Annotated in this window: 51 protein-coding genes (2 of these 51 cut by a window edge); 29 read left to right on the top strand and 22 right to left on the bottom strand. The window is 58.5% G+C overall.

Features of this window, described 5'->3' with window-relative positions:
• Positions 1–508, top strand: partial view of a sensor histidine kinase gene (locus tag RAS12_RS07170; protein WP_306946691.1) — the end only. It extends 875 nt beyond the left edge of the window; the window shows 508 of its 1383 coding nt (coding positions 876–1383); its start codon lies off the left edge, out of view; it ends in the stop codon at positions 506–508.
• Positions 509–742: 234 nt separating this feature from the next.
• Positions 743–2308, top strand: a complete 1566-nt coding sequence (locus tag RAS12_RS07165; RefSeq protein WP_306946689.1) for an EAL domain-containing protein — start codon at positions 743–745, stop codon at positions 2306–2308.
• Positions 2309–2353: 45 nt separating this feature from the next.
• Here the strand turns inward: RAS12_RS07165 and RAS12_RS07160 are convergent, their stop codons facing one another.
• Genes RAS12_RS07160 through RAS12_RS07150 form a run of 3 tightly spaced genes read right to left on the bottom strand, consistent with a single transcriptional unit; the run spans position 2354 to position 6260 of the window.
• Positions 2354–3859, bottom strand: coding sequence for a fumarate hydratase (locus tag RAS12_RS07160; protein WP_306946687.1), 1506 nt, complete (start codon positions 3857–3859; stop codon positions 2354–2356).
• Positions 3860–3871: 12 nt separating this feature from the next.
• Positions 3872–4852 (bottom strand): Bug family tripartite tricarboxylate transporter substrate binding protein, encoded by a 981-nt coding sequence (locus tag RAS12_RS07155; protein ID WP_306946685.1) that lies wholly within the window; start codon positions 4850–4852, stop codon positions 3872–3874.
• 52 nt (positions 4853–4904) lie between these two features.
• Positions 4905–6260, bottom strand: coding sequence for a class-II fumarase/aspartase family protein (locus RAS12_RS07150; protein WP_306946682.1), 1356 nt, complete (start codon positions 6258–6260; stop codon positions 4905–4907).
• 136 nt (positions 6261–6396) lie between these two features.
• Between RAS12_RS07150 and RAS12_RS07145 the strand changes: the two genes are divergently transcribed.
• The 16 genes from RAS12_RS07145 to yddG all read left to right on the top strand — a co-directional run bounded on the left by RAS12_RS07145 (position 6397) and on the right by yddG (position 25358).
• Positions 6397–7119, top strand: a complete 723-nt coding sequence (locus RAS12_RS07145; RefSeq protein WP_306946679.1) for a GntR family transcriptional regulator — start codon at positions 6397–6399, stop codon at positions 7117–7119.
• A gap of 163 nt (positions 7120–7282) precedes the next feature.
• Positions 7283–8854, top strand: coding sequence for an amidohydrolase family protein (locus RAS12_RS07140; RefSeq protein ID WP_306946677.1), 1572 nt, complete (start codon positions 7283–7285; stop codon positions 8852–8854).
• Positions 8855–8857: 3 nt separating this feature from the next.
• Positions 8858–9934, top strand: coding sequence for a CobW family GTP-binding protein (locus RAS12_RS07135; protein ID WP_306946675.1), 1077 nt, complete (start codon positions 8858–8860; stop codon positions 9932–9934).
• Positions 9935–9983: 49 nt separating this feature from the next.
• A complete protein-coding gene (locus tag RAS12_RS07130) occupies positions 9984–10676 on the top strand; it encodes a haloacid dehalogenase type II (RefSeq protein WP_306946673.1) in 693 nt (230 codons plus the stop codon).
• Positions 10677–10705: 29 nt separating this feature from the next.
• Positions 10706–12268 carry a PucR family transcriptional regulator gene (locus RAS12_RS07125; protein ID WP_306946672.1) on the top strand — a complete coding sequence of 521 codons (1563 nt, stop codon included), beginning with the start codon at positions 10706–10708 and terminating at the stop codon, positions 12266–12268.
• Between the two features lie 120 nt (positions 12269–12388).
• Positions 12389–12718 carry a tRNA-binding protein gene (locus RAS12_RS07120; RefSeq protein ID WP_306946670.1) on the top strand — a complete coding sequence of 110 codons (330 nt, stop codon included), beginning with the start codon at positions 12389–12391 and terminating at the stop codon, positions 12716–12718.
• Position 12719: 1 nt separating this feature from the next.
• Positions 12720–13529, top strand: a complete 810-nt coding sequence (locus RAS12_RS07115; RefSeq protein WP_306946668.1) for an ABC transporter ATP-binding protein — start codon at positions 12720–12722, stop codon at positions 13527–13529.
• Positions 13526–14245: an ABC transporter ATP-binding protein gene (locus RAS12_RS07110; protein ID WP_306946666.1), complete on the top strand. Its 720-nt coding sequence runs from the start codon at positions 13526–13528 to the stop codon at positions 14243–14245. The genes RAS12_RS07115 and RAS12_RS07110 overlap by 4 nt, the downstream gene beginning before the upstream one ends.
• A 23-nt stretch (positions 14246–14268) precedes the next feature.
• Positions 14269–15471, top strand: a complete 1203-nt coding sequence (locus tag RAS12_RS07105) for an ABC transporter substrate-binding protein (protein ID WP_306946663.1) — start codon at positions 14269–14271, stop codon at positions 15469–15471.
• A 12-nt stretch (positions 15472–15483) separates the two neighbouring features.
• Positions 15484–16365 carry a branched-chain amino acid ABC transporter permease gene (locus tag RAS12_RS07100; RefSeq protein WP_306946661.1) on the top strand — a complete coding sequence of 294 codons (882 nt, stop codon included), beginning with the start codon at positions 15484–15486 and terminating at the stop codon, positions 16363–16365.
• 2 nt (positions 16366–16367) lie between these two features.
• On the top strand, positions 16368–17318 hold the full coding sequence (locus RAS12_RS07095) for a branched-chain amino acid ABC transporter permease (protein ID WP_306946659.1): 951 nt from the start codon (positions 16368–16370) through the stop codon (positions 17316–17318).
• A gap of 359 nt (positions 17319–17677) precedes the next feature.
• Positions 17678–18406 carry a haloacid dehalogenase type II gene (locus tag RAS12_RS07090; RefSeq protein ID WP_306946657.1) on the top strand — a complete coding sequence of 243 codons (729 nt, stop codon included), beginning with the start codon at positions 17678–17680 and terminating at the stop codon, positions 18404–18406.
• Positions 18407–18508: 102 nt separating this feature from the next.
• Entirely contained in the window at positions 18509–21421 is a 2913-nt protein-coding gene (locus tag RAS12_RS07085; protein WP_306946655.1) for an FAD-binding and (Fe-S)-binding domain-containing protein, read from the top strand.
• A 123-nt stretch (positions 21422–21544) separates the two neighbouring features.
• Complete coding sequence (locus RAS12_RS07080) at positions 21545–22825, top strand: aspartate aminotransferase family protein (protein ID WP_371321293.1); 1281 nt, start codon at positions 21545–21547, stop codon at positions 22823–22825.
• Positions 22826–22899: 74 nt separating this feature from the next.
• A complete protein-coding gene (locus tag RAS12_RS07075) occupies positions 22900–24360 on the top strand; it encodes an NAD-dependent succinate-semialdehyde dehydrogenase (RefSeq protein WP_306946651.1) in 1461 nt (486 codons plus the stop codon).
• 92 nt (positions 24361–24452) lie between these two features.
• Positions 24453–25358, top strand: coding sequence for an aromatic amino acid DMT transporter YddG (gene yddG, locus RAS12_RS07070; protein ID WP_306946649.1), 906 nt, complete (start codon positions 24453–24455; stop codon positions 25356–25358).
• 81 nt (positions 25359–25439) lie between these two features.
• Here the strand turns inward: yddG and RAS12_RS07065 are convergent, their stop codons facing one another.
• Positions 25440–25619, bottom strand: a complete 180-nt coding sequence (locus RAS12_RS07065) for a hypothetical protein (protein ID WP_306946646.1) — start codon at positions 25617–25619, stop codon at positions 25440–25442.
• 227 nt (positions 25620–25846) lie between these two features.
• Here RAS12_RS07065 and RAS12_RS07060 point away from each other — a divergent pair, with 227 nt between their 5' ends.
• The 5 genes from RAS12_RS07060 to RAS12_RS07040 all read left to right on the top strand — a co-directional run bounded on the left by RAS12_RS07060 (position 25847) and on the right by RAS12_RS07040 (position 30647).
• Positions 25847–26995 carry a branched-chain amino acid ABC transporter substrate-binding protein gene (locus RAS12_RS07060; RefSeq protein WP_306946644.1) on the top strand — a complete coding sequence of 383 codons (1149 nt, stop codon included), beginning with the start codon at positions 25847–25849 and terminating at the stop codon, positions 26993–26995.
• A gap of 94 nt (positions 26996–27089) precedes the next feature.
• Entirely contained in the window at positions 27090–28019 is a 930-nt protein-coding gene (locus RAS12_RS07055) for a branched-chain amino acid ABC transporter permease (protein WP_306946642.1), read from the top strand.
• Complete coding sequence (locus RAS12_RS07050; RefSeq protein ID WP_306946640.1) at positions 28016–29107, top strand: ABC transporter permease subunit; 1092 nt, start codon at positions 28016–28018, stop codon at positions 29105–29107. The genes RAS12_RS07055 and RAS12_RS07050 overlap by 4 nt, the downstream gene beginning before the upstream one ends.
• On the top strand, positions 29104–29907 hold the full coding sequence (locus RAS12_RS07045) for an ABC transporter ATP-binding protein (RefSeq protein WP_306946638.1): 804 nt from the start codon (positions 29104–29106) through the stop codon (positions 29905–29907). The genes RAS12_RS07050 and RAS12_RS07045 overlap by 4 nt, the downstream gene beginning before the upstream one ends.
• A complete protein-coding gene (locus RAS12_RS07040; protein ID WP_306946637.1) occupies positions 29904–30647 on the top strand; it encodes an ABC transporter ATP-binding protein in 744 nt (247 codons plus the stop codon). The genes RAS12_RS07045 and RAS12_RS07040 overlap by 4 nt, the downstream gene beginning before the upstream one ends.
• A gap of 20 nt (positions 30648–30667) precedes the next feature.
• On the opposite strand, the gene RAS12_RS07035 is transcribed toward RAS12_RS07040, so the two are convergent.
• The gene (locus tag RAS12_RS07035) at positions 30668–31186 is read right to left on the bottom strand and encodes a GAF domain-containing protein (RefSeq protein WP_306946635.1); all 519 of its coding nucleotides are present in this window, start codon (positions 31184–31186) and stop codon (positions 30668–30670) included.
• Positions 31183–33069 (bottom strand): CocE/NonD family hydrolase, encoded by a 1887-nt coding sequence (locus tag RAS12_RS07030; protein ID WP_306946633.1) that lies wholly within the window; start codon positions 33067–33069, stop codon positions 31183–31185. The genes RAS12_RS07035 and RAS12_RS07030 overlap by 4 nt, the downstream gene beginning before the upstream one ends.
• Positions 33070–33308: 239 nt before the next feature.
• Here RAS12_RS07030 and RAS12_RS07025 point away from each other — a divergent pair, with 239 nt between their 5' ends.
• On the top strand, positions 33309–34232 hold the full coding sequence (locus tag RAS12_RS07025; protein WP_306946631.1) for a LysR substrate-binding domain-containing protein: 924 nt from the start codon (positions 33309–33311) through the stop codon (positions 34230–34232).
• 14 nt (positions 34233–34246) lie between these two features.
• Here the strand turns inward: RAS12_RS07025 and RAS12_RS07020 are convergent, their stop codons facing one another.
• The 4 genes from RAS12_RS07020 to RAS12_RS07005 form a co-directional block, all read right to left on the bottom strand.
• Entirely contained in the window at positions 34247–35224 is a 978-nt protein-coding gene (locus RAS12_RS07020; protein WP_306946628.1) for a Bug family tripartite tricarboxylate transporter substrate binding protein, read from the bottom strand.
• 39 nt (positions 35225–35263) lie between these two features.
• A complete protein-coding gene (locus RAS12_RS07015; protein WP_306946625.1) occupies positions 35264–36259 on the bottom strand; it encodes a Bug family tripartite tricarboxylate transporter substrate binding protein in 996 nt (331 codons plus the stop codon).
• A gap of 145 nt (positions 36260–36404) precedes the next feature.
• Positions 36405–37733 carry a sensor histidine kinase gene (locus tag RAS12_RS07010; protein WP_306946622.1) on the bottom strand — a complete coding sequence of 443 codons (1329 nt, stop codon included), beginning with the start codon at positions 37731–37733 and terminating at the stop codon, positions 36405–36407.
• A 32-nt stretch (positions 37734–37765) separates the two neighbouring features.
• Positions 37766–38431, bottom strand: a complete 666-nt coding sequence (locus RAS12_RS07005) for a response regulator (RefSeq protein ID WP_306946620.1) — start codon at positions 38429–38431, stop codon at positions 37766–37768.
• Between the two features lie 403 nt (positions 38432–38834).
• On the opposite strand from RAS12_RS07005, the gene RAS12_RS07000 reads away from it, so the two are divergent.
• Positions 38835–40544 (top strand): methyl-accepting chemotaxis protein, encoded by a 1710-nt coding sequence (locus RAS12_RS07000; RefSeq protein ID WP_306946619.1) that lies wholly within the window; start codon positions 38835–38837, stop codon positions 40542–40544.
• A 55-nt stretch (positions 40545–40599) separates the two neighbouring features.
• Here RAS12_RS07000 and RAS12_RS06995 read toward each other — a convergent pair whose 3' ends face one another.
• Entirely contained in the window at positions 40600–41823 is a 1224-nt protein-coding gene (locus RAS12_RS06995; protein ID WP_306946616.1) for an MFS transporter, read from the bottom strand.
• Between the two features lie 118 nt (positions 41824–41941).
• Here RAS12_RS06995 and RAS12_RS06990 point away from each other — a divergent pair, with 118 nt between their 5' ends.
• Complete coding sequence (locus RAS12_RS06990; protein WP_306946614.1) at positions 41942–42883, top strand: LysR family transcriptional regulator; 942 nt, start codon at positions 41942–41944, stop codon at positions 42881–42883.
• A gap of 109 nt (positions 42884–42992) precedes the next feature.
• Here RAS12_RS06990 and RAS12_RS06985 read toward each other — a convergent pair whose 3' ends face one another.
• From RAS12_RS06985 to RAS12_RS06950, 8 genes are all read right to left on the bottom strand, one after another.
• On the bottom strand, positions 42993–44009 hold the full coding sequence (locus RAS12_RS06985) for a beta propeller repeat protein (RefSeq protein ID WP_306946612.1): 1017 nt from the start codon (positions 44007–44009) through the stop codon (positions 42993–42995).
• Between the two features lie 34 nt (positions 44010–44043).
• Positions 44044–45300: a hypothetical protein gene (locus RAS12_RS06980; RefSeq protein ID WP_306946610.1), complete on the bottom strand. Its 1257-nt coding sequence runs from the start codon at positions 45298–45300 to the stop codon at positions 44044–44046.
• A 22-nt stretch (positions 45301–45322) separates the two neighbouring features.
• The gene (locus tag RAS12_RS06975; RefSeq protein WP_306946607.1) at positions 45323–45664 is read right to left on the bottom strand and encodes a DUF4150 domain-containing protein; all 342 of its coding nucleotides are present in this window, start codon (positions 45662–45664) and stop codon (positions 45323–45325) included.
• A gap of 16 nt (positions 45665–45680) precedes the next feature.
• Entirely contained in the window at positions 45681–46955 is a 1275-nt protein-coding gene (locus RAS12_RS06970) for a DUF2169 family type VI secretion system accessory protein (protein WP_306946604.1), read from the bottom strand.
• A 14-nt stretch (positions 46956–46969) separates the two neighbouring features.
• Positions 46970–49054: a type VI secretion system Vgr family protein gene (locus RAS12_RS06965; protein WP_306946602.1), complete on the bottom strand. Its 2085-nt coding sequence runs from the start codon at positions 49052–49054 to the stop codon at positions 46970–46972.
• Positions 49055–49258: 204 nt separating this feature from the next.
• Complete coding sequence (locus RAS12_RS06960) at positions 49259–50482, bottom strand: hypothetical protein (RefSeq protein ID WP_306946600.1); 1224 nt, start codon at positions 50480–50482, stop codon at positions 49259–49261.
• A 154-nt stretch (positions 50483–50636) separates the two neighbouring features.
• A complete protein-coding gene (locus RAS12_RS06955; protein ID WP_306946598.1) occupies positions 50637–52073 on the bottom strand; it encodes an MltF family protein in 1437 nt (478 codons plus the stop codon).
• Between the two features lie 177 nt (positions 52074–52250).
• Complete coding sequence (locus RAS12_RS06950; protein WP_306946594.1) at positions 52251–53186, bottom strand: hypothetical protein; 936 nt, start codon at positions 53184–53186, stop codon at positions 52251–52253.
• Positions 53187–53376: 190 nt separating this feature from the next.
• On the opposite strand from RAS12_RS06950, the gene RAS12_RS06945 reads away from it, so the two are divergent.
• A complete protein-coding gene (locus RAS12_RS06945; RefSeq protein ID WP_306946592.1) occupies positions 53377–53703 on the top strand; it encodes an ArsR/SmtB family transcription factor in 327 nt (108 codons plus the stop codon).
• A complete protein-coding gene (gene arsH, locus RAS12_RS06940; RefSeq protein ID WP_306946590.1) occupies positions 53700–54443 on the top strand; it encodes an arsenical resistance protein ArsH in 744 nt (247 codons plus the stop codon). Before RAS12_RS06945 ends, arsH begins: the two co-directional genes overlap by 4 nt.
• Positions 54444–54488: 45 nt before the next feature.
• Here arsH and RAS12_RS06935 read toward each other — a convergent pair whose 3' ends face one another.
• Complete coding sequence (locus tag RAS12_RS06935) at positions 54489–54851, bottom strand: hypothetical protein (RefSeq protein WP_306946588.1); 363 nt, start codon at positions 54849–54851, stop codon at positions 54489–54491.
• 186 nt (positions 54852–55037) lie between these two features.
• Between RAS12_RS06935 and RAS12_RS06930 the strand changes: the two genes are divergently transcribed.
• On the top strand, positions 55038–55340 hold the full coding sequence (locus tag RAS12_RS06930; protein ID WP_306946585.1) for a DUF1294 domain-containing protein: 303 nt from the start codon (positions 55038–55040) through the stop codon (positions 55338–55340).
• A gap of 30 nt (positions 55341–55370) precedes the next feature.
• Here the strand turns inward: RAS12_RS06930 and RAS12_RS06925 are convergent, their stop codons facing one another.
• Both RAS12_RS06925 and RAS12_RS06920 read right to left on the bottom strand, forming a co-directional pair.
• Complete coding sequence (locus RAS12_RS06925) at positions 55371–56513, bottom strand: PepSY-associated TM helix domain-containing protein (RefSeq protein ID WP_306946582.1); 1143 nt, start codon at positions 56511–56513, stop codon at positions 55371–55373.
• A 43-nt stretch (positions 56514–56556) separates the two neighbouring features.
• Positions 56557–57671: the 3' portion of a TonB-dependent receptor family protein gene (locus RAS12_RS06920; RefSeq protein WP_306946580.1), read on the bottom strand. 1105 nt of this gene lie beyond the right edge of the window; only the last 1115 of its 2220 coding nucleotides appear in the window; its start codon lies off the right edge, out of view — the gene reads right to left on this strand; its stop codon occupies positions 56557–56559.

Genomic DNA, 57671 nt, shown 5'->3' with positions numbered 1-57671 from the left:
CCAGGTGCACCAACTGCTGCACCTGGCTGAAGCTAGTGAAACCCATAACTATGTGTTTGAGCCGTGGAATGCCAATGCGGTGCTGTTGGATGTTGTGCAATACCTCGAACGGTTGGCAGAGCGACACGAAGTTCGAATAGATGCCCCGCCGGCGCAGACGTCATTTGAGTTGGTCGCAGATCGCGGCGCCCTGTTTACTCTGCTTAAAAACCTCATCGAAAATGCTATCCATCATGCTCCGCCGCATTCACTTGTCGTCATTTACTGGTCGGGCCAAAAGCTGCTGATCCAGGACGAAGGTCCAGGCATTGCGGTGGACACCATGCCAAAAATTTTCGATCGTTTCTGGCGCGGCAAGACGGGTGCAACGGAGGGTGCCGGGTTGGGACTGTCTATCTGCAAAGAGATTGCGCTCGCTCACGGCTGGACCGTGAGCGCGCAAAACGCATCACCTCAGCCAGGCGCCGTCTTCACCATCGAAATGCCGCGTGGCAAACTCAAAGAGTGACTCTCCTTGTTGCGAACGCTGCCTATGCAGTGGGGTCCATGGTGTATGCGTACCGAATCCGAGGCCGGTTGATGATATGGATTAAATATTAATTTTTTCTTAAATTCCTGCCGTAAACGTCGAACTTTTCCAGAACACTAGTTTTAGACAAAGGCAATAAGAATAGGCCTACGGAAGTCGCATATCGGAGTGCTAAGCTCGGAACGACATTCATTAAGTGGGGCGGTTGGCGGTATGCGTGGAAGCAAGCTTTACAGCAAGGGGGCTAGTCGTGCCGTGGTGGTTGGATTGGTTCTCATCGCGCCAGTTGTGGGATGGTTGGCGGGGACGGCGGTTGACGACTTTCGAGAGGGGCAACGGTTAGCGGAATACGCAGTGCCGTTGCGAAACTTGGCAGTAGACGTGGCGCGGGAGAGTGGCCGAATTCTTGGGCTGCCTGTAGCACCTGAGGGCCCATGTTCTGACGAGGATTTGGACCAACTGCGCCGAGTCGTATTTGCTGGTCGGCACGTTGCAGATGCAGGGCGCATCAAGGCGGGCCAGATCGTCTGCACCGCGGTATGGGGTCGGGATGTGGGAACAGCCACTGTTCCATCGGGAGCGCACCAAAGTCAATCCGGAATTCATTTCTGGCGCCAGGTGGCCAACCCCGCCAGGTTGGGACTCTTGAGCGATATCGCCGCTACAAACGACTCGATTGTGTTCACCTCTCCGAGTGCGTTCGCCGCATATTCCAGTGGGCGAACGGACATCCAGTCGTTCGTCTCAAATCGTGAGGGCACGTACGTTTATCAGAGTTTTGTCCCTTCGGGTACAGAGGATGGGGCCGCAAGACTCAACGAGGTGTACGCACCTTCTTTACGAATATGTTCAGAAGATTCGAGGATCGGCGTTTGCGTGGAGGCTTATAGATTAGGCTTTTATCAGTACGCCGCTTGGACGTTAATGGTGGTCGGGTTGATACTTGGTGCGGCGCTAGCTTGTGCTTTTTTGTTGATGAGGCGGCACTATCGGAGGTCTATCCCTGGCGGCCTCCTCTATGCCATGGAACACAATGAAATAAAGATAAATTATCAGCCGATTCGCGAGCTGCATTCAGGACGAATTGTCGGCGCGGAAGCGTTATCCCGCTGGACACATCCCGACCTCGGACCGGTAAGCCCTCCCACTTTTTTTAACTGGGCGGAAACGTTAGGCTTGGGACGGGAGCTAACCCGGTATGTTGTCAGGACTGTGTTGGCCGAAAGCGGGGAGGCGATGCGCAAGTATGACGGCTTCTACATTGCGATCAATGTGGCGCCACCTGACCTTGAAGACGGGACGTTTCTAGAATACCTGTTGGCGCAAGCGTCGCAGTTTTCAGTTCCCCCTAATCGCATAGCTCTCGAAATAATAGAGACCTCTGACTTTTCCAAGGGAAATCCCGTTGAGTTGCTGGCGAGTCTTCGTGGGCAGGGATTTAAAGTTTTCATAGATGATTTTGGGTGTGGTTATGCAAACTTGTCGCACCTGGCGCAATGGCCAATTGATGCGATCAAGATCGACCGGTCGTTTGTAGATATTCAAAACGGCGGCCTGCCTTCCGTGCAAATTCTGGAGCAAATCATTCAGCTCGGGGACTGTTTAGGGTTGCAGCTTGTGGTGGAGGGCATAGAGAGTGCAGATCAGATCGAGTTTTTGCTGAATCAGTCAGGTTCGATTCGTGGTCAAGGGTGGCTTTTGGGCCGTCCGATGCCAGTTCGGGATTTTCTTAACCTTGTGTGCGCTGAATCAATGAGCGTTCTGCGCCACGCTGCGTAAGCGCCAACGAGCCATAGTCAATGGCGCTGTGTTTGCAGCTTTTAATCAGTGTTCAGCATTCACGCGGATAAAAGCGTGCGTCGTTCGGCCAAGAGAGTCGACTGCGACGGTGACTGGCATATCGCACACCTCGAATTCGTAGATTGCTTCCATGCCCAGATCGTCAAAGGCCACGACGCGTGACGACTGTATGGTTCGCGACACCAGATAGGCGGCGCCGCCTACGGCGCTCAAGTACGCGGCGCCGTGCCGCTTGATGGCGTCCACGGCCACCTTGCCGCGCTCCGCTTTGCCGATGGTGATAAGCAAACCGGTTTGCGCTAGAAGCTGTGGCATGAACTTGTCCATGCGGGTCGCGGTTGTTGGGCCAGCGGGGCCCACGGCTTCCCCCGCTACGGGGTCGACAGGACCCACGTAGTACAACGCTCGGCCACGCAGCGGCACCGGCAGCGGTTGACCGCTATCCAGCAAATCCGCCATTCGCTTATGTGCCGCGTCGCGCCCGGTCAGCAGCTTGCCCGATAGCAGTAAGGTTTCACCCGCCGTCCACGTGGCCACCTCGGCGGGCGTCAGCGTATCAAGGTCAATGCGCCGGGAGGCTTGCGCGGGCAGCGCGTCGGGGATGCCGTCCCAGGTGGCGGGTTCAGATGGGGGAATGGGTGCGGGGCCGTCGGCGGGCATGCTGAACGACACAAAGCGCGTGGCTGCGCAGTTGGGCACCAGCGCCACCGGGAGCAAAGCGGCGTGCGAGGGCGCGGTGGCCACCTTTATGTCCAGGACGGTGGTGTCACCGCCCAAGCCTTGCGCGCCGATTCCCAGCGCATTCACACGTTGGTAAACGTCTGCTCGCAAGCGTTCTTCGGGCGTGTGCGCGCCGCGTTGCAGCAGGGCCGGCATGTCGATCGGGGTGAACAGGGCGCGCTTGGCCAGGGCCATGGCCTGTTCGGGCGTGCCGCCAATGCCCAGGCCCAGCACCCCCGGCGGACACCAGCCCGCGCCCATGCCGGGCAACTGCGACACGACCCAGTCGGCGACCGAGTCGCTGGGATTCAACATCGCGTAGCGCGTCTTCACATCGCCGCCGCCGCCCTTGGCAACGACGGTCAGGTCCAGGCATTCTCCCTCCACCAACTCCACTTGCACGATGGCGGGAGTGTTGTCGCGGGTATTACGGCGCGCGCCCAGCGGGTCTCGGACCATCGATGCCCTCAACGGATTTGACGCACAGCCGTAGGCACGTGCGACGGCACGGTTGGCCACAGTTTGCAGGCTGGGGGTTGGACCGGCGCCGTCATGCTGGACCCGCACATCCATGCCCATCCGCACATACACATGCGCGACGCCCGTGTCTTGGCAGACGGGCCGCCGCGCCTGGGCGCTGAGCTTGCTGTTGACCAGCAATTGCAGCAGCGCGTGCCGGGCGGGGGCATGGGTTTCGGTCGCATGCGCTGCCTTTAGCGCCTGTACGAAGTCAGCGGGATGCGTGTGACTGATGGATTGCAGGGCAGTCGCGATGCTGGTTTCGATGTCGTTGGCGGATACGGCGCGCATGATGGCGGCTTCCTATTGCAGCGTGATGCCGGCTTGCTTGATGACCTGCGCCCAACGCTTGCCTTCGTCGGCCGTGAACTGCTGGAAGGCGGCGGGCGCGTATTGGTCCGGGGGAAGCAGCTGGATGCCTTGCTCCACCATCTTTCCCGTGAACGCTTCATCTGCCAACGCCTTTTGCCACGCTTGATACATGGTCTGCACCACCTTGTCCGGCGTGCCCTTGGGCGCATACAGGCCGTACCAGGTAGACACCTGGAAGTTCGGAATCGCCTTTTCCGCCATCGTCGGCACATCGGGGAATTGCGCCATGCGCTCGGGCGAAGTCAGTCCCAGCGCGCGGACCTTGCCGCCCTTGGTTTGGGGCAGGGCGGTGTTGGTCTGGTCGAACATGGCGTCTACCTGATTGCCCATCAGATCGTTCAGCGCCGGACCCGCGCCCTTGTAGGCGACGGGGGTGATATCGATCCCGGCCTGGCTGGCGAACATGGCCGCCACCAGGTGCGACGTGGAGCCCACGCCGGCGTTGCTGAAGTTCAGCTTGCCCGGGTGCTGCTTGCCGAAGGCGATCAGGTCGGGCACCGACTTGTATGGCGATGATTCGCCCACCAGAAGCACAAGCGGCGTGTCGGGAAAGCGGAACACGGCCTGGAAGTCCTTGGCGGGGTCGTAGGGCAGGCGGGCGTACAAGGACGGCGCCGCCGCCATGTAGCCGATGTGCCCAACCAGGAATGTGTAGCCGTCCGGCGCAGACTTGGCCGCTTTGGCCGCGCCGATGGTGCCGCCCGCGCCGCCCACGTTCTCGATCAGGATTGTCTGCTTCAGCTCCTGCGACACACGGTTCGCCACGTTGCGCGCCATGGCGTCGGTGGGGCCGCCCGCTGCAAAGGGCACGATCCACGTGATTGCCCGCGTGGGGTAGTTGTCTTGCGCTTGCGCGCTCATCGGCAAGGCGAACGCGCCCGCGACGGTCAGTGCCGCCATCCAGTTTTTCATGAGTTGTCTCCGTCCTGCTGTAGTTTTTTTAAATCAGGAAAGGGCTGTCCGTTCAAGCCAGCCCGGTGTAAGGGCGGGCCCGCACGCGGTCCACCATGGTGGGGGCAGCCCCCAGGTAATTGGCGGGATCGCACAGGCGTTCGATGGCGGCGCCATCCAGGCGCTGCGTCACCCGCGCATCCTCTAACAGCACATCGGCCAGGCGGCGGCGCGAGGTAGCCGCGATACGGCACGCGTCATAGACGACGTCGTGCGCGGTCTGGCGGCCGATGTGCGGGGCGAGACCCATCATGACGGCTTCGGCCACAATCAGCCCGCCTGACAAATCCAGGTTGCGGGCCATGCGTGCCGTGTCGACTTCAAGCCCGCCCAGCATGAAGCGCGCCTGATGCAGGGCGCCCGCCGTCAGCACGAAGGCTTCCGGCACGGCCGACCATTCAACATGCCACGGCCCGGTCGCACGTTCAAAGTCCTGCAACATGGCGTCCAGTGCCAGGCCAGCGTGCTGGCGCACTGTTTTGGATGCGCTCCACATCAGTTCGCAGGAAATCGGGTTGCGCTTTTGCGGCATGGTGCTGGACGCGCCCCGGCCCTTCACAAAGGGTTCAAACGCTTCCCCCAGCTCATTGGTCATCATCAGCATGATGTCCACGGCGATCTTGCCCAGTGATCCGGCCACCAGCGCCAGGAATTGCACGGTTTCGGCCAGGCCATCTCGGGCAACGTGCCAGGTGATGGGCGTGGCGCCCAGCTCCAGTTCTTGCATCAAAGCGGCATGCACCGCCAGACCCTCGTCCCCCAGGGACGCCAGCGTGCCGGCCGCGCCGCCGAATTGGCCGATCAGGACGCGCGGGCGCAGTTGCGCCAGACGTTCGCGATGGCGGCGCACCATCAGCAGCCAGACGGCAGCCTTGTAGCCAAAGGTGATCGGCAGCGCGTGTTGCAGGTGGGTGCGACCCGCCATGGGCGTATCGCGATACCGTAGCGCCAGCGCGTCCAGGATGCCATCCAGCGCGGCCAGGTCATCATCGATGATGGCCAGCGCATCGCGCACTTGCAGCACGGTGGCGGTGTCCATGATGTCCTGGGTGGTGGCGCCCCAGTGCAGGTATTCGCCTTCGGCGCCGCACATTCGCGACAACTGGTGAACCAGCGGCAGGATGGGGTAGCCGACGATTTCGGTTTCGATCCGTAGTTCGTCCATATCGATGGCGGTGGCGTCCGCGCGGGCCTCAATGGCGCTGGCGGCCACGGCCGGAATGATGCCCATGCGGCCCTGCACGCGGGCCAACGCCACTTCGGTTTCCACATAGCGCCGCACGGTGGCGGCATCGTCAAACACGGCGCGCATCGCGGCGGTGCCGAACATGTCTTTAAATAGGGCGGATTCGAGGACGGAGACTGGCATAGATGTACGCTCTTAAAAAGTTGTACGTACATTTAAGCAGGAGCAAAAGGGGACGTCAACGCCGGGGATTACCCGTAGTTGAAGCTATCGAGGCCGCAGCAGATAGAATGCGGGTGTCTTCAATGCACCCCTTGCCATGTCCATCACGCTGTACACCCGCATCTCGGAAGAATTGGCGCGGCGCATCGCCGCCGAGGTCTATCCCGTGGGCACGGTATTGCCCGCTGAGAATGCCCTGGCCGAAGAGTTCGACGCCAGCCGCCATACTGTGCGCGCCGCCTTGCGCCAGTTGCAGGACCTTGGCCTGATCGCGCGCCGCCGCGGTAGCGGCACGGTCGTTACCGCCGCCCGGCCAAAGGCGGGGTTCAGCCAATCGCTGCGTTCCCTGGAAGACCTGGTTCAGTTGGCCGCGCGCACGCCGCGCAGCATCCGGCAGGTGCAGGAAGTGGTGGTGGATGTGGAGCTGGCCGTCCGTCTGGGGGTGGGGCCGGGCACGCGCTGGCTGAAGTTTTCTTCCACGCGCGGCGCGGAAGGGCAACCGCCCGTGGTCTGGACCGAACTCTACGTCGATGCCCACTACAAGGGCGTGCGCAAGCTGGCGCGCGAACATCCGGACCGCCTCGTGTCGGAACTGATCGAAGAACACTACGGACGGCGTATTGCCTCGGTCGAGCAGACGATCTCGGCCTGCGCCTTGCCGCCGGCCGTGGCGCGTGAACTGGGAGCGGCCCCGGAGTCCCCCGGCCTGTTCATCCTGCGGCAATACAAGGATCACGCCGGACACATTGTCGAAGTGTCTTGCTCGCATCATCCCGCCGGCCGCTACGAGTTTTCCACCACCTTGATCCGGGAACACTAAGTTTCGTTCTTCCTTTTGGCCGGAGAGCGTAGCGGTTCCTCGTGCAGAAAGTAGTATTTCAGGCGGTAATCCTCCTATCTATCCTCGGTATGCTCTCGGCTGTAAGCTCGCTACATTCCCGACAATGAGGCCCTCAGGGCCTAGCGCTTTCAAGGGGAACAGGGTGGCGCAAGCAGTTGATATCGGGGAAGAAATCGTCGCCGGTTTCGGCAAATACGGGCTTCACGGCATTGCGCCCGCAACGGGCAGGGACAGCGGAGCGGGTCCATACGACAGGATCGTCTTGCGAGGTGCGACGCTGATCGACGGCACCGGCGCGCCGCCCTGGGGCGTGGTAGACATCGTTGTCGAAAACAACAGAATTGTCGACATCGTGAGCGTCGGCAAGCCGGGGATGGCGATCAAACCCGCGAGGCGGCCGGCTTCTGGCGATGTGGACATCGACTGCCATGGCAAGTTCGTTACCCCCGGCTTCATTGATTGCCATGCCCACATTGGCGCGCCGTTTCACGGGGCGAACGGTCCAATGCCCGCCGCTGACTACGTGTACAAATTGTGGCTCGCCCACGGCGTTACCACCATACGCGAGGCAGGCAGCTTCAACGGGCTGGCTTGGACGCTGCAACAGAAGCAGGCATCGCACGCGAATGAGATTGCCGCACCCCATATCCATGCCTATGCCTACTTCCCGGCCACCAATGACTATCTGAAAACCGTGCACACGCCCGCCGCCGCGCGCGACTGGATGCATCACATTGCGAGGGCGGGCGCGGATGGCGTCAAGTTCTTCGGCGCGCCACCCGCCATCATGCAGGCTGCGCTGGCGGCTGCAAAAGAGGTCGGGCTGCCTACCTGCTGCCACCATGCCACGCTTTCCGTCAGCCGTATGAATTCCCTGACGACAGCGAACTGGGGCCTGACGAGTTCCGAACACATGTATGGCTTGCCTGAGGCGCTGATGGAGGGCGCCACGATTCAGAAGTTCTCGCAGGGCTACGACTACAACGACGAGTATCTGCGGTTCTCGGCTGCGGGCGCCACTTTCCAACAGGCAGCGCAACCGGGCAGCGCCAAATGGAACGAAGTCCTGCACGCCTTTCTTGAGGCGGGGCATACGTTCGTGCCTACGATGAACGTCTACGACGCGAACCGCGATCTGATGCGGGCCCGCAATGCAGATTGGCACGCGTCCTACACGCATCCGACGCTGTGGAAGTACTTCCAACCCCAGCGGGGTGGTCACGGCGCTTATTGGTATCGCTGGTCGGTGTCGGATGAAGTCAACTGGCGGGATTCGTTCAGGCGGTGGATGACCTTCCTGAACGACTACAAGAACCTGGGTGGCCGCGTGTGCGCAGGCAGTGATTCCGGCTTTATGTTTCAGCTTTACGGTTTTGGATTCATTCGTGAATTGGAGCTGCTTCAAGAGGCTGGATTCAACGCACTGGAAGTGCTGCGCGCCGCCACCTATGCCGGTGCCGAACTATTGGGAATTGCTGACGAAGCCGGTTCCATCGAGGTAGGAAAGCGCGCAGACCTGCTTGTGCATGACGTCAACCCGCTGGATGACTACAAGGTGTTGTATGGAACAGGGGCTCTAAGGCTTGATGACCAGACTAATGGCGCCAGTTGGACCAATGGCCTCAGACACGTCATCAAGGGTGGCGTGGTCTACGATCCGCGCCAGTTGCTGGAAGAGGTGAAAGAGATGGTCGCCCAAGCAAAAGGGGAATAGCGTATGCACACCCCATCGGCGGCGGATTTCATCGTGGTGTGTGGATTCCTGGGTAGCGGTAAGACGACGTTGATATCAAGCTACCTCGAGTCAACACAGGCGACAGACACGGCAGTTATTGTTAACGATGTCGGAGAAATCAACGTCGACGGCGCCGTGCTGGCCATGGCCGGGGACCTGACTTTGGCGCGCCTGGCCAATGGATGTGTCTGTTGCAGCTTGGGCAACGAATTGCTCGACACCATCGAAGGCTTGATTGAAGACAGGCGGCGCGCGGGGGGAACTCCATTTCGCCGTTTCATCTTGGAATGCAGCGGTATATCCGACCCCGCGCCTATCGTGCGCAGCCTGGCGACGTTGGGAGCAGGGCGCTTTCGCGTGAAAATCGTTTGTACCTATTCCTGCCTGGAAATCGACCGCCAAATCGAGAGCTTTGCCGAAGCGGTCTCGCAGCTTGCCGTCGCACATGTCGTCGTGATCACGAAGATGGATCTGGTTGATGCAGAGACCCTGGAGCGAGCGCGGCGAACGGCGGCCGGTTTGGCGCCGCTGGGAAGGGTGAGTGCTGCGGCAAACAGCGGCGAGCGTTTCAGGTCGGCCTTTTCCCTGGAAGACGCAGACATCCTGTCTCATTCAACAAATGAACTTCCGACTGCTCTCAGATCTGGCGAGCTGCGGCATCGGAGCAGCGGGCTGTTTACCGAACCCCATCCCAGAATCTCCGTCTATCAGCTTACCTACGATACTCCGATGGACTGGATGCTCCTGCAAGAGTGGCTGGAAAATTTAATCGGCTATTTTGGTGATCGAGTCCTTAGAATAAAGGGCATCGTCCGAGTGACGCAGTCGGCCGACCCAATACTCATCCAGTCAGTGGGCGTGCATGTGGATCAACCCCGGGAGGTTCGGTCGGACGACGATGGGTCGGCATTGTTCGTGGTGCTGCGAGATGCCACCTCATCAGAATTGACTGAGGTCGGTCCGCGATTGCCGTTGTCACACCTGCGGCGCCTGTCGGGTCTCACGGCTTTCGAGGGGCGAGGTCTACTAAAGGATAGGGCAGTGGCATGCGATGCGTAGAACTGCAAAATGAGGCAGGCATATGAAATGCGAATTACCAGGATTGAAGATGCAGCCGAAGGTCTTGACCTTCGATGTGTATGGAACGTTGATTGACTGGGAGACCGGTCTCAATGATGCACTACAGCAAGTCTTCCGGGCGCATGGCGTCGAGCGAACGGAAAGTGAGGCTTTGCAATTGTTTGCGCATCACGAGGCGCAGGTCGGCGCAGGAGATTACTTGCCATATCGCGACGTTTTGGCCGAGACCTTGGTGCGGATCGGTCGAGACCTGAACTTCAAGCCTGTCGATGCGGAGTTGCGGGCATTTGTGGAGTCTGTGCGGGATTGGCCTGCCTTCGAGGATTCGCACGATGCGCTGCTGCGCTTGCAGAAGCATTTCAAACTGGCTGTGATCACGAACTGTGATGACGAACATTTTGCGATGTCGAATCGTCAGCTGCGAGTGGAGTTCGACTACATCGTCACGGCAGAGCTGGCGCGCAGCTACAAGCCGTCGCTGAACAACTTTCGCCTGGCCTTGGGGTCCATCGGGGTGTCCAGAAACAAGGTGCTGCATGTGGCCGAAAGCCTGTTTCACGACCATGTGCCGGCCAAGAAGCTGGGCCTGGCCACTGTCTGGATCAATCGCAGGCACAACAAGGTTGGCCAAGGCGCCACGCCATCTGCTGTGGCCGCGCCCGATGCCGAGTACCCCAGCATGAGCGCTTTTGCCGACGCCATATTGGGCGAAGGCGGCTAGTCTTAACCCAAGTAAAAAGGGTAAACCGAATGAACATAGCCGAGGCGCTAGCATCCACCATCCTGCGTGATGCCACTGTGGTGGCGGGGGAGCAGGGGCTTCTGAACGAGTTCACCTGGGTACATATGGTGGACCACCCGGATATTGAGCGATGGGTAAAGCCCGGCTATCTGTTGCTCTCCACGGGCTACAACTGGCCAAAGGACGATCAGGATTCCGTCGCTATGGTGCGCGCGTTGCACGCTGCGGGGCTGGCCGGTGTCGTGCTGGCGGTGCCGCAGTTCATCGCGCATTTTTCCCCGGCTGCGGTGACCACGGCGCAAGAACTAGGCCTCCCGCTGCTGGAATTACCTTGGGAGGTGCCGTTCAGTTCCGTCACTGAAGAGCTGAACACGTTGTTGATCCGGCGTAAGAGCCAGGTCCTCGCACGGATCGAGGAAATCCATATCGCGTTGACCAATGCAGCCGTCAGTGCTCACAGCTTGACCGATCTTGCTGAAGCTCTATCCGTCCTGCTCAAGCGCAAAGTGACCTTTGTGGATCAGGAAGGGGTGCTGCTGGGAGGCACGCACGAGTCCGAGGACGACCGGACGCATGAAAGGGATTACATCGTTGCACTGCATAAGACGGGCGGCCTGAAGCGGATTCAAGACAGTATTTCGCCTGTCGTCATGGAACCCGTTGCCGAGTTGGGACAAGCCAAGCGTCTGGGATGCCCTGTCCGTATCGGTGGCGGATTGGCGGCGATCATTTGGCTGGACGAAGAGCAGGTTCCTCTCGGGGAGCTGGATGTGCGGGCCACGGAACATGCCGCACTGGTGGCGGCGCTGCATATTTCGCATCAGCGCGCATTGCATAGCCAAGAGGAACGCCTGGGTTACGCATTCGTGGGCTCGCTGCTGGAGGGCCGCTTTGAGGATATGCCCACGGCCCGCAATCGCGCCGCCATCAACGGATGGAACCCTGACGCCAATTATCGTGTCTGCCTGATCCTGTTGGATGAGCCGCTTCCACTTTCGCGCGATGGTCTCATTCGGCTGGAGCGGCTGGTGCAACGTCTTCGCCAGTATCTTGCCCAGATCAACGAGCCGGCGCTGTTGTTCGTGTCACTGAATCAAATTACGTTCCTGCTTTCGGAAAAGCACGACCCGGAGCCGCTTTGGCGAGAGCTAGGAAGCAAGGGCGCCGCAATGGGCGTCAGCCGGCCGCATCGCGGCGCAGAGGGCATGACTTTAGGCGGGGCAGATGTGCAGTCTTTGGCGGACCTGCTCAAACCGGGGCGAATTCATCACTTCGATGAAGTGATGTTCCCTCAGGCCCTGCTTGGCGACGCCAATGCACGCGCCTTGCTGATCGAAAAGCGGTTGGGCCCTCTGCGGGGTGAAAAGTCCGAAGCCTTGTTGGAGACCTTGGAAGCTTTATGTCAGGAAGGCTTTCAACTGGCCGGTACCAGTCGAAGATTGGGTGTGCACATCAGTACGCTGCGATATCGGTTGGAGCGGATCGAATCTGCACTAGGGGTTTCGTTGGAAAATCAATCGCTTAGATTCGAATTGCAGGTCGCTATCGCATTGATGCGCTTGACCGAGTAAGGGTAAGTCCCGCAACGGAAAACCCAAGCGGAATCTCCTACTTTTCATACATAGACGCTTAAAAGCCCCGCCAGCTATCTTTTGCTCATCGTTAGATATTTGAGAGCAAAGGAGCAAGCCGTGAGCGTCTATGAGGCCTTTCAGGAAGTCGATATCCGCGTTGGCAGGATTGAGCGCGTCGAATTGAATGACGCGGCAAAAAAGCCCGCCTACAAAATGTGGATAGACTTTGGCGAGCTTGGCGTCAAGACGTCCAGCGGGCAATACGTTAATCAGTACACCCCGCAAGAGCTCACTGGCCGCACGGTGATCTGTGCTGTCAATTTGGGTGGCCGCCGCATCGCGGGTTTCATGTCGGAAGTCCTCGTCATGGGTGTCGATGTTGAACAAGGAGCGACGCGGCTACTGACTGTCGACGGCGATGTGCCGGCCGGCGCCAAGGTGTTCTGATATGGCCGGCCACGTGAACATCGCGCCTGCCAGTCCGACTATCGCTCGGCCGCTACTTGAGATCGATGCGCTTCGCTGCCATTTCGGCGGACTCAAAGCGCTGGATGGGGCTTCTTTCAACGTGGCGGCCCATGGCGTTACCGGTTTGATTGGTCCGAATGGAGCCGGAAAGACGACGCTCTTCAATTGCATATCGGGTCTGCTGAGAAAGACCAGTGGGTCCGTGCATTTCGACGGTATCGATATCACGTACGCCAGGCCAGATGCAATCTCGCAGTTTGGTCTTGTGCGAACGTTCCAGCTCGCCCGCGGCTGCGTGCGCATGACTGTCTTTGAACACCTGATGTTGTACGGGCGGGATCAGCGCGGCGAGACGTTCTTTCGGGGCCTGCTGGGTGGCGCGGAAGTTCACGCGCAGGAGCAGGCTTTGCGGGAGCGTTCGTTCGAAACCGCGCGCGGTTTGAAGCTAAGTCATGTGTTGGACAACCTGGTTACGGATTTGTCCGGCGGACAGAAAAAACTGCTGGAGATCGGCCGGGCCTTAATGGCCGAACCGAAGCTCATCTTGCTCGATGAACCGATGGCCGGGGTCAATCCCGCTCTTGTAGAACAGATCGGCGAACACCTGAATGCCATCCGCGCAAAGGGTATGACCATCCTGCTGATCGAACATGAAATGGCGCTGATTGAACAGCTATGCGATCACGTCGTCGTCATGGCCGAAGGGAAGTTCCTGACAGAGGGAACTTTCTCGCAGGTGACCGCAAACGCCGAAGTGCAGGAAGCCTATCTCGGGATGACGGTGCAATGACCACTCTATCGCTTCAAGACATCAAGGGCGGATACGCGCCCGCCGAGCAGATCGTCAAGGGAATCGACTTGTTTGTTGCCCCCGGAGATCTGGCGGTGATTATCGGGCCGAATGGGGCTGGAAAATCGACCCTGCTGAAGCTTACTGCGGGCCTGCTGAAATCGAGAGAAGGCCGGGTGGTACTGGGCGATGAGCCATTGCTGGCGGGGGATGCTCAAGCGGCGTGCCGGGCAGGGATGGGGTTCGTTCCTCAGGAGCGCAACGTCTTTGCCGCGATGACCGTACGTGAAAACCTAGAGCTTGGCGGATACCTGTTAAAGCGAGGCTTGTCACAACGTATGGACGAGCAGCTTGTCCGATTTCCGATGTTGAAAGGCCGTCTCAAGGATAGGGCAGGGATGCTGTCCGGAGGCCAGCGGCAGGTTCTGGCTGTTGCCATTGCCCTGATGACGAATCCGGCGGTGTTGCTGTTGGATGAGCCTACCGCAGGGCTGTCGCCGAAGGCGGCCACCGAAATCCTGATCATGATCCGTGAGCTGGCAGCCAGTGGCCTGGCGATCCTCATGGTTGAGCAAAACGCATTACTGGCGCTTGAGTACGGGACGCGCGGCATCGTGTTGGTTGCCGGTCGAAAGGCCCGAGATCAAGGCGCGCACGAGCTGAAGCAAGACTCGGAAATGCGGCAACTGTTTCTGGGCGGAAAGACCGTCCACTAAATGAAGACAGCAAGGGGAAAAAAATGGACAAGTTCCGTCGGCAGTTCTTGGCAGTGAGTGGTCTGGGTCTTGCAGCTTTCGGTTTGCCGAAGGTGTTGCTCGCGCAATCACAATCGCCTATTCGTTTTGGGATGGTCGTTCCCCTGACTGGCGCAACCAGCCAGTTCGGCGCAACCATGGGCCGCGCGGCGCAGCTTGCCGCGCAAGAGATCAACGCGGGTGGCGGGATTCTGGGGCGTCCCATCGAAGTGCTGCTGGAAGACGATCAAAGCAATCCCGAGGCGGCAGTGCGAGCCGCCAGAAAGTTGATTGACGTGGACAAGGTGGTCGCCATCGGTGGCAGTTATGCATCGTCGGTGACGTCGGCGATTGCACCGCTTTGCTGGCAGAACAAGGTGGTGCTCGCCACCTCGTCCGGCGCCGACAGCATTACCCAGCTTCCTCATCAGGGCTATATTTTCCGCACCTCGCCGACCACGACGTTGCAAGGGACGCGCCTTGCGGAATACGCAGTGGAGCTAAAGTGCAAAAGCGTCTTCTTCATGGGGCCTCAGACGCCGTTTGCGCAGTCCTATATCGATAACATCACGCGTATTGTCTCCGCCGCAGGCGCCAAGATGGGCGGATTGATCTACGAAGACAAAAAGGCGAACTACCGCTCGGAAGTAGACCAAGCGTTGCGCGCTAAACCGGACATGATCATTTTGGGCGGGTATGTTCCAGACACGGCCGTAGTGCTGAAAGATCTGTATCGGGCGGGATACGATGGGCGCGCAATGGGCCTGTCATTTGGCGTCAATCAGAAGCTTCTTGAGGCGCTGACTGGCGGGGTAGGTGATGGAACCTATTCGCTGGTGCCTTCAGCGTCGGTCGATTCGCTAGCGTACAAGCGCTTGATCGAGAAGATGAAGGTGCCTTCACTGGACACCTACTCCTGCCAGTTATACGACCACGTGAATTTGTTTGCGCTGGCCGTCGCGCACGCAAAGGGCGACGCCAGTGGTACTGCCATTCGCGACAACATCCGAAAGATATCTCAAGACAAGGCTGGGGTGATCGTTGACAACGCCACCGACGGAATGAAGCTGCTGGCTGAAGGCAAGGAGTGCAATTACGACGGAGCCAGCGGTCCGTGCGAGTTTGCCGCCAACGGCGATGTAGAGGGCGTTTTCTTCCGGTATGAGCAGATCCAGAAGGGAAAGCTGGTTACGGTGAAGGTCGCCTGACAGGGACTCATCATGTTTACTGACATTATTCAGCAGGCCGTCAATGGTCTGATGCTGGGGTCCGTCGTCGCGCTGCCCGCTTTGGGTCTGACGCTGATATTCAGCGTGCTAGGTTCGATCAACTTCAGCGTGGCGGCGCAGATGACGGCGGGTGCGTACGCGGGGTGGATGGTGAACACCTACCTGGGGTGGCCCTTGGTTCCGTGCCTGATTGCCGCCTTTGTAATCGCAGCAGGCATCGGCGTGGCAGGCGACCGGATCGCCTTGGCGCCGTTGCGAAAAAAGGCTAGCGCAAGCACGCCGTTGATGGTCGCCGTAGTGTCTATCGCACTAAACCTTGCGCTTGAAAATGTGTTCCGCTTCTCGTTTGGCAACGGCCTGAATAGCTACAACTTTGAGATTGCGCGGGACATACGTATTGGAGACATTCGTCTGGGACCGCAGCAGTTTCGGAACATGGTGATTGCGTTGGTCATTACCGCGGGCCTGGCGGCATTCTTCAATTTCACGCGAATTGGCAAAGCGATGCGAGGCGTTGCGGACAATCCTGACCTGGCAAGACTCAAGGGCATCAGTCCCGCAAACCTGTCGACCATGGCCACCGCGATTGGCATGGGATTGGCCGGGATCGGCGGGGCGCTATTGGCGATCGACACGAGCGTCGATCCATTGACCGGGTCCCGCCTGTTGTTGGTCATTTTTGCAGCCGCTGTGGTGGGAGGGCTGGGTAGCTTGGGCGGGGCGGTAGCGGGCGCTCTGCTCGTTGGATTGGCAAGTGAATTGTCTTTGCTCGCTATTCCACCGGTTTACCAGTCCGGAATCGCCTTTGTTGCCATCATGCTCGTGCTCACTGTACGGCCGAGCGGCTTGTTCTCTGCCAAGACACGGGTATAGCCATGACTGCCTATCTAATCTTTGTTGCCGCCATTGCGGGCATCTACGCCTTGATGGCGATGGGCCTCGCGACCATCTGGGGGCAGGGTGGGATGGTCAACCTTGGGTTGGTCGGCTTCTTTGCGCTAGGCGCATATACCTCGGCATTGACGAGCGCCCACGGACTCCCGGTTGTTGTGGCCTGGTTGGCCGGGGCGCTGTTGGCGGGCGCTGTCGGCGTCCTGTTGACGTTATCGACGCGGCGCATGCGAGGAGACTACCTGGCGATCGTGTCTTTGGGGTTTGCTGAGGTCATCCGCTTGGTGGCCAACAACGAAACCTGGTTGACCAAGGGCAGCGACGGCATTTCAGGCATCGCGTCCCCATTCGCTGGCGCACTCGCAGAGTACGCAAATCTGCTCAACATGCTTATGATCTGGTCAGTGGTCTCTGTGGTTGCCTGGATATTGACGCGCTTGCTGAGATCACCATACGGCCGAGCGCTAAGGGCCGTGCGTGATGACGACATCGTTGCCGCAGTGGCTGGAAAGCGGGTTCTTTCCTACAAGAAGAAGACGTTTTTTCTGGGGGCTGCCGTCACGGGGCTGGCCGGCGCCATCTATGCTCATCTCACCAGCTATATCGCACCTGACGGATTTGTTCCCCTGCTGACGATATATATCTTCCTGGCAGTTACTCTCGGTGGGTACACCCGCCTTAAGGGCGCGGTTATAGGCGCTGTGGCGGTAGTGGCGTTGCTGGAAGGAACGCGATTTGTTGCAGAGCTACTGCCAGGGGTCAACGCCGTGCAGGCTTCGGCTGTGCGCGAGTTCGTTATCGCAGTGGCGCTTATTGCAATGATGCAGTGCCGCTCCGAAGGATTGCTAAAAGAGCGCCATGACATGGCGAACCAGAAGGGTGAGGAACGTGATGGAGGTAGCGCCAACGGCGCGCCACACGTTGCATCTCAATAAGACCGCTGGTCGTCTGCCGGCCGCAGCCATATCAAGCCGGCCGGCACGCGCTTGCCCTCGTGGGCGAGCCCATGAATCTACCTATGAACAGTAGGAGCTGCTTGGCTTTTGCTCCGGCGCCCAATCCCATTGGGCTGCGTTGGGGCATGGGGCTATCAGCAGCAGATATCGCGTGCGCCGGCAGTCGGCAGTCTTCCTACTAAATGCAGGGGTAGGTGGAAGGATCATCCTACGACTGTGCCGTAGGCTGTCCACCATCGCTGATCTACTCTTTCATCTGAGTAGCAAGTGTCTTCGCTGGACATGGACACTTCATCTTCAATCTGTAGAGACAACGATTATTGGCAGACGGAGCCTATATGAAACTGAGCGATTTCAAAGTACTGACGTTTGATTGCTACGGCACCCTTATCGACTGGGAAACCGGCATCTTCAATGGCCTGAAGCCGCTGCTTGCAAAGCGCAAAGGCGAGCTGACGAAGGACCAGGCCCTCGAGATCTATGCCCGGCATGAGTCAGATCAACAGGCCACGACGCCAGATATGCCGTACTCGCAACTGCTCGCGGTTGTGTACAAGCGCTTGGCAAACGAGTGGAGTATTCCTGTCGCGAACTATGAGGCCAACATCTTTGGCGCTTCGGTCCCTGACTGGCCTGAGTTTCCCGACTCCGTGGAAGCGCTGGCTTACCTCAAGCAACACTTCAAGCTGGTCATTCTGTCCAACGTGGATCGCGTTTCCTTCCGTGGCAGCAACGCCCGCTTGAAAGTGGAATTCGACGCAATCTACAGTGCGCAAGACGTGGGGGCCTATAAACCCAGCCGCAAGAATTTCGACTACATGATTGCGCATCTGGAATCAGACTTTGGTCTGGATCGTTCGGACATCTTGCATACGGCTCAAAGTCTCTTCCACGACCATGCGTCGGCAAACGACTTCGGTCTCGCATCGGCGTGGATCGACCGCCGGCATAACCAGGAAGGTTGGGGCGCGACGATGCCTCCGCCTGGCACGCCCAAGGTTGATTTCCACTTTGAAAGTATGGCCGCCCTGGTGCAAGCTCACCGCGACGAGCTCGCCAAGATCTGACGAAGTTGATTTGGCCGGCGTGTGATTTAGCGGGTCCTGCGGACCCGCTCACGCCGACCCTTGCCGCCCCGGCCAAATGTTGCGCGCGTGAATTCAATCCCGATGAGCCTCTCTAATTTCGCACCCAAGATCGAAGTGAACGCATTGTTGAGTTTGCGTGCCGAACTGGCCGCAGACACGACTTGCGAGCTGCGGTTTGATGCGGCCACGCGGGCCGCGTATGCCTCTGAGGCGTCGAATTACCGTCAACCTCCATTGGGCGTCGTTATCCCGAAGACCATAGAAGATATGGAGAAGGTGGTAAGCGCCTGTGGTCGGCTTGGAATTGCGATGGTTCCGCGCGGTGCCGGTACGTCCATGTGCGGTCAGTCCGTTAACGCGGCGGTATGCATTGACCATTCAAAATACCTGAACGATGTGACGGATGTCTGGCCGGAGCGAGGCATTGCGCGTGTTCAGCCGGGAGTTATTTGCGATCAGCTAAAGACTGCGGCGGCGGCGCATGGACTGACATTCGGTCCAGACCCGGCGACACACTCTCGTTGCACCATCGGTGGCATGGTGGGTAACAACTCCTGCGGCGCGCATTCCGTCATGGCAGGAAAGACTGTCGAAAATATCGAACGGCTTGAGATTGTGACGGCCACAGGCGCCCGATTCTGGGTGGGGCCAACAGACGATGCCGCCTACGAGGCACATTTGGCCCGCGGTGGTGAGCAAGCGCGAATTGTCCAAGCATTGCGCGACTTGACTCAAAAGTACGCCGACGACATACGCCAAGGGTTCCCGCGCCTGAAGCGCCGTGTTTCCGGGTTCAACCTGGATCAGTTGCTGCCGGAGAACGGATTCAACATTGCTCGGGCACTGGTCGGTTCCGAGGGCACTTGCGCGACGACCTTGCATGCCGAGACGACGTTGGTGGCAGGCAAGGCCAAGCGTGTGCTGCTCGTGCTGGGTTTTGATTCAATTTTTGATGCCGCGGATAGTGTGCCGATGCTGCTTCCCATGGGCGCAATCGCCATGGAGGGGGTGGACAACGGTATTGTCGGCGGCCTGAAGAAGCTGGGTCTGAAGCTTGACGATATCGCCGAGTTGCCGAGCGGAAACGCTTGGCTTCTGGTTGAGTTTGGCGCGGATTCCATGAGCGACGCGCGCCAGATGGCCGTACGCGCACAGCAGGTGGCCACACAATTGGCATCGTGTCCTTCGGCGCGTCTGGTGGATGAGGCCTCACTGATGTCCCGTCTTTGGACGATACGTGAGACAGGCGCATCGGCCACGTCACTTTCCGATGTGGCCGACCGGCCTGACCCGACGGTGGGGTGGGAAGACGCTGCGGTCGAACCTGAACATCTAGGCAAGTACCTTCGCGAATTCACGGCACTCGTGGAATCCTACGGATACAAGACCAATCTATATGGGCACTTCGGGGATGGTTGTATCCACTCTCGAATCACGTTTGATCTGCGTTCCACTGTCGGCGTGGCGGATTGGCGTCGCTTTCTCAAAGAGGCTAGCGAATTGGTCGTCAAGTACGGCGGATCACTCTCCGGCGAACACGGTGATGGCCAGGCCAAGGGCGAGTTCCTTCCCTTGATGTTCTCCCCAAGATTGATGGATGCTTTCCGCGAATTCAAGCGGATCTGGGACCCCAAAGGTTTGATGAACCCGGGCAAGTTGATTGATGCTTGGCCGGTGGACAGTAATCTGAGGATGGGCCCAGAGTATCAACGCGCCTCGACGAAGGGAATTTTCTCCTACGCGAATGGTGCTACTCACGACACGGAATACGCACGTGAGACGGAACGCTGCATCGGGATGGGGAAATGCCGGTCTACCGAGGGCGGCACCATGTGCCCCAGTTTCAAGGCCACTCGCGAAGAGTTGTATTCGACGCGTGGCCGAGCCCGGCTGTTCTTCGAATTGCTCAACGGCAAAATCATTAACGAGGTTGACGACCAGGAGAGCGTCAAAGATTCGATGGATCTCTGCCTGTCGTGCAAGGGCTGCAAGGTGGATTGCCCTACGCACGTAGATATCCCGAAATATCGAAGCGAATTTCTCTACCGCTACTACAAGCGCAAATTGCGCTCGCCGGTGGATATCGCCGTGGGCCGAATTGGCCAGTGGCTACCGGTTGCCAGCCGCGTCGCACCGCTCGCCAACGCGTTGCTCGCGAATTCGGTGTTGAGAAGAATAGGTGGAGCGTTGGGCTTGGCCCCGCAAGCCAAATTACCCACGATCAATAAGAGCTTCCGGAAGGGCAAGGTAGCCAAGTCGCTTGGCAATATTCCCGAAAATGCCGCCGAGTGCCAGGAAGTCATTATCTGGACGGATACGTTCAATAGTGGCTTCACACCTCATATTCTCGAGGCTGCGATCACGGTGGTACGGGCGGCGGGATGGCTGCCTCGCCTCACCAAGCGTCATGTTTGCTGTGGCCGCCCATTCTACGACGTCGGCTTGTTGGACCAGGCCAAGGCAAACCTCCTGGAGATTCTGGATCTTTTGGAGGATGCGATCGCCCAGGGAACACCAGTTTTGGTGCTGGAGCCGAGCTGCCTTTCGGTATTCCGAGATGAAATGCCTTCCTTGTTGCGCAATGATCCGCGGGCCAAGACGCTGGCTGGCTTGACGGTCACGATCGCGGAATTTGCCAAGCGGGCGGGCATCCGTCTCCCGGAAGATGAAGCGGTGCATCTTCACGCGCATTGCCATCAGCGAGCATGTGGAGGAATGAGTTCAGAACGGGAGCTGGGTGCCAAAGTATTGGACACAGGCTGCTGTGGCATGGCGGGCGCATTCGGCTATCACGCGAAAACTGCGCCGGTCTCCGAACGAATTGGAAACACTGAACTGGTGCCGAAATTAAACGCGCTTCCCACCGATGCCGTGCTGGTTGCCGATGGATTCAGTTGCAGGAATCAGATCGGCAAGTTAAGTGATCGCAACCCGAAGCACCTGGCCGAAGTCTTGGCGGAAAGTGTGACTGCCCAGGTCGGTGGCCACCAGTAAGACACTGACTTTTCCCGGAAAAATTTTCAACGTTGCCCAAGGCTTGATCACCGATCACCAAGGCGACGCCCGAACGCGCACTTTTCGTTTCACGCGCATATTCTTAGGAGCAAGTAAATGGTCATGAACACCAAAGAGCTGGCCTTGGCGCGCAGCAAAAACGTCCCCGTCGGGGTTGTCACGGCCCACCCGATCTTCTTTGATCGTGCATTGGGGTCGGAAGCCTGGGATACGGACGGAAAGCGCTATCTCGACTTCGTTGGCGGCATCGGCGTCTTGAACGTTGGGCACAATCATCCGAAGGTAGTCGCTGCCGTCGAGAAGCAACTTAAACGCGTCAGCCATGCTGCGTTCCAGGTGGCCGGCTATGACGTGTATGTGGATCTCGCCGCTCGATTGAACAAGATGGTGGGGGGCATGGATGCGTACAAGACGATATTCCTGACCACCGGAGCAGAAGCAGTCGAAAACGCCATCAAGATTGCACGGGCCCATCGCAATGTGCCGGGCGTGATTGCATTTCGCGGCGGCTTCCACGGGCGCACGCTGTTGGGCACGACCTTGACCGGGATGAGTGCTCCGTACAAGCAGAACTTTGGACCATTGGCGGGAGATGTCTATCACACGCCGTATCCCGATCCGTATCTGGGTTTCTCGTCCAAGGATGCGATTCAGGCCCTGCAAGATCTGTTTGCAACGCAAATCTCTCCGGATCGTGTCGCTGCAATCATCCTTGAACCGGTACAAGGCGACGGCGGTTTCCGGGAAGCGGGCCGTGAGTTCATGCAGGCCTTGCGCGAGCTTACCCAGCAACACGGCATTGTTTTGATCTGCGACGAAATTCAGACCGGCTTTGGGCGGACGGGGGAAATGTTCGGGTTCCAGGCCGCAGGGATTCAGCCTGATCTGGTTACGGTAGCGAAGAGTTTGGCCGGCGGCTTGCCGCTGTCAGGCGTGGTCGGCCGCGCCGAGATCATGGATGCACCCGCGCCGGGCGGCCTTGGCGGTACGTATGCGGGTAGCCCCCTGGCCTGCGCGGCAGCGTTGGCCGTGTTGGATATCTTCGAAGAAGAAAAGCTGGTGGAGAAGGGACGTCAGTTGGGAGAGATTCTCCGTTCTGGCGTGGATGCGTTGGCCAAGAAGTTCTCCCAAATTGGGACCGTACGTGGCATCGGCCCGATGATTGCATTGGAGTTTGTTCTGGATAACGACCCGTTCAAGCCGGACGCGTCGTTCGCGCAGGCCGTTATCGATGGTTGCCGCGAACGTGGACTGCTCGTCATCAAGTGCGGCATCCATCGGAACAATGTGCGCTTGCTTGCACCGTTGACCACTTCGATGGAACAGGCAGAAGAAGCGTTGGACATCCTGGGGGCCGCAATTTCTGGCGCCGCGGATCGCTAGCAAGGTTTTGGGTATAGAGACGGGGAGTTCAACAGAACTCTCCAGCTATCAATGTGGATGAGAAGAGTTCGGTAATGGAACACGCAATCAATTCGATGCAACCTGTGCCCGGGCGGCACTACGGCGCCTTCATCAACGGCCAATGGATCAAGACGGATAAGAGCTTTGATGTGCAAAATCCTGCAAAGCAGGAACGTTTTGCCATTATGTCCAACTGCGGGACAGCGGAAGCTGAAAGCGCGCTGACGGCGACGGTAGCCGCCTTTAGCTCCTGGAAGAACACGACTGCCGCACAACGCGCGACCTTGCTCAAGGCATGGCATGCCGCAATCATGGCGCATCAGGAAGAACTTGCGCTGGCCATTTCGTCAGAGATGGGCAAGCCGATTCTTGAAGCGCGAGGCGAGGTGGCGTACGCGGCAGCCTATGTAGAGCTGTATGCGGAGGAGGCGACTCGGGTCTACGGCGAGACTTTTCCCAGCCAGCATGCGCACAAACGCCTGTTTGCCAACCGCCAGCCCGTCGGGCCGGTCTACGCGGTGACCCCTTGGAATTTTCCTGCGGCCATGGTGACGCGTAAGGTCGCACCGGCGTTGGCGGCGGGGTGCACGGTCATCGTCAAGCCGGCGGAACAGTCTCCAGTTACTGCGGTGCTGTTGGCGGCTTTGTGGGAAAAGGTTGGGGGGCCTGCAGGCACCTTTCAGGTCTTGACCACAGACGACCCGGCCGGCGTATCCAAGGTCATGTTCGACTCCCGCGCAGTGCGTAAGCTGACATTCACAGGCAGCACAGCTGTCGGCCGTATGCTGTATCAACAATCGGCGGGGACGATCAAGAAGGTGTCTCTGGAACTGGGTGGCCATGCGCCGTTCATCGTGTTCCACGATGCAGATATTGACCGTGCTGTGGACGAGGTCATGCTGTGCAAGTTCCGAAACGCCGGGCAAACCTGCGTGTGCACCAATCGAATCTATGTCCAGCGCAGCATCGCGGAAGCGTTTGCAGCCAGACTCACAGATCGGGTGAAAGCGTTGAAGGTGGGAGACCCCGCCGACTTCGACACGCAAATTGGGCCGCTGGTTGATCGGGCGGCTGTTGAGAAGGTCCAGTTTCACGTCCTGGATGCGGTCTCGAAGGGAGCGCGCGTTCTTGTGGGCGGAAAGGCGAAGAGTGGTCTTTACTTCTTGCCTACTGTGTTGACCGACGTCGCGGCAGGGATGGAAATCATGCAAGAAGAGACGTTTGGCCCGGTTGCGCCGATCGTGATCTTTGACAATGAAGATGAGGTCATCGCGTTGGCCAACGACACTCCCTATGGCCTCGCTGCCTACCTCTACACGTCGAACTTGTCTCGAGCTTTTCGGGTTTCTGAAAAGCTGGAGTACGGGATTGTGGGCATCAACGACGGCGCACCCTCTACTGCTCAAGGTCCGTTTGGCGGGATCAAGGATAGCGGGCTGGGCCGGGAGGGCGGCAAGTGGGGCTTAGAGGAATTCCTGGACGTCCGCTTTGTTTCCATCGGACTTGACCGCTGATCAGGTGACTCGCCGGGAGTCGCGGCAGCATCGCGGCTCCCGGAGTAAGACGTAGCGCAACCGCAACCGTTCAATCCACGTTTTGTCCTTTGATGAGTCGAACTTACGCTAACGGTTGCGGCCTCGCAGCCATTCTTCTGTTCGGAGTTGTCGTCGCAGGCATCCGCGGCGTTGCAGAACACTTTGGCGCGGGAGCGGGAGCAGCGCTTCTATATACAGCGAGCTCGCTCTTTCTGGTTCTGCTGTCGGGGCTGCCAAAAATTCGGGACTGTTCCGTTGCCTACCTGGTCGCCGCCAGTGCGCTTTTTGTCGGGTATGAGATCTGTTTCTCTCTGTCTATCGGCTACGCGCAAAGCCGTCGTCAAACGCTGGAAATTGGAACGATCAACTATCTTTGGCCGTGCTTCACTGTGCTGTTCGCGGTGCTGATGAATCGAGAGCGCCCAGGATGGCTGATCGTGCCCGGCACCGTGTTGGCGCTTCTGGGCGTGGGGTGGGTAGTAGGTAGCGAAAGCGCATTTGATCTGGAAAAAACGCTTCAGAACGTGAGCAGCAATCCGACAAGCTACGGCTTGGCGCTGATAGGCGCGGTGCTGTGGGCGCTCTACTGCAATGTGACGCGGCGCTATGCGAGCGGGCGCAATATGGTCAGTTTCTTCTTCATGTTGACGGCTGGCGCGCTATGGATGCGTTTCGCGTTGTCGTCCGAGCCGCTTGCCATCCCAGGCACCCAAGCCGTGCTGACGCTTGCCCTGGCGGGCGCCAGCATGGCGGGCGGCTACGCTCTGTGGAACGTGGCGATTCTGCATGGAAATATCTCCATGTTGGCGACAGCATCGTATTTCACTCCGGTCTTGTCGACGGTGTTTGCCTCGTGGTTGTTATCCACTCCTTTGGAATGGAGCTTCTGGCAGGGGGTAATTATGGTGACAGCCGGGTCCCTGCTGGGTTATCTCGCAACTAAACAGAAGAAGGTGGCGCAACTTGCTGCCACGTGAGGATCGCAGCAGCGGTATCGGTGACCCCGCAGGGGCCGATGCAAGGTTTGGACCATAGCAACGCCCCTCCCAACTGCCGTCTCAAGGGCGATCGGGGCTGGCGTGTGGGCTTTCAACTGCGCAGCCGTCAATCAAAGATTCGGGTTCTTGGTCTTCAAGATCAGGTGTTGTCTCGCGCTTCTCTGTTGATGTTGCCGATCGCAGCTGATGGTCGATATGGGCCTGAATGGGGATTCCAAATCGGTCATAAAAAATGCTCATGGAATACCTCGTCTTGGGAGTGGAGATGCAGGCGGGCCTGGTTTGCCAAGGTTGAATGTACGCTTGGAGCGCACCTCTGGGTGCCAGGAATCCGGGAAAGTCCCAGGTCTGAAATCTGAGCCTCCAACTCCTACTTTTCGTACATAGACCGCTGGATAGCGAGTTGGATATCGTGCGCTCCATTGTGATGTGTGAAGTTTCGACTGAACCTGGCAAAGGAGCCCACTATGTTTCGCTATTTCTTGAACAACCATGCTTGCACGATTGCCGCTGTTGTCTTGAGCACAACGTCTGTCGCCCACGCTGCCGATATCAAGTTTGGATTTGCGGCACCGTTGACAGGCCCGCAGTCACACTACGGCGAGGAGATGCAGAACGGACTGATCCTGGCGATCGAAGAAGCCAATCAGAAGGGGGTAAAAATAGGCGGCAAACCGGCCAAGTTCTCGCTGGTTTCCCGCGATGATCAGGCAGATCCCCGAATTGCGGTGCAGGTGGCGCAGCAATTGGTCGACCAGGACGTCAGTGGGATACTTGGCCACTTCAATTCGGGAACGACGATTCCGGCTTCCCGCGTCTACCATGACGCCGGCCTGCCGCAGATTGCGATGGCGACTTCGCCCGAGTACACCAAGCAGGGGTACGAAACCACATTTCGAATGATGACCAGCGATACGCAACAAGGCGCCGCGGTTGGCAAATTCCTGGTGCAAAAGCTGAACGCTAAAAAAGTCGCAATCATTGACGACCGCACGGCTTATGGCCAGGGGTTGGCCGATGAAGTCGACAAGGCCGTGAAGGCGGCCGGCGGCCAGGTGGTTCGGCGCGAATATACGACCGACAAGGCGAACGACTTCACGTCAATTCTGACGAACATCAAGGGAACGGCGCCCGATGCCATCTTCTACGGCGGTCTGGATGCGCAATCTGGCCCCATGAAGCGCCAGCTAGTCACGTTGGGGATCAAGGCGCCGCTCGTATCGGGCGAGATGACGCGTAGCGACACCTTCATCAAATTGGCTGGCGATGCTGCCGACGGCACCTATGCATCGCTGGCGGGCGTACCTCTGGAAAAGATGGCGGAAGGCAAGGTATTCGAACAGCGCTATCAAGCGCGCTTCAAAAAGGCCCCGGGCGTCTACACGCCGTATGCCTACGACGGTGCTTGGAACATGATTTCGGCGATGGAAAAGGCCGACTCCGCTGACCCTGCAAAGTACCTGCCGGAGCTTGCCAAGCTGAGCAGGAGAGGGGCGACAAGCGAACATATCGCGTATGACAAGAATGGTGACTTGAAAGAGATCTCGGTCACGATTTACGAAGTTAAGGGCGGCAAGTGGGAAATGGTCGAAACCATGGTTAGCCAGGCCAACTGAGGGCGGCCGTCGCACTGGCGTTTTTCCACAAATAGGGTCCTGTCGCGTGCTGTACGGGCGCGGCGGGTCAACCCGCACCTGACTCAAAGCCGGTATGGATATATTCACTCAACAACTTATCAACGGCCTGACGCTAGGCAGTGTCTATGCGCTAGTCGCGCTTGGGTACACCATGGTGTACGGCATCATCGGTCTCATCAATTTCGCTCACGGAGACGTCGTGATGATCGGCGCCATGGCTGCCACGATGGTTGCCGCGATGCTGTTCGGCGCCGATCCCTCTCTATCCGCTTTCGTCGTACTGGGGCTGGGGCTGGTGGTAGCGATTCCGTTGTGCATGGCGGTAGGCTGGACGGCGGAGCGAGTCGCTTACCGGCCCTTGCGGCGGGCTCCTCGACTTGCGGCCTTGATCACCGCTATTGGCGTTTCGATCATTCTGCAAAACGTGGCGATGATGGTCTGGGGCCGCAATTACCTCAACTTTCCACAAGTCCTGCAGCCTGAAGTCTTGAATGTCTTGGGTGCGAGGATGAGTACCCTCCAGATCGCTATCGTTGTCATTGCAGCGGCAATCATGGGGGCATTGCTGCTGCTTGTGCACAAGACGCGTCTGGGTACCGCCATGCGGGCGACGGCGCAGAACCGTGAGGTGGCGGGCTTGATGGGTGTCAACATCAATACCGTCATATCTGCCGCGTTTTTGATCGGGTCAGCGCTGGCCGCGGTGGCGGGAATGATGATCACAACCTACTACGGCGTTTCGCAATACACGATGGGCTTCATGCTCGGGCTGAAAGCGTTTACCGCCGCCGTGTTGGGAGGGATTGGCAACCTGGTTGGCGCGATGGCTGGAGGGTTGCTCTTGGGCATCATTGAATCCCTTGGTTCTGGCTACATCAGCGACTTGACCGGTGGCTTCCTGGGTAGTCATTACCAGGATGTGTTTGCATTTGTGGTGCTCGTTATCGTGCTGATTTTTAGGCCGTCAGGGTTGCTTGGCGAGCGAGTAGGGGACAGGGCATGAGCAGCTTGAAGATGGGAAAAACCATGCCGGTTCGCCAGCTGCTGGGTATCGCGCTGATCGGAATCGTTCTTGCGGTGCTGCCGTTTGTGCTGGGTTTGGCGGGTCAAAGCTGGGTTCGAATATTGAACTTCGCGTTGCTGTACGTCATGTTGTCGCTGGGTCTGAACATAGTGGTCGGTTTTGCCGGGCTCTTGGACTTGGGCTATATCGCTTTCTATGCGGTAGGGGCCTACGTATGGGCGCTGCTGGCGTCGCCGCACTTTGGGTTGCATCTGCCGTTTTGGGTCATCCTGCCTATAAGCGTGGCAGTTGCCTGCGTATTTGGGGTCTTGCTAGGAGCCCCCACACTGAAGTTGCGGGGTGACTATCTGGCTATCGTGACCTTGGGGTTTGGGGAAATTATCCGGATATTTCTGAACAACCTGAATGCGCCGGTCAACATTACCAATGGGCCTCAAGGGATCAATCGTATTGATCCTTTCCGGGTAGGCGAGTTCGCGTTCAATCGCACTGAGACGCTGATGGGCATCCGGTTCACGGGGCCTGAAAAGTACTACTACCTGCTGGTCGGGCTGACGCTACTCATTGTCGTCGTTTGCGCACGGCTCCAAAACTCCCGTGTTGGAAGAGCTTGGGAGGCAATTCGCGAAGACGAAATCGCGGCTAAGGCGATGGGGATCAATACGCGAAATGTAAAGCTGCTTGCCTTTGCAATGGGAGCGTCATTCGGCGGACTCGCGGGTGCGTTGTTTGCCGCGATGCAAGGGTTCGTCAGTCCCGAGAGTTTCAGCCTGACCGAGTCTATTTCCATACTTTGCATGGTCGTGCTCGGCGGTATGGGGCACATTCCTGGCGTCATTCTGGGCGCGATCATCTTGGCCGGGTTGCCCGAGTTTCTGCGCGCCGTGGTCGAACCCCTGCAACATATGCTTTTTGGCGCAGTCGTCATTGACCCCGAGGGTATACGCATGCTGCTTTTTGGTCTGGCTATGGTTTGCGTCATGTTGTTCCGGCCAGCCGGACTATGGCCTTCGGCAGTACGCAAGCGAGAGCTGACTGGCACGCGCCAGCAAGGCGGTGCAGCATGAGTGTGATTCTGAAAGCCCAAGGGCTGGGAAAGCGCTTCGGTGGGCTGCGTGCCTTGACTGACGTCAGTTTTGATATTGAGGCAGGGGAGATCTATGGCTTGATCGGTCCAAATGGAGCGGGCAAGACGACGTTGTTCAACGTGTTGACCGGCCTGTATGTGCCCGACGAAGGGGAATGCACATTCAACGGCATTTCGCTAAAAGGGGCAAAGCCGCACGAGGTGGCCAACGCCGGGTTGGCGCGTACGTTTCAGAACATTCGTCTGTTCGCCAACTTAAGCGCGATCGAGAATGTGATGATAGGCAGGCACATACGGACCAAGGCGGGCGTGTTGGGTGCCGTCATACGTACAGCGTCGCAACGCGCGGAGGAGGCGGCAATTGAGCGCCGCGCTCATGAGTTGCTGGACTATGTCGGTATTGGTCACAGAGCCAATGACGTGGCAAGGTCGTTGGCCTATGGCGACCAGCGCCGGTTGGAAATTGCGCGAGCGCTCGCAACCGAGCCGAAGCTGCTTGCGCTTGATGAGCCTGCCGCAGGAATGAACGCATCCGAAACCGTCGTATTGCGCCAGCTGATTGAGAAGATTCGCGCTGACGGAATCACCGTGTTGCTCATCGAACACGATATGAAGTTAGTGATGGGCTTATGCAGCCGTGTCTTGGTCTTGGAGTACGGGCAGGTGCTGGCTATGGGCAAACCCGCCCAGGTTCAGCGCGACCCCAAGGTCATCGAAGCCTATCTTGGCGCGGGCGCAGCCGAAGACCCCCTGTTGCATCATCCTGAGGCGCAAGCATGAATCCGAAAGAATCACACATTCAACCCTTGATTTCCTTGCAAAGGCTGGAGGTCGCGTATGGTGGAATTCGTGCCGTGCGCGGAATCGATTTACACGTCAATGCTGGCGAGCGGGTATGCCTGATTGGCGCCAACGGCGCGGGCAAGAGCACGACACTTCGTGCCATTACCGGATTGGTCCCGTTGGTGGGTGGCGCCGTTGAGTACGACAGCCGTTCAATTGCCGGCAGTCCACCTTTTGATCTGGTGCGCCGAGGCTTGATCATGGTTCCCGAAGGGCGTGGCATTTTTGGACAACTTACCATCGAAGAGAACCTTGCGATGGGCGCCTATACCCGGCGCGACGCATCTCAGATTCGGCAGGACACGGAGCGCGTGTTCACGCTGTTCCCGCGTTTGGCGGAGCGCCGCAAGCAGGCGGCCGGCACACTATCAGGTGGTGAGCAGCAAATGGTAGCCATGGGGCGCGCCATGATTGCGCGGCCCAAACTACTTTTGCTTGACGAGCCGTCCATGGGGCTTGCCCCCTTGATGGTAGAGAAAGTGTTTGAAGTGGTGCGCACGATTGCGAGCGAAGGCGTGACAATCCTGTTGATCGAGCAGAACGCACGTTTGGCGCTTGAGAATAGTGATCGGGGTTATGTCATGGAGTCAGGCGAGATCATTCTTGATGGCGACGCGCGCGACATGCTGAACAATCCAAAAGTGCGCGCCGCCTATCTCGGCGAAGTGGAAGCTTAGATGCTCGCCTGGTTCCATCGTTAAGCGTGGCTGGGGTCACACGCGATAAACGCGGGTGCGGCGATTATCGCGAGACCCTCGCAGAATTTGATGTGCGCGGGGGAGTAGTAGTCTGAGGCGTGCAGTAGATTAATCTGTCCCAAGAGTTGACCCCGTCCGTAAACCGGAATGTTAAGAACGCTTTCGCAGTTCAGGGAAAAAATCGCGTCAGCATCAGGGAAATTTTTCCGGACGGCGTCGGCGTCCGCCGTCAGCATAGGCTGTCCGCTCGTCACCATCCTGTGCAATGCAGGCGCATCTACGATCCGCTTGCTTCCGTTTGCGGCATAAATCTGAGGGGCGCTGCTATAGAGACGGTGCGCCATACCTGCGGCAAGGTCGTAGCGCAGTGCCGTGAATAGGCGGTGCCCCACGCGTAGTTGCGCGAGTTCGTCCAACGCCCGAAGCAGCGGATCGGGCGTGCCTGGTTTTCTGGCGCACGACAGTGCGGCCGTCAGCGTTTCGATTTCCGGCGGGGACAAGGTGAATAGCAGGTTCATCGCATTGCCTCGTTGATGGAGAAAGGCTGTTCAAACGGATGAAATGGAAACTCAATTCGAGAGCCATGCTCGCCGCCAGTCCCGATTGCCAAGATAGGCGGTCTACCGTGAGGCACTTGGCCGCAGTGGTCCTTGTCTGCACCGGCTATCGAGATGCGGATGCGGCTGCCTGGCTGGAATTGCCAAGCCGTGGGTAACAGAGGAACGCTGATTCGTTCGAACTGCCCGGGCACCAACGGCAAGGCGTCTTGTTTGCTGAACGTGCGGAAAGGCCACGTGGTCTGGTAGCCCAGAGGGCACGGGGAGACCCTGCGATGCAGCAAGCGCAGCATGCCTTCCGTCACGTAGCGCTCGCGGCCGTCAGCTTCAATTTCGGTCAAGTACACGAACAACGCCGCGTCGGGTTCGCTACTGCTGACCCAAAGATCCGCGACGACATGGCCGGCCAGTTCCGTTGCAGCGCGTAGGGGAGCTGATGTGAAGCTGCACATCAGGTCGGTGCGGCCTTGCCAATCCGGGTAGTACTCCGTGCTGTTGATGGCGGCGATGCGCTCGTAACGGGTACCGGAGCCAGTGCCAATTGCGAAATCGACGTGATAGTCCTGATGCGAGGTGTCCGACTCGGGGAATGATTCGAGAACCGAATTGGGGGTAAGGTATAGCGTCTTGTCCGGCCACTTGTCGTAAGGGGGCCACTGAGGCGCGCTTCGCCATTGTTCTGCATGAATCGCGTAGTAATGGACGGGGTCTTCAGCATCCAACCCGGTGTTCTTGCCGAGCAGATAGTGATCGAAAAAACGCAGGATTTCCGCCAGCCACGGGAAATCCGCCATCTGAGAAGTGCGCCAAGGCGACACATCAATGCGTGCACCATGGTCCCAGGGGCCAAGCAAGAGATGGCGCGGATTTTTCGACAGAGTCAAAAAGCGAGAAATTGCGCCGTTCATATAACCCCCGCCATCCATCCAGCCAGACACCGAAAGTACGGCCACATCGTGCGGTATCTGTTCGGCCAGGCTATAGGGGCTAAAAGTTGCAGAGCTGAATTCTGGGTCGTAGGGAAGGGGATCTTCCCGGAAGCGGAATTCAGGCATGAACTCGGTTTGACGGAAGTTCCCCAGGTGTTGATGAATGGCGTCCTTCAACAGCTTGCCTTCCGGATCTTCGTCTACGGGCTGCGGCCCGTCGAAGTCCGGATTTGCGTAATACACGAACCGGTGAAGCATGTCGCGGCGGTCATGGTCCAGCGCGACCATCAAGTCGTCATAGCTCTGCGTCAGTGCCTTGAGCTGAATACCGCCCGGAAAATAATTATCCGTATAGGTATCCCAAACCGAGAACAGTGGAGCAATTGCCTTAACGGCTGGGTGGCGGGTGCTCGCAAGAAAATCTGACGCGGCTCCCAAGTAAGAAATGCCGGTCGCACCCACGACGCCGCTCGACCACGGTTGCTTGACGATCCAATCTACAACCTCGCGGCTGTCTTCGCGCTCGCGTGGCGAACGGAAGCTGTCTCGCGTGCCGAAGCTGGCGCCCGTTCCGCGCACGTCGATCACGACGACCACGTAACCGCGCGGGACGAAGAAGTCGCGGAACTTTGCCGTGTTGGGTGCGCGTTCGCCTGCGCCGCCGGTTTTCAGTTTGAAGCGGCGGTAATAGGGGGTGAAAAGAACAATGGCGGGAAACTGTGCCGGGGTCTGCGTGCTGGTCTGCTTGTCGGGAGATTGCGGAACGTAGACATCAATCGCCAGGCGGCAGCCATCGCGCATCGTGAGGTAGCGGGACTCAGGCTCTGGGATGCTGTAAATCGCGGGCCGGGTATCGGCATAGTTTTGGGGTGGAACCACCCAGGCCACATCTTCGTTTTTGGGGTAGGACTGCATGGACATCCTTGAATTCAATGTTGGGGCAGACTGGCTGCGCGCTTTGGCCGCAGCGATTCGACAATCATGTTATTGACGCGTTGTGAGCGGCACCAATATGCAATGTGGATAGCTACATAGGAAAAAACGATGAGCCTGATTGCGCTCCTGAACGTAAATACTTCCTAGGGATTACGCGAGGGAGCCGCTTTTTCAGGCGCGTCTTTGAATATGATTCAGGCGTGAGATAGGAAATCCTGATGGACCTGCGACAACTCAAGTACTTCACTCGTATCGTCGAGCTAGAAAGCATTACGGCCGCCGCCGAGACCTTGCACATCGCGCAGCCGTCGTTGAGCCAACATGTGGCCAACCTGGAAAGCGAGTTAGAAACCCAGTTGTTGCTGAGAGGTCCGGGCGGCGTGCGTGCGACGGACGCCGGCAAGCTCCTGTATCGGCATGCCAAGATGGTGTTGCGGCAAGTTGAAGAAGCTAAATCAGCGCTTAAGCATGGACGTGACACGCCAGCGGGCCACGTCACGGTCGGGCTGCCTACCAGTACGTCGCGCGTGCTTGCGGTGCCGCTTATCGAGGCCGTAGCAGAGCGGTACCCCGAGGTATTGCTAGAGATCATTGAAGGCAGCAGCGCCGACTTGGCCGTCGCTGTCTCATTGCATCGCATGGATATAGCGGTTGCGATGGACGTCCAGCCGCAGCCCGCCCGCATGACAACCACGCCGTTACTAGTCGAAAACTTGTACCTGATTGGCCCGTCGTTAGGTCTGGAAGCCATTGCGCTGCGGAAAATGTCGGAACTGCCTTTGGTGTTGCCCAGTTTTCCCAATTCAATACGTGTGTTGGCTGCGCGCGCTTTTGCCGAGGAAGCCTTGCCGTTCACACTGGTAGCGGAGACCAGCGCTGTGTCCGTGCTGCTTGCACTCGTGAAAGCAGGAAAGGGCTGGACGGTGCTGCCTTCGTCCGCGTTGGTTGGGCTTGAAGCTGACAAAGATCGCATTGTCTCCACGCCTATTGCAGATAAGGCCTTCAGCCGCCGAGTGTCGGTCTGCATGTCCTTGTCCACGGAGAAAAGTGTGGTGTGCACCCACATACATCAGACGCTGATTGAGGTTGCGAAAGACTTGGTGGCGACAGGGCGTTGGGGCGGCGTGGTCTGGAAAAACTGACCACGCCGGCGGCGTTACTCAGGCTGGATCTGCGCCAACTGGGCGACCTTGCCCCAATGAATGCGATCTGCGGCGACGATATCGTCGAACCCTTTCAACGTGACACCGCTGGCTGTCGCTCCTTGAGCTTCGAAGTACGCGGTCATTTCCTTCTCCAGCACCACCTGATGCACGAGCTGGGCGATTTTTTCGGCGAGTTCGTTAGAGGTTTGCGCCGGGGCAAACAATCCGAACCATCCCAGCGCTTCGAATTCCGGGAAACCCTGCTCGGCTACGGTAGGAACGTCAGGCAGAACCTGTAGCCGTTGTTTAGACGTCACCGCGACTGCGTTCAGATCGCCCCGTTGGATGTAAGGCAGCGACGTCATGGCCACGTCCAGCATAAAGTCCACGTGTCCCGCCATGGTGTCGGTCAGGGCAGGGCCGGACCCTCGATAAGGAACGTGAGTCACCGGAATAGCCAGGCTGGCACGCAGGGCCTCGGTCGCCAAGTGATTGGAAGATCCCAGGCCGCTGGACCCGTAGGTCAGGCCGCCGGGCTTGTTCTTGGCTGCGGCGACCAGCTCTTTCAGGTCTTGCGTTTTCAACGCTTTATTGACCACAACCACGTTCGGAACCGATGCGATCATCGCTAGCCCACGAAAATCCTTCAAGGGATCATAGGGCAGGGTTTTGTAGAGAAAGGGTGCGACCGATTGCGTGCTGACCGTTCCGAGAAACAGCGAATACCCGTCGGCAGGTTGTGCTCGCGCATAGGCGGCGCCCAGCGTGCCGCCTGCCCCAGGCTTGTTCTCGACGATGAACGGCTGACTGGTCAGTTGCCCCATCCGTTGCGCCACCTTGCGCGCCACAATATCAGTGGAACCGCCAGCCGCGAACGGCACAATGATGCGAACAGGCTTGTTTGGCCAGGCTGCGGCATCCTGCGCATGAGCGGGTGAGGTCAGCAATAGTGCCGAGGCAATGGCGGCGAGGGTGAATAGCGTCTTCATAAGTGTCCTCCAAGGATCGTAGAGAGGAATAAGATGGCGTCAGTCGACCTGGACGCCTGTGCGCGCGATGAAGTCGCCCCATACCTTCGCATCTTCGTCTGCCCGGGCGCGCATCTCCTGAGCAGTTCCTTGCAGCGGAATGAAATACAAATCCTTCAACCTTTTGTTGATGGCGGGATCGGTGATCGCGGCTTGGATTGCCTGGTTCAATTTGCTGACAATGGCGTTGTCCATTCCTGCCGGGCCGACTACAGCAAACCACCCCGGCATCGGAGGCGCTTGAATGCCGGCTTCCTTGAGTGTGGGCACGTCGGGCAAATCGCTGGCGCGCTTGTCCGCCAGCACGGCCAGGGGGATCACGTTGCCGCCTTGAATCTGCGGCAATGCTGAACCCAGCACGCTGGTCATGATGTCCACCTGTCCTCCGATGACTGCATTTAACGCAGGACCCGAACCCTTGTACGGCACATGTTTGAGCTTGATGCTCGCACCCGCGGCGATCATTTCGGTCGATAGGTGGGTGGAGTTGCCAGCGCCGGCGCTGGCGAATGTCACGCTGTCAGGTGCGGCTTTGGCTGCGGCGAGCAACTGCGGCAGGGTCTTGTACGGACTACTTTTTCCCGCAACCAACACGAACGGAGTGTCGACGACAGGCGCGATGTAGGTGAAGTCCTTGTTGGCGTCGTAGGGCAGTGTCTTGTACAGCTTCGGGTTGAAACTCATTTGGGACACGCCCGCCAATAGCAGGATGTATCCATCGGCAGGCGACTTTGCTACGAAGGATGTGGCCACGATGCCGTTCGCGCCGGGCTTATTCTCGACGACGACTGATGCGCCCAAGACGCTTCCGATTTTCTCGCCCAGCAAGCGGGCAACCACGTCTGCCCCGGACCCCGCAGATTGCGGAACGATCAGCCGCACGGGATGGTCGGGATAGGTGGACTGGGCGTGAGCCGTGCAGCTGAGAACAGGCAGTACGCTGATGAAAACAGCGCGAAGGTAATTGGCCGAGCAGGCCTTGCTGAGGTTGAACATCGCTTTCCCTTGGGTTCATACGCTTATTGCGCATTTTTGATTGCGTTTTGTACGCTTGATCCATGCTAGGGAGAGCTCGAATTCAGTTCAAATACCGCTTTCCTATGCGCCTATAGGTTTTTCCTTTGGCAGGCGGGCAAGCCGATTAGAGCTCGGGAAAGGTAATGGAAAACGCTACCCCGTTACCCGCGATTCCTGCGAGTATTTCGATCTTGGCTTGGTGCTGGTGGGCGATGCGGGCAACGAGAGAGAGGCCGATTCCGCTACCTTGCCCGGCAGATCCCGGCACGCGATAAAAACGGTCAAATATCTTCTCTCTTTCGTGGAGGGGTACGCCTGGACCGTCGTCCATGACGGTCAGTCTGGCCTCACCATCGATGTTCCCGCATTGAACCAGGATGCAGCCTGCATGTTGGGTGTAGCGGCAGGCGTTGTCGAGCAGATTGCGGACGAGGATGCCGATCAAATCGATGTTTCCCTGAACAAGGCAGGGATTCAGGTCCATCAAGATGCGTTGGCTTTTTTCCACGGCAATCATTTGTATGTCACGCGATACAAGCTCCACGACTGCACTTAAATCCAAGGTTTTGGGTGCCATCGAGACATCACTTGATTCCATGCGCGCAAGGTCCAGAAGCTGTTCCGCCAGGCGGGAACTACGCTGCGTCGTTGCGGCAATTTTTCTCAGAAGTGCCTTTACTTCGTCGATGTCGTCAGTTCTCAGGGCATTTTCTGTCTGTACGGTGAGCACGGCCAAGGGCGTCCGAAGTTCGTGGGCAGCATTGCTTAGGAACGTACGTTCATTTTCCATAGCAGTCTTCAACCGGATATGCTGCTGATTCAACGCGACGATAAGGGGCCGTATTTCAATCGGCACGTGCTTTTCACATAGAGGGCTTAAATCCATGACGTCACGCTGTCGAAGCGATCGAGTGATGGCTGAGACTGGCTTGAGGGCAATGCTGCTGATCAGAATCGCTACGCCACCCACAGCTAAAACCAGGATGAACGTTATGAGGGCGCCGAAGCTAAAGCGGTCGCGGAATTGCTGTTGCGACAGCGAAAGCGGAGACGCCACGACGACCTGGGTGCGAGCCTCGGCATCGATGGCAGAGTAGACGCGCCACCCATCGGCATCCACATATCGCGTGGAAAATCCGCTCTTGCCCAGTTCGGCGATCGAGGTGGATGGGGCATCTATCGAACTGAAAACCAGACGCCCGCTGGTTAGATCAAATGCAAGTAATGCGTTCTTGCTTTGGGGAGCTATCCATCGTCCGTCCTGTGAACAGCTGGCGTCTTTAGACAGCCTCGCCGTAGTGGACGCAACCGACAGAAGCGCGACCTGAGCTGTGTTCATCAGATCCCGATCTCTCGCGCCGGTGTTTTCCTTCACAACATCGGCCCAGTAAAACGAGAACTGAATTAGCCAGGACAGCAGTAGCGTCACCAGGATTCCGGCGAGCAGGCGCATGCGTAGCGACTTGAAGGATGGCAACCGCACGCTTAGTTCTCACGACCCAGCCGATATCCGAAACCGTGAACCGTCTCGATGAAGCCGCTGCCGACCTTTCTGCGAAGTTGGTGTACATACACGGCAACGGTGTTGCTCCCGATCGCTCCGCTGGTGCCGTACACCTCTTGTTCGAGTGCGTAACGCGAGATTGCCAGCCCATTCTTTTGCATCAGGGCCTGAAGCGTCCGGAATTCATGCACGCTCAGTTGCACTTCCGTGCCGTTCACTGTCGCCAGATGGCTACTGGGGTGCAGCGTCAAGCTGCCCCATGTCATTACGGGCGCCACGCGCCCCTGACTGCGCCGGATGACCGCGCGCATGCGGGCGAGCAATTCCCCAACTTGAAATGGCTTGACTAGATAGTCATCCGCGCCCGCATCCAAGCCGGCGATGCGATCACTCAACCGGTCTCTAGAAGTCATGATGATGACGGGCGTGATGTCATATCTGGCTCGTAGAAACCGCAAGACGTCCAGGCCAGAGCTGTCTGGCAGGCCAAGATCCAGAAGTACGACATCGAATACTTGATCGAGCAAGTGGATTTTCGCCGTGGCCGAATTACCGGCGACCGTCAATTTGGCACCATCTCGTAAAAGTGTTGTCGTCAATGCTTCGGCAAGCATCGAGTCGTCCTCGATCAAAAGTGTCCTGGTCATAAAGGCATGTTGTCTCAGCTACCAAAAGGACGCTGCATTGTGGTGCAGCCGGGTTAAGAATTTCTTAACCGTTTGGCGCAATAGGCGAAAGATGTTTGAGAACCACGCTGAGCATTGTGGTCGTATTGTTGCGACGCCGCGACGCAACTTGACGTTCGTCAATGATCTGGCTACGCCCAGGTCTCAGTTAAGAAATAATTAAAACGAGGCGATCACAATGGTGGACGAAATCAAGCCACGTTTTGGTAGCTCGTGGCCGGTGCGCAAAGCGCATGAGAATTCAATGCTAACTACCTGTCCGCGTCAATGTACGAATAGTAGGATGTGCCTACGCTGTTTCGAGAGGGTCGAGGGGTTGCAAAAACTCTGAAGGCATGCTCGCGCATCGTGACACGCAGGAAACATGAAGAACCTGACAATATCAAAAAAGCTTGCGCTCGCATTTACGTCTCTAGTGTTTTTGCTGGTGATTCTCTCCGGCATTAGTTGGTACCGATCTGGCGTGCAAAGAGATGCGACAGACAGTCTTATCGACTCTCGAATTCCAATCAATCAGTCGTTGTCGATATTGATGGATCGTGTGCGTGTTCAAGCGATTCAAATGCGCAACCTCATCATATTTACCAATCAAGAACGCGTTGCTGCTGCCAAGAAACAAATTGCCGAAAGCCGAAGGGAAGTCGTCGAGCAGTACAGCTATCTTGACGGGGCGGTTACCTCTGCCGAGGGAAAAGCCGCGTTGAAACACATGAAGGAAGGGCGGCAGAAGTTTATTGCAACGGCCGACGGGTTCCTTGATCTCATTGCCAAGGAACAGAAGGATGAGGCGACCCGCTACTTAATGGACGTTTTTCGTCCGGTGCAGTTGGCCTACGAGTCAACCATTCGAGAACAAATAAGCGTACAAAACGAACTGACCAAACAGACCAGCATTTTGGCCGCTGACGCTGGCGATACGCTCCGGCGTGACATCGTGATCAGCACGGCCGCCGCTGTAGTGTTGGCTTCTATTCTGGCTTTGGTTTTGATTCGATCCATTACTCGCCCGTTGGCGCGTGCGATCGATGTGGCAGATCGCGTGGCGGCCGGCGATCTAAGCGCCGCAATTATTGACGACCGTCGAGACGAAGTAGGCCAACTCTTGAACGCGTTGGAACGCATGCGGCATAGCCTGTCTGCGACGGTGAGTGCGGTTCGCCATAACGCGGAAAGCGTGGCCGCAGCTAGCGCCCAGATAGCCTCCGGAAATAACGATCTGAGCGCGCGGACGGAAAATCAAGCCAGCGCGTTGGAAGAAACGGCAGCTTCGATGGAACAGCTTGGCACGACCGTTCGCCAGAATGCTGACAATGCGCAGGCTGCAAACAAGCTGGCAATAACTGCGTCGGAGGTCGCCCAGAAGGGTGGCAATGTGGTCGCCGAAGTCGTCAACACCATGAATGGCATACGCGAAAGCAGCGGGAAGATCTCGGACATCATTAGCGTGATCGACAGCATTGCATTCCAGACCAACATACTGGCCTTGAACGCCGCTGTTGAAGCGGCCAGAGCGGGCGAGCAGGGTAGGGGATTTGCCGTGGTGGCGGGTGAGGTACGCTCCCTGGCGAAACGCTGTGCGGACGCTGCCAAAGAAATCAAGCAACTGATCACCGCTAGTGTCCATCAAGTTGAGGAGGGCACTGCGTTGGTCGATGACGCAGGCTCCACAATGGCCGATGTCGTAACCGCTATTCGCCGAGTTACGGACATCATGGGCGAAATCAGCGTTGCTAGTAACGAGCAAAGTACTGGGGTCGGTCAAGTGGGTGAAGCCGTCACGCAAATGGACGAAGTCACGCAGCAGAACGCAGCACTGGTTGAAGAAATGGCCGCGGCTGCGAGCAGTTTGACCGAGCAGGCTACTGCCTTGGTCAAGGTGGTATCAGTATTCAAGTTGGCGAATAGAGAGGATATGCCGATGGCAGAAGTCGTTACGCCTCTGCCAAGGCTGCTGGCGAAGACTGCTGTGCATGCCAAGCCGCATGCGCCAGCTTTAAAGCCGCGCGGTGTGATTCAACCTGTCATGGTGTCTGCAACAGCGGGTCGCGAGGACAGAGAATGGGAAACTTTCTAAAGAAAAACGGTGATGCTCAATAGCACGGCCACACACCGATCTTCTTTCAGCGCTCTCAGCCTATAGGTGTACGTCGGCCACGCTTGAAGCCATATGCTCTGGCTCCCCAAGCTGCGAATAGGCCGACCAGCAGCAATACGAAGAGTACCCAGGGGAAAGACGCGGCGCCCGTAGTTGACAGCAGCACCCCGCCCAACACGCCGCTTCCGGCGAACGCAAGGTTGAAGACGGTCACGAGCATCGACTGGGCAACATCGGCACCATCGCCAGCGGCGTCGGCCAAGGCAGTCTGGAGTAGGGTAGGGGCGCCGCCGAAGCTCAAGCCCCAAACCGCGACACAGAGATACACCAGGGCGGGTGGCGCGTTGCCGAAACCCAGTGCCAGCGATATCAAGGCGAACGCACCCAGACTGATCAGCACCAACCTGCGTAACAAGCGATCAACCAGCAGGCCGGTGATCCAGATGCCGAACATAGCGGCGATGCCGAATATCAGCAGCACCAAATCCACGCGATCGGCTAATCCGACGGAAGCAAGGAACGGCGCGATGTAGGTATAGAGGGTGTAGTGGGCCAGTATCCAGGCCATGATCACGAACAACACTGAGCGTACGCCTGGCGTTATCAAGACCTTGCGCATCGGAACGCGCCGGTCGGCCGCCTGGCCAGGGTAGTCCGGTACTTTCAAGAGCACCCAGACCATCAGTACTAGGCTTAACGCGGACAGGATGCCGAAGATGTGGCGCCAACCGACCAGCTTGCCGAGCCAGGCGCTCAAAGGCACACCCAGCGACAGAGCTAATGGGATACCGACCATTGCCACCGCCATAGCGCGGCCCTGCAAAGAGGCGGTCACCATGCGTCGGGCATAGCCTGCCAGCAGGCTCCAAGCCAAGCCGGTGGCAATGCCCACCATGAAGCGGGCGGCCAGCGTCAACGCGAAGTAGGGCGACAACGCGGTCACTGCATTGCAGACAAAGAAGCCACCGATAGCCAATAGCAGCACAAGCTGTCGCCGCCAGCCACGCATTGCGATGGTCAATGGAATCGCCGCCAACCCCGAACCCAGTGCGCAGAGCGTAACGAGTTGACCCGCCCAAGCCTCCGACACGCCGAACCCCTGGGCGATCTGCGGAAGCAGGCCTGCAGGCACGGTTTCGTTGGCGGTCGCGATAAAACTGCTCATGGTCAGCGCCAATAAACCCGCCATGGGTATGCGGTCGGCGGCAGCGGTTGGATGGGCAATGCCTGATGCCGCGGAGCAGGTGTTCTCACTCATTCTCTTTCTTGCCTTTCATCACTGGTCCTCGATAGCTTAGAGATGACCCAGTTTGAATCATTGTCTCCTGCTTGATAATTGGCTTAACATTTGAATATCTTTCAAATCTATATTTAAAATGGCAACTGATCGACTTGGGGACATGCGCTTATTCGTCGAGGCGGCGACGTTGGGCAGCTTGTCAGCGGCCGGACGCAAGCTGGGTTTTTCGCCTGCTGCCGCAAGCGCACGACTCTTTAAGCTTGAGGCGGCGTTGCACACAAAACTGTTTGATCGCACTACACGCCAATTGCGGTTGACCGGCGAGGGCGGTTTGTACTTGCGGCATTGCCGAATTGCCCTGCAAGCCATTGATGACGCAGAAGCCGTACTTCAGTCGGGTCGAGAGACTGTGCGTGGAAAAATACGAATTTCGGCGTCTGCTGATTTCGGCCGCAACTTGCTGAACCAGTGGCTCGAAGAATTCAGCGCCGTGCACCCAGAGCTGAAAATTGCGTTGACGTTGTCGGACTCGTTGTCGAACTTGGTACAAGACGATATTGATCTTGCAATTCGCTTTGGAATGCCACGTGACAGCTCACTAGTCGCGCGGCATTTAGCGCCCAACTGGCGTGTGCTGTGCGCATCACCTGACTATCTGGCACGGCACGGCGAACCCAAAACGCCTGCGGATTTGGTCAATCACCATTTCATCGTATTGGTCACCGCGGCAGGCCCATTGAATGAATTTCACTTTGCCATGGACGAGCAGGATTGGAGCCACACCGTATCGATGGAACAGGCATGGGAAACCAACGATGGTGCGCTTGCCCGGGCATGGGCAATTGCTGGTCATGGCATCACGCGCAAGACTATTTGGGATGCGGCTGCGGACATCCGTGCCGGGAAGCTGAAGGTTGTATTGCCTGACCTAAGCAGGAACGAGGCAGGCGTCCATGCGGTATTCCACGGTACGCGATATATGGTGCCCCGTGTGCGCGCACTTTTGGACTTCTTGATCGAGCGATTCAATCGTGCTACCGATGATTTACTGCGCGATTTGGACGTGCCTCGTTTTTAGAGACATGCACTACTGAGCTCCTAGTTGAAATACGCATAATGTGTATTATGTAAAGTAATGAATGGACGGAAAAGCCCTCTTTCCCCCATGGCTGTCCTGCCGCCCGCGTTCAAACGTTGTCTGGATGCGTGATCAACTGCCAAACGCCGTCCATTAACCGAAGCACGAATTTGTCTGTCACGACCCACAGTACCCGTTCAGTGGAGTCGATCGCCTGCACGGTGAAATCAGTCGGCACGCCCTTCAAGTCAAAGCTGATCTTTTCCAGCTTTCCGCCGGTGACCGTGTACAGCCCTGAACTCGTGCCGATGTAAACCTCACCCAGGAAGCTTCTGACCGACCAGAAATGTATGTCGTTTCGCCCCAGCGCGACCCGATGAAAGCCACTGACACGATTCCCCCGCAGCAAGGTCCCGTTGTGTCCGCACATCAGCACGTCGGTATCGGACAAACAATGGATGGCGTGCAAGTGCTGGCGAGTCGGGCTCTTTATTTGCGACCACACTGCACCGTTCCAATGCATGATCAAGCCGTTGCCGCCGCACACGTAGACATGATCTTCCGATATCCCGGCGATGGATTCGAGATTGGGCGTCGCCCGCATCTGTTTCGTCAACGCGGCAATGTTTGAAGTGTCGTCGGCTGTTATCTGGGCAACGACATCTTGCAGCTGTTTGACCGCCTGCTGCTCCAATGCGGACGCAATCGAAGACCATCCTTGCGCGTCACGCCGGTAGACGCTATTTAGTGCTCCGCAGACGTAGGCCCTATCCCCGATATGCGCGATGGACGAATAGGTGCGTCCTTCTTTCCGGTTCTGGTCAGCGCCGCGCGCAGGCACTTCCTCGTCGGTGATTCCGGCCGAGTTCATGATCCGCACATACCCGTATTCGCTCAATGCGTAGCAAGCGCGCGGGACGTCCTGCTGTTGCGGACGAAGCGCCACGGACACAATCGTGCGCCCTGCAATATCGTGATGGTTCCAAGGTTCGGTCCCGGCCAGGTTCAAGACGAACATCCGGGTAAATTCTTGCTCGGCATCAAGCTCATCAATGAACGCCGCCACACAGAGCATGTCGTCGCTCACCGCGCAGCCATGGCCAAATGAAACCGGAACTTTTTTCATATGCTTCGCACCTCTTTGTCGTGTAGCACTTCCATCACAAGCCATTCAAGCCGCTCTTGGATGAGCCTTTGCCTAAGTTGGGAAACTCAGCGGGGTTCAACATCCGGCCTGTAGGATCGGCCCGAAACAGATCAGTGGCGGACAGCCCCTGGCTCTGGTGATAAGCGCGCACTTTTGCGGCCATGGTGACGGGATTGCATCCTGTCACCGCCGCGGCCGCCGTGACACCCAAGCCCTCCAATTTACCCAGCTCTGACGTACCTAGCGGATTTCCTTGCGCGCCAAGCGCGGCTTCGGCCGGATCATATATGGCATGAATCGAGCCATGTTCATTAACTCTGGGGCCCTTGCGTACCGGTGTGCCGCCCGCGACGCAAATGCACAGGCCCTTGCCGTGCGAGAGCCCTCCTTTCAGGCGCACTTTTGACGGTAGCTTGAACACCCGGTCCGGAACAATATGATGTGGCGTTCTGCCCGGAGGACATCCCCTTCCATAGGTACGCAGAGTGCAGTCGCGATCCTCGCCTTTGGACTTGCCACCGTCCTTATCTTTACCTTTACCATTGCCCTTGCCGCTGACCGCATCATCTCCGTGCTTGGCCCCCTGCCCTGCGCCTTCCTTACCGCCCTTGCCTGCCGCCTTGCCCGCGTCTGCCGCGGCCTCGCCTGCCTTCTCAGCTTTTTTTGCCGCGGAGGCCGCGCCTGCGGCACGCCGGCCGACCTTCCCCGCCGTCCCTAGCCAACCAACAAAGGGAATTGCGGATGCGAGGGACAACGCGGCGCCCGCGTAATCGCCGCGCGCCAGGCTGATCCCGGCATTGACCAGGTCAGCCGCCTCGCCCGCAACGGGAATCAGCCCCACGATATCCAATCCGGTCTGGATGCCGTCCAGTACGCCGTTGCCGCTTTCGCTCTCTGCGTCGGTTTCCGCCTCGACCTGCGGGTTCGATGCCTCGGCGGAGTCGCCGCCAGCCGCGGCGTCGCCGGCCGCTCGGCCGAGTGTATTGCCGTTCGGCGTCGTGCTGCCGCCGTCATGCTCCCCTTCCAGCGGATAGAGTTCGCGATAGGACGGGACTTTCTTGAGGTCGGCAAGTTCCTTGCGGAAAATTTCTTGACGTAGCGCCTCGTAGGGCTCCTCGGACAGTGTCTGCGTAGTGCCCCATTCGGTCGTTCCGTCCGCAAAGCTGACGTAAACGCCGCCTACCCCGTCCGACTGCACATACATCGTACTGGGGCCGCCCGCCGTCTGACGCAGCGGCACACGATGCACGCTGACGTTGACCGCATCCAACTCAGTCGCTTCAGTCATCGCGCTAGACCCCGTTCATCCAGAACAAGTCGTCATGGCGCACCAGATAACGCCCCTCTGCGCGCACGTTTGCGCTGCGCTCTAACGGATGGCATTTCCCTTCCACAACGCCGCTCTTGATGCCGTTGGCCGTACCTGCGGCATCACCCACAGTCTTTGGCGTGTAGCTGCGCTCGTACACCACCACGGGATGCCCGTTTGACCGAACGCTTTGCGCAACGCCGGTGCTGGTCTTCAGCTCGGCCGTGACGGGATAAGGCACAGGTGGAACGCTGCTACCCATGGGTGTCTTGCAAACATCGGGAGCAATGGAGATGACGCGCCATGCCTCCTGCTTGCGGGCCATGATGTTCTCCGCCATGTCAGACCACCTCTTGCTGAAAGCGCATGCGCGCCACGGGCGGTAGCAGGACGGCGTCGGGATTTACCTCGAAGCGCACTTCAAGCACGCGGATATCGAGTGACGCAGGCAGGCTTATCCGATGCGTCAAGCTCAGCACCATGGCATCGGTATCAACCCGTACGGTGTCCGTCAGCATTGGCAGCGGGAGCAGCACGCCGTTAGTCAGCCGCAATAGAACGAACGGGCGATGTCCTGGCAAGCGGATGTCAAACCAGCCGTCGTGGCTGAAATGCGGCTCGACCAAGTTCAACAGTTGGATCTGGGCATCTGGCGAGGGATACGGAATCTGCTGGTCGGCCGGCGCGCCGTTCCAGTATCCGAAATCGATGTCCTGCGGTGGATTGGGCCAGTTGTCAGCCAACCAGGCGTCATCGTAAGTGCCAGCCAGCGCCAGGCGAGGCGCCCAGGCACGGCCCACGACCCCAAACCCCGCCGGGGTTTGCCCGTAGGCCGCGGCGAGCGCCGCCATGCGGTTAGCGTCCAGCCCTCCCTGTTCCGGGTGACTGGCGCGCGTGGGGCCGCCGATTGGCGCGTCGGGGTACTCCACCTGCGGCGCTGCCAACCGCGTCAACGGTTCGGCTGCGGTCTGCTGGTAAAGCGCTTCATACCGGTCTTCCAGCCAGCCGCAGCCCACAGGATTACTAAAGCAGACTTCGTTAAGCAGGAATTCCGGTAAGGACGAATCGTCCGCATGCTTCGGGTTGCGGATCTGGTTATTACCGCCAAAGGCAAGCTCCCATCTCAGCGGAACCCGGTTGGCGGGTGCCGGCTGGGAGAGGCGCCAGCCCTGCGGCTCATTCAAGAATTCCCGGGCCCCGGTAACTCGCAGCTGTTTGTGCAGGACAGTCTGCCCGTCTTGCTTTGATGAAGCTCCCCGGCGGCCCGCAGGGCGACGTCCCGAAATGACGCGTAGCGCGGCCTCCCAACTACGTGCAGGGTGGCCGCCGGGCGCGTGAGCGTCGCCCACTACCAGGACATCGCAGCGCGGCTTGAATGGAGCTAGATCGCTTTCCTCAAGTACGGAACTGACGCCTATCGCCCCATAGTAGGTGTCAGCCATGGTGAGCGGTATCGGCTCCTTATCCAGCACGATCACTTGGCACACGCCCGGTTGATCGGGATCGGGGCGCAGCCGGTAACCGACTTTCAAGACAACGACCGAGTGCTCTTGACCGTCCGGTGCAAGCGCGCCGAAACGCTGCGCGCCAAATGGCGTGAGATTGCGGAATTCCATGTTCAGGCTCCCGGCTAGTTGATATCAACGACTTTGCCGGCGACCTGAACATGGCCGCTCGCTGTGAACTCGAAAGTGGTGCCGTTGATCAGCACCGTGCCATCCGATTTCATTACCAAGCTGGATTTGCCCACCGTCACGGCGAACTCGTCGCCGGCGTCGATACGAAAGGTCTTGTTGATACGCACATCTTTCGACAGGCCGACCTGCTCCGTCTGCGTCAGTCCGACGGTGGTGTTCATCGCGCCACCGACCGTGGTTTGATATCCCAGACCTATCGTCAGCGCCTTGGCCAACGCGACGGTCTCTGTTTTGTAGCCACCAATGGAAATAGTCTCGTTCTTGCGAACGTCTTCACTTCGGTTGTTGCCGACAAATGTGGACTCGTTATTCTCGACTTCGATGCGCTGATCTTTCTCAGCGTGAAGCCAGACCTCTTCGCGGCCTTTCTGATCTTCGAAACGCAGGGCATTGGCGTTGTCAGATTCGCCTCCCGTGCTCGAACGGCTAAGAACCCCGCTTTGCGTAGCGTTGGCAGGCAATTCCCATGGTGGACGCATCTGCTTGTTGTACAGACTGCCCAGCACAATCGGACGATCCGGGTCGCCGTTCAGGAAGCCGACGATGACCTCCTGACCGATCCTTGGAATGAAGATGCTGCCAAACCCTTGCCCTGCCCATGCCTGGCTGACCCGAACCCAGCATGAGTCACTTTCATCACCGCGCGCATAGCGGTCCCAATGGAACTGGAGCTTCACGCGTCCGAATTCGTCGGTCCATATTTCTTTGCCCGCAGGCCCCACTACGGTGGCGGTTTGCGGGCCTTGGGCTTCCGGCTTGGGCTGCGCTGGCGGCCGATAGACTTCACGGCTGGGTTGCAACACCAGTTGCTGGCTGCACTCACAATGCTGCTGCGCGCCGCTCTCTTCGCCGACGTCTCGCAACGTCAGCAAGGCGGCCAAGATCACATACTCTTGATTGGCCTCCATGTGGCTGTGACCCGTGAGCCGGAACAAGTCGCCGCAAGCCACGCCTCGCACATTGCCCCTTGCGCTCGCACGCCAACCGCTCGAACGAATTTGTTCCATGCGGACGCGGCTGATCAAGTTGCCATGTTTGCTATCGCTGTAGTCGCCCGGCCACTCGAATCGCTCCACTTCATTCAACGGGTGCGGCAGCGGTTGCTGATTGACCGCTGCCAGATTCGCCCGAGGACGCGTGAAATCGTAGTCGTTGATCATCAGGCGACCGGGGCGCAACGTTTCGCTCTGGCTGAACTGATGTAGGTAATCTTCGTCGCTTTGCTCGGCCTGAGGCGAGTACGCCAGGCTGTGATAAGCCTCGCTCACCGGCAACTGATGGCCAGCGGGACCATCGATCAGCACCAGCGTGTGATGCCCCTGTAGATGCTTGAAGCACCAATAGATTCCGTATTCGCTGAGCACGCGCTGTAAAAACGCAAAATCGCTTTCGCCGTATTGCACTTGAAACCGGCGATGCTCGTTGCGAGGGCTCTCGCTATCGAGTTGGTACTTCTGATGGTCCAGCCGTTTTTCAACGGGATAGGGATACTTCTGCAGGATCTGATCGGCAATCTCCAGCACGCTCAAATCCTGAAAAATCTTGAACTCGGTATTCAGCGTCGCTAGCCAAAGCCAGGGCCGCAGACTGAGCTGATAGAGATAGAAATCGCCTTCCTTGCGCAAAAATCCAGCTCGCGTGACGATGCCACTGATCTGACGCTCCCCCGCCGCACTGGTGTCCGCGCCGTTCAGTTGGACGGAGACGGTCAATCGCTGACCGATCATCGGCTTGACGTCGATATTTGCAGTGACCTCTGAAGGCGTAGACCGGGAGTCAGGGGTACGAAGCACCAAGGTGTAATCGAACAGCCGGCTAAGGCCCTCCTCCCCTTCCAAGGAGTAGAAGCGAAGCAGCGGGTCGCCCAGTATTTCGGGCATCGCCTCACAATCCACGCCAACGGTGCGGTGCTTCAATTGCGACAGATTCGGCGGCGATGCAAACCCCGTGGTGGAACTGTCGATATCGTCGCTAGACGGGACGAGTGTGGGACTTCGTTGATCATTTGAAGATGACATGGCCCCGCCTATCTCCTTTCAACCCGCAGTTGGGACACGACGGCAAGTCAGTGGCTGCGCACCGAATCCCGTAGTGACGGAGAAATTTATCCCTGTGCGCCCGTTATCTATATAGGCGTTGTCTGATGCGCGGCCGATGAAAGGCAGCGCACGGGGATTTGCGGGGGGGAGATAGTCGTGCTGTGGGCCTGAATAGGCGCGGCTTCACTCGGCCAGTAACGTCACCGTTTGCGGGTTGAAGTTGCCGTAAGCGCCGCCGCAAACGGAATGGGATTTGGCTGGCGCCGGTACGCCCGTGGCGCGGATGGCCAGGTCACCGCCACGCAGACGAATTTCCTGGAATCGTTCGGCGGCAACAGTTTCATCCGGCAGGAAATACAGGCGGACGCGTGCCAGCCCCTTGCCTGCGTCCGCCTGGCCGGCCTTGCTGAAGTCCGGCACAACCGCCCTCGCCTCGCGCCATTGCTGGGGGGCTTCCAGGGTCTGCCAACGCACGCGCAACGGCTGTTGCAAGTCCACCAGCGCGGGGCTTCCGCCTCTAGGCGGATCGCAAGGCAATCCCGCCAGGCTGCGTGCGGGATAGTGGCCCAGGTCTTGCGTCTGGCCATTGATTTCGAGCCGCACGATGGCCTGGGACGTGTAGTTTTCCAGGCTGAAGATCGTCAGCCCTGAAATGCGAGCCTTCGCCATTGTCTCTTCGGTGGTGCCGGCAAAGCGCGCCAAGCTGGGCGCCAATTCAACGTGATCGGCATAGTGGAAATACTGGTGCACCAGCAGCGCGGCCTCGCCGTAGGAATACGCCGGCGCCAGCTTGCCGATGTCTGGGTACGGCAGGCGCTGTAGCGGCACGGACTCCGCGGGGCTGCCGTCGTGCTGATAATACCTATAGCGGGTCGCGTCTTCCTTGATGCGGCCGGCGTCGTAAGGAAACTCGCCGTCCGCCAGGGCTTCGGGGCGCGGATAGCGTCTGAAGTTCGAAAACTGCGCGTTCTGAGCGGATGCCGGCCGCAGGAATTGAGATCCGCCTCCTGACGACGATGACGCTTCCCGAACGTCCAGTCCGATGTCATGGCCGCTTAAGTTGACGTGAGTCTCGGTAATGGCCGGCTGGGCCTTGCGGAAGCTGTCGTTCTGGCTCTTTTGAATGGAATCGTCAACCGGTACGATCAGCACGGCCACGAGCGTCGGCAAGAAGAGCAATGCATGGACGCGGCCGGGGATTTTTCCGCGGTCCCGCACCAGGTAGGCGATCCAGGTAACGACCAGCACGATGGCCAGCGGCCCGCCAAACATCAATGCATAGATCAGCAACGCGGCTGCGCCCCACCCCAGGTTGTTGGTGGTAACGGCCACGATACCCAGAAAAGCCAGCACGCCTGCCAGCAGGAACGAAACGACAATGCCAAAAAGATAGTGTCTGGTCTTCAATCGGGTGGGCCTTCTGAAAGATTGACGGCTGGTCGTAAATGGCGATTGTGAGGCATTTGCCATTTTTCTAAAAAACTAGCCGACTATCCTGTCCCGACTCCAGACAGGCTGCCGCCGAATCTGCCCGCGCAATAACCTGATGCTTGCCGCCCGTTTAGTTCGCCGTAATGGCGCCCTGCGCCCGTACCAGTGAATACGCGATGTAGTACTTATAGATATTGCTGACGTATTGAACGGTTTCCCGTCCTATCCGTTCGGCCGCCACCCGTTCCACGTTGTCGAACCACACATTCGGGTCCAGTCCTTTGGACGCGGCTTCCTTGCGCAGCTGGCTGATCCTGCCCGGCCCGGCGTTGTACGCCGCAAAGGCGAACAGCCCTTTGTCCAGGTCGGTCATGGGCTCTTTTGCGTAGTACTGGTCAATCATGAAGCGGATATATTTCACGCCGCCATGAATGTTCTCTTCTTCGCGTCGGATATCGCCCACTTTCAGGTCTTTCCCCGTGGCAGGCATGATCTGCATGACGCCCACTGCGCCCACCGAGCTCTTGGCCTGTTGATCCAGCCGCGATTCCTGGTAACCCTGCGCCATCATCAGCAGCCAATCGATGCTGTATTGGTCGCTGTACTTGCGGAAAAACTCGGCCAGGCGATGGAATTTGTCGATCTCGTTGGGATCTGTCGCGCCCTTTACCCACTTCACGGACTTCAAGTACTTGGTCAGTTGCTGATTGCCGAATGATGTGCCGATGCGGTTCTTGTCGATAAAGGGGTTCAGGATGGCAGCGAGCTTGGGAGAGTCTTTCCGAAAGGCAAACGCGATGTCATTGCCCGAATCCACCTCCAGGTTTTCATAGACGCGCATCTGCGGGAAGATCTGCTTCCAGAAGTTCGCCAGATACCGGTCAGATACGGTGAACTTCACCAGATCGGCGCTAACCATTTCAAGAATGTCGTCAGTCTCGAAGACGCCAGGCGCATCACGGATGATCGCCGGTTTCAGGCCCTTGGCTTGCAGTTCCGTATTGAGCTTTTTGACGCTGCCGTAATAGCTGCTGACGGGGTTGAGGAATAATTCCTGCCCTGACAGGTCTTCCAGCGACTTGAGCTCCGGCGCGCCAGGCGCCGCGACGATGATTTCGCGCACCCCTGTTGCCAGTGGCGTCGAGAAATCAACTTGCTTCTGCCGTTCTTCGGTCACGGTCAGGTTGGCGGCGATGATGTCGCCCTTGCCTGCCAGTAAATCTGGAATGAGCCGCTCTCGGGACGTAGGCAGAAACACCACATGGACCCGGATATTCTTGTTCTTCAGTTGGGCATTCAAATCGTTTTCAAATGCCGTCATCGTGTCCACGATGATGCCGCGTTGCGTGCCGCCTTTGTCCAGGAAATAAAGGGTTCTGTTGTAAGGCACGAGCACGCGGACTTGCCTGCGCTTGATCATGCCGTCCAGGTCGCCCGTCCAAGGTTTGACGTTATAGGCCAGCGACAAGGGGTCAGTCTTCGACGGCGGACCCGCCGCCAGGGCAGACCTGCCTGGTGCAACCAGCAAAAAAACGCATAGCGATAAGGCGAGAAGACGGGATGACATGGTGCCTCCGAACCGAGGGAACGATGGAGCTTTCTTGTCAATCAAACCCGCGCGACCGAGCTGCGTCTCGTGGCTCAGACCATTATCTAGAGCGCAATCCGACTTCGCCACTTAGTGATAACCCACCCGGCGGCGGCCATTGGCCAGCCAGCCTGTAATCAGCGGGAAAACTCGTGTTTAACGCAGGCCCGGGTCCGGCTGCACCAGATGCCGCCAGGGGAACACGTCTTTGGAAAAATGGCTGACGTAACCGCCTTGTGCGGCCTGGATCACCATGAATTGCAGCTTCGGCCGCAGCGCGCCCAAGGTCTGTAACTCTTCCAGGCTAAGACGGCTATTGCGCAGTTGCATGCTGTGCACGCGGTCAAAGGCCGCACTGGAAAATAGCTTTTGGTAGGACGAAAAAGCCGTTACCGCGTCGGCGGCCCGAGACTCAGCCCATCGAAATTGCAGCTCCGTGCATTCCGTGAAGTCCAGCAGCCCAAGCGCAGGCAGATTGCGGGCGTCGGCCAGGTTGCCGATGAACCCTTGGGTATCCATGCCGCCGCCAATCCGCAGAACCGATAGATGATCGAGCGGGACTTGGAAAAAGGCCGCGTCCGGCGCATTTGGGACCGTCAGGTGGCTCAAGTAAGGGGTTTTGGCGGCAAAGCGGGCAATTTCTCCGCCCTCTTCCATAATGGTTCCAGCCCGCACGATCATCGAGATATTGTGATCTTCCGGCGCCGTGGGCCGGATCGATAGGAACCGCAATCGCGGGAACTGGACGGCGCTATCCAGTAATGGCGTGAATTCCCACTCGCGGGTGCCATTCGCGCCTTCGTCCGGGCCCGTGAACGCCAGAGACACCAAGGTGTCCGCCACGTCTTGCTCGGCCAGGCACGCCAGGGCCCACTGGAAGGGTTCCTCCCAGATATCGCCAAAATACTCCACGTGCAGCCCGCCATGCAGCGGCGCAACCGCCAGGTACTGATACGTGCTTGTCCAAAGCGGAGCATCCGGTTGATCGATATCGGAATCCAGTTCCGCAGCGGCTTCAATCGTGAACGCGTGAATCCGGCGTTGCAGCGCCATCAAGGCCTGATAGCCAGGGGAGGTAAACAGCTTATTCATCAAGGGCTTAGCGAACCAGGGTCAGCAGGTTGTGGAATGGCGAGCGGGTTGCGCTAGGCGCGGGCAAGCCGCAAGTTTAGCGGCACTCGGCCGTGTTCCGGCGTGCGCGGGCTGTGCCAAACCTCTACGTCTAAGCGATCGACCACATTGCTATAGTTCAATAGTTCAACAAATGTTGTATTATCCGCCCATGGAAAAAAACACCGCCGTTATCGTCTTCGAGTCGCTCGCATCAAGCATCCGGTTAGATATTTTTCGCTTCCTTGTGCGCGCGGCGCCGCACGGATGCGTGGCAGGCCAAATTGCGTCCGAGCTTGATTTGCCCGCTACCAATCTGTCCTTTCATTTGAAGGCGCTTACGCAAGCCGGTTTGCTCAGTGTCGAACAAGAAGGCCGCTACATGCGCTACCGCGCAAATACGGCGCTGATGTTCGGTCTGGTCGACTATCTCACGGCGGAATGCTGCAACGGGGTGGCTTGCGCGCCTGAAGCGGAAAAATCAGGAAAGAACAAATGATCCCCAACTCCACGCCGACTCTCCCAAACCTTGCAGAAACCCTGCTCGACACCCCCACGTACGCCAAGCTTGGATTGCCCGCCGGCACCGCCCATCCGCCTCGGATACTGCTGTTGTACGGCTCGCTGCGAGACCGCTCTTACAGCCGCCTGCTGACAGAGGAAGCCGCCCGAATCCTGACCCACCTGGGCGCCGAGACCCGCATCTTTGACCCGCGAGGCCTCCCTTTGCCTGACGGCGCTCCTGCCGAACATCCTAAGGTGGCCGAGCTGCGCGAATTGTCGCTTTGGTCCGAGGGCCAGGTCTGGTGCAGCCCCGAACGGCATGGCACGTTGACCGGGGTGTTCAAAAGCCAGGTCGATTGGCTGCCACTGGAATCCGGCAGCGTGCGGCCGACCCAGGGGCGCACCTTGGCGGTCATGCAAGTGTCAGGCGGATCGCAATCTTTCAATGCAGTCAACGCATTGCGTGTGTTGGGACGTTGGATGCGGATGGTGACCATTCCCAACCAGTCTTCCGTGGCAAAGGCATTTCAAGAATTCGACGATGCGGGCCGGATGAAGCCATCGCCCTATTACGACCGGGTTGTCGATGTAATGGAGGAACTCGTCAAGTTCACTCTGCTGGTACGTGATCGCAGCGACTATCTGACGGATCGGTACAGTGAACGCAAAGGCGTAGCCGAAGACGTGGCGCGTTTGGCCAGAGAGGCAATGGCCCATGAGCCGTTGCCCAAGTAACGGTAACGAGTCTGCCTCACGTAAGGTGCGGGCCTTTGGCCAACTTCAAGCCTCGGATATGCCCAACATGCCGCGTATCCGCTTGCGCACCACGCCCGCGTACGCCCAGCACCATACGGCCAGCGCCAGAAAGCCAACAGTCAGATAGGCCCGTGCGCTCAACGGCACAGGGTTCATTTCGGACAGCGAGACAAATGGCTCAAAAGACAGGAAGTCGCTGGCGGCCAAGGTGCTGAATATCAGCGCCAGCACGGGGCCGGTGAAATGTGGACGTTCGCCGCGCGTTTCGGGAGGAGCCCAAAAAGCCCAATGAATCAGGCGCACAAGCTGGACCGCTACGGCAATCAGCGGGATGGCGATGGCAAGCTGCAACACAAGCAGAGCAATGATGACGGAAGTAGGAAGCATGGGCGCAAGTTTATTCTATGGTGCAATCAGGGCCGCAAAATCAACCACCGATGGGATCACATGGGTTCACAGTTAAGACCTCCCCGCAGGCCATCGCCCCACCGCCCTCGCCTTGCGATCAGTCCGCAACTGTTCCTGGTACCCGTGTTCCTGTGCGGCTATTGCTTGGCCTGGATACTCTGGGCGGTGCCGGAACCAGTCGGGCTGGCCTACCTGGCGTTAAGCGCGATCACGCTGGCGCTTTACGCGGTTGATAAAGCCGCCGCCCGGGCGGACCGCAGGCGGATTTCTGAAAACACCCTGCATCTGTTTTCGCTTGTGGGCGGTTGGCCCGGAGCGTTGATTGGCCAGCAATGGTTGCGGCACAAGACGGTCAAGGCTGAATTCCGCTTTGTGTTCTGGATCACGGTCGTGATCAACGTCACAGCGTTTGTGCTGGTCTGCACGCCGGCAGCCCATGCCTTGTTGGCGTGGTGGCAGACCCATTGACCCGTCTGCCGGCCAGCGCCGACGGGCAGGTCAGGTGTTGGAACGCTGGCGGCCCGTGGGCAGGCGCCGTTTCTGCTCTGCCGCCATCCGGATCGACCTGCGCCGCCACCACAGCCACACGCCGCTGATTCCCAATCCGCCCAGCGTCAATCCGCCCAGTGCCACGGCCGTTTCCAGCAGCGGGCCGCCAAGCTCGCCCGTGTGCAGCGGATACACGACGGCAACCGCCTTCGCGCCGGGGTCCAGCGCGTCCCAACGCTGTACCGATAGCACATCAGCCGATCGTGGATCGATCCAGACGGACGTCATGCCGTTAGGATGCGGGTCGTCGGGCAACCGGAAGCGGAACCGGATGGGCGCGCCCGCATTGGGCGGCAAAACGACATAGCCGATAAAGCCGGGATCGGGAAACTGCGCGGCGGCCTTGTTTGCCAACTCGTCCAGCGTAGCGGTACTGCCGCTGGCTGTGAAGGCGGCTGGCAGTTTGGGCGCTTTGACGGGCGTCGCGCCGCTTATCCAGGTGACTGCGGCATTGAGCGGACGCCAGGCCATGTAGGCGCCGGTTGCCACCGACACCGCGATAAGCAGGCCAAGCATGGCGCCGCCCACGCGATGCAGATCGAACAGCGCGCGCAGCAAGCCTTTGTCCAGCGCAATATTCCAACCACGCGCCCAATGACGCGGCCACCACAAGATCAATCCGGTAATCAGCATCAGCAGATATGCCAGCGCCACCCAGGCCAACGCGGCTTTGCCGGTGCCGTCCAGCCATAGCGCGCTATGCAGTTTGAACAAGATGTTGACGAAACCTTCAGCCTCGCCGCGCCTGCCCTGCTCTGCTCCTGTTGCGGGGTCCAGATACACCGTACCGCGCCACTTCCCCCGCACCCGGACTTCTAGCGTCTCGTCGGGATTGCGCGGCGGCCGCAGGACCAGATTCGCGGCTGGGCCAAATTCTTGGCGGACCACGCGCTGGACAGACTCAAGCGACACCGGCGATTGGCCTGCTACCGAATGGGTCTGCGCCTGGAACAGCTCCGGGTGCGCCCAGCGGTCCAGTTTCGGCGCAACGACCAGCACCGCGCCTGACAGCCCCGAAAAGATCAGCACCCAGCCGGCGCTCAACGCCAGCCAGCGATGCACCCGCAGCCAGAAACCGCGCAAGCCCTTCACGCGGATGCTCCGATGGTCATGCCAAGATAGGTGGCCATAACGTTTAGAAGGCCACCGACGCCTGCAGGTAGACCGTGCGCGGCTGGCCGACGAACTTGCCGCCATTGTTGTCGGTAGAGCGCGTGTAGTAGCGGCGGTCAAACAGGTTCTTGACGCCCACTGCCAGCTTCAAGTCGTTCATTTCCTTGCCAAAGTCGTAACCAGCGCGCAGCGCCACCGTGGCAAAACCGGGAATGTCGCCCAGGCGGCCACTGGCGTCTTCTTCGGTCACGTAACCGGCGCCCGCGTCCGGCGAACCGGGAGAGTGTTGCTTGGATTGCGCGAATACGTCGGCGTTGAACGTCCATTTTTTGATGGCATAACGCGCGCCGATCGACGCAACCTGACGCGAATACAAAGGCAAGTCGCGGCCTTCGAAGGCGCCTGCCTTGGCGATGGCTTGGGTGTAGGTGTAGGTCGCGTAGACCGACAATCCGCGCAGCGCGTCGCTCAAGTCGCCCAGGTCGTAGCGCAATGCGGATTCCAGGCCACGGTGGCGGGTTGCGCCCAGATCGGTCCACATGCCTTCGCCCACAATCGAACGGGTCAGCTGCAATTCTTTGTCGAAATCGATGTTGAACAGCGTGAATTCGCCGCTCCAAGCCTGGCCAGCAAAGTGCGTGCCGATTTCATAGGTCTTGGCCGATTCCGGATGCAAGCCTTGCGTGGTGGACGCCAATTGGCTGTATTGCTGCGGGCCAAACGATTTACCGGCGTTGGCAAACAAGGACCATTGCTCATTCACGCGGTACAGCACCGACATGGTGGGCAAGGTCACGCGCGAATCAATCGACGGCGAGGTGGCGCTGGTGATCGCGCCGTTTGCCGTGTTGAAGTTGACGACGTCGTTATAGGTGCTGATGTTCTCAAAGCGCACGCCGGGCGTCAGCGTCCAGTTGCCGATGTCGATGCGGTCATCGATATAGAACGCGTGGGCTGTCGTACCGCCATTGCTGGTCTGATACGTGGGCATCTTAAGGTCGAACGCGTCGCCGCCTGCCGCCGGGTTGTAGTAGGCGGTGCGCCCTGCCACTTCCGAGCTGCTTTCTTTCAGATACCGATAACCCACGCTGATTTCCTGCACGACCGGACCGGATTCAAACAGACGGGAGTAACGCG

Origin of the sequence: Achromobacter seleniivolatilans (genome assembly GCF_030864005.1) — a bacterium.
In the GTDB taxonomy this organism is placed as follows: domain Bacteria; phylum Pseudomonadota; class Gammaproteobacteria; order Burkholderiales; family Burkholderiaceae_B; genus Achromobacter; species Achromobacter seleniivolatilans.
This window is presented reverse-complemented; position numbering and strand designations above follow the sequence as displayed.

What these genes read in the sequence shown, in the direction of transcription:
- RAS12_RS07165 (WP_306946689.1), top strand. Translation starts at nt 743, where the DNA reads ATGCGTGGAAGCAAGCTTTACAGCAAGGGGGCTAGTCGTGCCGTGGTG.
- RAS12_RS07160 (WP_306946687.1), bottom strand. Translation starts at nt 3,859, where the DNA reads ATGCGCGCCGTATCCGCCAACGACATCGAAACCAGCATCGCGACTGCC.
- RAS12_RS07155 (WP_306946685.1), bottom strand. Translation starts at nt 4,852, where the DNA reads ATGAAAAACTGGATGGCGGCACTGACCGTCGCGGGCGCGTTCGCCTTG.
- RAS12_RS07150 (WP_306946682.1), bottom strand. Translation starts at nt 6,260, where the DNA reads ATGCCAGTCTCCGTCCTCGAATCCGCCCTATTTAAAGACATGTTCGGC.
- RAS12_RS07145 (WP_306946679.1), top strand. Translation starts at nt 6,397, where the DNA reads ATGTCCATCACGCTGTACACCCGCATCTCGGAAGAATTGGCGCGGCGC.
- RAS12_RS07135 (WP_306946675.1), top strand. Translation starts at nt 8,858, where the DNA reads ATGCACACCCCATCGGCGGCGGATTTCATCGTGGTGTGTGGATTCCTG.
- RAS12_RS07130 (WP_306946673.1), top strand. Translation starts at nt 9,984, where the DNA reads ATGCAGCCGAAGGTCTTGACCTTCGATGTGTATGGAACGTTGATTGAC.
- RAS12_RS07125 (WP_306946672.1), top strand. Translation starts at nt 10,706, where the DNA reads ATGAACATAGCCGAGGCGCTAGCATCCACCATCCTGCGTGATGCCACT.
- RAS12_RS07115 (WP_306946668.1), top strand. Translation starts at nt 12,720, where the DNA reads ATGGCCGGCCACGTGAACATCGCGCCTGCCAGTCCGACTATCGCTCGG.
- RAS12_RS07110 (WP_306946666.1), top strand. Translation starts at nt 13,526, where the DNA reads ATGACCACTCTATCGCTTCAAGACATCAAGGGCGGATACGCGCCCGCC.
- RAS12_RS07105 (WP_306946663.1), top strand. Translation starts at nt 14,269, where the DNA reads ATGGACAAGTTCCGTCGGCAGTTCTTGGCAGTGAGTGGTCTGGGTCTT.
- RAS12_RS07100 (WP_306946661.1), top strand. Translation starts at nt 15,484, where the DNA reads ATGTTTACTGACATTATTCAGCAGGCCGTCAATGGTCTGATGCTGGGG.
- RAS12_RS07095 (WP_306946659.1), top strand. Translation starts at nt 16,368, where the DNA reads ATGACTGCCTATCTAATCTTTGTTGCCGCCATTGCGGGCATCTACGCC.
- RAS12_RS07090 (WP_306946657.1), top strand. Translation starts at nt 17,678, where the DNA reads ATGAAACTGAGCGATTTCAAAGTACTGACGTTTGATTGCTACGGCACC.
- RAS12_RS07085 (WP_306946655.1), top strand. Translation starts at nt 18,509, where the DNA reads ATGAGCCTCTCTAATTTCGCACCCAAGATCGAAGTGAACGCATTGTTG.
- RAS12_RS07080 (WP_371321293.1), top strand. Translation starts at nt 21,545, where the DNA reads ATGAACACCAAAGAGCTGGCCTTGGCGCGCAGCAAAAACGTCCCCGTC.
- RAS12_RS07075 (WP_306946651.1), top strand. Translation starts at nt 22,900, where the DNA reads ATGGAACACGCAATCAATTCGATGCAACCTGTGCCCGGGCGGCACTAC.
- yddG (WP_306946649.1), top strand. Translation starts at nt 24,453, where the DNA reads ATGAGTCGAACTTACGCTAACGGTTGCGGCCTCGCAGCCATTCTTCTG.
- RAS12_RS07065 (WP_306946646.1), bottom strand. Translation starts at nt 25,619, where the DNA reads ATGAGCATTTTTTATGACCGATTTGGAATCCCCATTCAGGCCCATATC.
- RAS12_RS07060 (WP_306946644.1), top strand. Translation starts at nt 25,847, where the DNA reads ATGTTTCGCTATTTCTTGAACAACCATGCTTGCACGATTGCCGCTGTT.
- RAS12_RS07055 (WP_306946642.1), top strand. Translation starts at nt 27,090, where the DNA reads ATGGATATATTCACTCAACAACTTATCAACGGCCTGACGCTAGGCAGT.
- RAS12_RS07050 (WP_306946640.1), top strand. Translation starts at nt 28,016, where the DNA reads ATGAGCAGCTTGAAGATGGGAAAAACCATGCCGGTTCGCCAGCTGCTG.
- RAS12_RS07045 (WP_306946638.1), top strand. Translation starts at nt 29,104, where the DNA reads ATGAGTGTGATTCTGAAAGCCCAAGGGCTGGGAAAGCGCTTCGGTGGG.
- RAS12_RS07040 (WP_306946637.1), top strand. Translation starts at nt 29,904, where the DNA reads ATGAATCCGAAAGAATCACACATTCAACCCTTGATTTCCTTGCAAAGG.
- RAS12_RS07035 (WP_306946635.1), bottom strand. Translation starts at nt 31,186, where the DNA reads ATGAACCTGCTATTCACCTTGTCCCCGCCGGAAATCGAAACGCTGACG.
- RAS12_RS07030 (WP_306946633.1), bottom strand. Translation starts at nt 33,069, where the DNA reads ATGCAGTCCTACCCCAAAAACGAAGATGTGGCCTGGGTGGTTCCACCC.
- RAS12_RS07025 (WP_306946631.1), top strand. Translation starts at nt 33,309, where the DNA reads ATGGACCTGCGACAACTCAAGTACTTCACTCGTATCGTCGAGCTAGAA.
- RAS12_RS07020 (WP_306946628.1), bottom strand. Translation starts at nt 35,224, where the DNA reads ATGAAGACGCTATTCACCCTCGCCGCCATTGCCTCGGCACTATTGCTG.
- RAS12_RS07015 (WP_306946625.1), bottom strand. Translation starts at nt 36,259, where the DNA reads ATGTTCAACCTCAGCAAGGCCTGCTCGGCCAATTACCTTCGCGCTGTT.
- RAS12_RS07010 (WP_306946622.1), bottom strand. Translation starts at nt 37,733, where the DNA reads ATGCGCCTGCTCGCCGGAATCCTGGTGACGCTACTGCTGTCCTGGCTA.
- RAS12_RS07005 (WP_306946620.1), bottom strand. Translation starts at nt 38,431, where the DNA reads ATGACCAGGACACTTTTGATCGAGGACGACTCGATGCTTGCCGAAGCA.
- RAS12_RS07000 (WP_306946619.1), top strand. Translation starts at nt 38,835, where the DNA reads ATGAAGAACCTGACAATATCAAAAAAGCTTGCGCTCGCATTTACGTCT.
- RAS12_RS06995 (WP_306946616.1), bottom strand. Translation starts at nt 41,823, where the DNA reads ATGAGTGAGAACACCTGCTCCGCGGCATCAGGCATTGCCCATCCAACC.
- RAS12_RS06990 (WP_306946614.1), top strand. Translation starts at nt 41,942, where the DNA reads ATGGCAACTGATCGACTTGGGGACATGCGCTTATTCGTCGAGGCGGCG.
- RAS12_RS06985 (WP_306946612.1), bottom strand. Translation starts at nt 44,009, where the DNA reads ATGAAAAAAGTTCCGGTTTCATTTGGCCATGGCTGCGCGGTGAGCGAC.
- RAS12_RS06975 (WP_306946607.1), bottom strand. Translation starts at nt 45,664, where the DNA reads ATGGCCCGCAAGCAGGAGGCATGGCGCGTCATCTCCATTGCTCCCGAT.
- RAS12_RS06970 (WP_306946604.1), bottom strand. Translation starts at nt 46,955, where the DNA reads ATGGAATTCCGCAATCTCACGCCATTTGGCGCGCAGCGTTTCGGCGCG.
- RAS12_RS06965 (WP_306946602.1), bottom strand. Translation starts at nt 49,054, where the DNA reads ATGTCATCTTCAAATGATCAACGAAGTCCCACACTCGTCCCGTCTAGC.
- RAS12_RS06955 (WP_306946598.1), bottom strand. Translation starts at nt 52,073, where the DNA reads ATGTCATCCCGTCTTCTCGCCTTATCGCTATGCGTTTTTTTGCTGGTT.
- RAS12_RS06950 (WP_306946594.1), bottom strand. Translation starts at nt 53,186, where the DNA reads ATGAATAAGCTGTTTACCTCCCCTGGCTATCAGGCCTTGATGGCGCTG.
- RAS12_RS06945 (WP_306946592.1), top strand. Translation starts at nt 53,377, where the DNA reads ATGGAAAAAAACACCGCCGTTATCGTCTTCGAGTCGCTCGCATCAAGC.
- arsH (WP_306946590.1), top strand. Translation starts at nt 53,700, where the DNA reads ATGATCCCCAACTCCACGCCGACTCTCCCAAACCTTGCAGAAACCCTG.
- RAS12_RS06935 (WP_306946588.1), bottom strand. Translation starts at nt 54,851, where the DNA reads ATGCTTCCTACTTCCGTCATCATTGCTCTGCTTGTGTTGCAGCTTGCC.